This window comes from Mesorhizobium waimense (assembly GCF_003601975.1).
Lineage (GTDB): Bacteria > Pseudomonadota > Alphaproteobacteria > Rhizobiales > Rhizobiaceae > Mesorhizobium > Mesorhizobium waimense.
Window position 1 is genome coordinate 111726 of sequence record NZ_QZWZ01000017.1, and the last position, 43275, is coordinate 155000.

The 43275-nt window shown below is 63.6% G+C and carries 37 protein-coding genes and 4 pseudogenes (1 of these 41 cut by a window edge); 24 read left to right on the plus strand and 17 right to left on the minus strand.

The window, feature by feature from the left end:
- Window positions 1-157, minus strand: partial view of a LuxR C-terminal-related transcriptional regulator gene (locus tag D3227_RS21795; RefSeq protein ID WP_120016360.1) — the 5' portion only. Its footprint begins 1220 nt before the window's first position; 157 of the gene's 1377 nt are visible here — the first part of the coding sequence; the start codon lies at window positions 155-157; its stop codon lies off the left edge, out of view.
- 185 nt (window positions 158-342) lie between these two features.
- On the opposite strand from D3227_RS21795, the gene D3227_RS21800 reads away from it, so the two are divergent.
- The 4 genes and pseudogenes from D3227_RS21800 to D3227_RS21815 form a co-directional block, all read left to right on the plus strand.
- Complete coding sequence (locus tag D3227_RS21800) at window positions 343-717, plus strand: hypothetical protein (protein WP_147377653.1); 375 nt, start codon at window positions 343-345, stop codon at window positions 715-717.
- Between the two features lie 149 nt (window positions 718-866).
- On the plus strand, window positions 867-1607 hold the full coding sequence (locus D3227_RS21805) for a hypothetical protein (RefSeq protein WP_208646411.1): 741 nt from the start codon (window positions 867-869) through the stop codon (window positions 1605-1607).
- 6 nt (window positions 1608-1613) lie between these two features.
- Entirely contained in the window at window positions 1614-2501 is an 888-nt protein-coding gene (locus D3227_RS21810) for a DMT family transporter (protein ID WP_120016362.1), read from the plus strand.
- A gap of 133 nt (window positions 2502-2634) precedes the next feature.
- Window positions 2635-2865 (plus strand): annotated as a pseudogene (locus tag D3227_RS21815) (DUF1194 domain-containing protein); the annotation flags it as partial.
- Window positions 2866-2904: 39 nt separating this feature from the next.
- Here the strand turns inward: D3227_RS21815 and D3227_RS44055 are convergent.
- The 9 genes and pseudogenes from D3227_RS44055 to secA all read right to left on the minus strand — a co-directional run.
- Window positions 2905-3048 (minus strand): annotated as a pseudogene (locus tag D3227_RS44055) (pyridoxamine 5'-phosphate oxidase family protein); the annotation flags it as partial.
- A gap of 267 nt (window positions 3049-3315) precedes the next feature.
- Window positions 3316-4068 carry a DUF4336 domain-containing protein gene (locus tag D3227_RS21825; protein WP_120016363.1) on the minus strand — a complete coding sequence of 251 codons (753 nt, stop codon included), beginning with the start codon at window positions 4066-4068 and terminating at the stop codon, window positions 3316-3318.
- Window positions 4069-4464: 396 nt separating this feature from the next.
- Window positions 4465-4809, minus strand: a complete 345-nt coding sequence (locus tag D3227_RS42820) for a hypothetical protein (RefSeq protein ID WP_120016365.1) — start codon at window positions 4807-4809, stop codon at window positions 4465-4467.
- Between the two features lie 352 nt (window positions 4810-5161).
- A complete protein-coding gene (locus D3227_RS21845; protein ID WP_120016367.1) occupies window positions 5162-6688 on the minus strand; it encodes a winged helix-turn-helix domain-containing tetratricopeptide repeat protein in 1527 nt (508 codons plus the stop codon).
- A gap of 473 nt (window positions 6689-7161) precedes the next feature.
- Window positions 7162-7795: pseudogene (locus D3227_RS21850) on the minus strand (tyrosine-type recombinase/integrase).
- A gap of 830 nt (window positions 7796-8625) precedes the next feature.
- A complete protein-coding gene (locus tag D3227_RS21855) occupies window positions 8626-9240 on the minus strand; it encodes a hypothetical protein (protein ID WP_120016368.1) in 615 nt (204 codons plus the stop codon).
- A gap of 224 nt (window positions 9241-9464) precedes the next feature.
- Window positions 9465-10745 (minus strand): GNAT family N-acetyltransferase, encoded by a 1281-nt coding sequence (locus tag D3227_RS21860; RefSeq protein ID WP_120016369.1) that lies wholly within the window; start codon window positions 10743-10745, stop codon window positions 9465-9467.
- Window positions 10745-12145 (minus strand): lipopolysaccharide biosynthesis protein, encoded by a 1401-nt coding sequence (locus D3227_RS21865; RefSeq protein WP_120016370.1) that lies wholly within the window; start codon window positions 12143-12145, stop codon window positions 10745-10747. The genes D3227_RS21860 and D3227_RS21865 overlap by 1 nt, the downstream gene beginning before the upstream one ends.
- 294 nt (window positions 12146-12439) lie before the next feature.
- Complete coding sequence (secA, locus tag D3227_RS21870; protein WP_120016371.1) at window positions 12440-15172, minus strand: preprotein translocase subunit SecA; 2733 nt, start codon at window positions 15170-15172, stop codon at window positions 12440-12442.
- 264 nt (window positions 15173-15436) lie between these two features.
- Here secA and D3227_RS21875 point away from each other — a divergent pair, with 264 nt between their 5' ends.
- Window positions 15437-16354, plus strand: a complete 918-nt coding sequence (locus D3227_RS21875) for a peptidylprolyl isomerase (RefSeq protein WP_120016372.1) — start codon at window positions 15437-15439, stop codon at window positions 16352-16354.
- Window positions 16355-16517: 163 nt separating this feature from the next.
- Here the strand turns inward: D3227_RS21875 and D3227_RS21880 are convergent, their stop codons facing one another.
- Window positions 16518-17135: a TetR/AcrR family transcriptional regulator gene (locus tag D3227_RS21880; RefSeq protein WP_120016407.1), complete on the minus strand. Its 618-nt coding sequence runs from the start codon at window positions 17133-17135 to the stop codon at window positions 16518-16520.
- Window positions 17136-17483: 348 nt separating this feature from the next.
- On the opposite strand from D3227_RS21880, the gene argJ reads away from it, so the two are divergent.
- From argJ to D3227_RS21905, 5 genes are all read left to right on the plus strand, one after another.
- Window positions 17484-18725, plus strand: a complete 1242-nt coding sequence (gene argJ / locus D3227_RS21885) for a bifunctional glutamate N-acetyltransferase/amino-acid acetyltransferase ArgJ (RefSeq protein ID WP_120016373.1) — start codon at window positions 17484-17486, stop codon at window positions 18723-18725.
- Window positions 18726-18730: 5 nt separating this feature from the next.
- Window positions 18731-19501 (plus strand): GNAT family N-acetyltransferase, encoded by a 771-nt coding sequence (locus tag D3227_RS21890; protein WP_245451829.1) that lies wholly within the window; start codon window positions 18731-18733, stop codon window positions 19499-19501.
- Entirely contained in the window at window positions 19498-19920 is a 423-nt protein-coding gene (gene mutT / locus D3227_RS21895) for an 8-oxo-dGTP diphosphatase MutT (protein WP_120016374.1), read from the plus strand. The genes D3227_RS21890 and mutT overlap by 4 nt, the downstream gene beginning before the upstream one ends.
- A 96-nt stretch (window positions 19921-20016) precedes the next feature.
- Window positions 20017-20331 carry a hypothetical protein gene (locus D3227_RS21900; RefSeq protein ID WP_120016409.1) on the plus strand — a complete coding sequence of 105 codons (315 nt, stop codon included), beginning with the start codon at window positions 20017-20019 and terminating at the stop codon, window positions 20329-20331.
- A 111-nt stretch (window positions 20332-20442) separates the two neighbouring features.
- Window positions 20443-20622: a Flp family type IVb pilin gene (locus D3227_RS21905; protein ID WP_120016375.1), complete on the plus strand. Its 180-nt coding sequence runs from the start codon at window positions 20443-20445 to the stop codon at window positions 20620-20622.
- A gap of 30 nt (window positions 20623-20652) precedes the next feature.
- On the opposite strand, the gene D3227_RS21910 is transcribed toward D3227_RS21905, so the two are convergent.
- Window positions 20653-21525, minus strand: coding sequence for a methyltransferase domain-containing protein (locus tag D3227_RS21910; RefSeq protein ID WP_120016376.1), 873 nt, complete (start codon window positions 21523-21525; stop codon window positions 20653-20655).
- A gap of 75 nt (window positions 21526-21600) precedes the next feature.
- On the opposite strand from D3227_RS21910, the pseudogene D3227_RS21915 reads away from it, so the two are divergent.
- From D3227_RS21915 to D3227_RS21930, 4 genes and pseudogenes are all read left to right on the plus strand, one after another.
- A pseudogene (locus D3227_RS21915) lies at window positions 21601-22375 on the plus strand (ComF family protein).
- A gap of 76 nt (window positions 22376-22451) precedes the next feature.
- Entirely contained in the window at window positions 22452-22721 is a 270-nt protein-coding gene (grxC, locus tag D3227_RS21920) for a glutaredoxin 3 (RefSeq protein ID WP_006199923.1), read from the plus strand.
- Window positions 22722-22731: 10 nt separating this feature from the next.
- The gene (locus D3227_RS21925) at window positions 22732-23598 is read left to right on the plus strand and encodes a carbon-nitrogen hydrolase family protein (protein WP_120016410.1); all 867 of its coding nucleotides are present in this window, start codon (window positions 22732-22734) and stop codon (window positions 23596-23598) included.
- Window positions 23595-24020, plus strand: coding sequence for a DUF1178 family protein (locus D3227_RS21930; RefSeq protein WP_120016377.1), 426 nt, complete (start codon window positions 23595-23597; stop codon window positions 24018-24020). Before D3227_RS21925 ends, D3227_RS21930 begins: the two co-directional genes overlap by 4 nt.
- 4 nt (window positions 24021-24024) lie before the next feature.
- Here D3227_RS21930 and D3227_RS21935 read toward each other — a convergent pair whose 3' ends face one another.
- A complete protein-coding gene (locus D3227_RS21935; protein WP_120016378.1) occupies window positions 24025-24510 on the minus strand; it encodes a MarR family winged helix-turn-helix transcriptional regulator in 486 nt (161 codons plus the stop codon).
- Window positions 24511-24606: 96 nt separating this feature from the next.
- On the opposite strand from D3227_RS21935, the gene D3227_RS21940 reads away from it, so the two are divergent.
- A complete protein-coding gene (locus D3227_RS21940) occupies window positions 24607-25521 on the plus strand; it encodes a DMT family transporter (protein ID WP_120016379.1) in 915 nt (304 codons plus the stop codon).
- A gap of 6 nt (window positions 25522-25527) precedes the next feature.
- On the opposite strand, the gene ubiG is transcribed toward D3227_RS21940, so the two are convergent.
- Entirely contained in the window at window positions 25528-26277 is a 750-nt protein-coding gene (gene ubiG, locus D3227_RS21945) for a bifunctional 2-polyprenyl-6-hydroxyphenol methylase/3-demethylubiquinol 3-O-methyltransferase UbiG (RefSeq protein WP_120016380.1), read from the minus strand.
- 85 nt (window positions 26278-26362) lie between these two features.
- Entirely contained in the window at window positions 26363-26662 is a 300-nt protein-coding gene (locus D3227_RS21950; RefSeq protein ID WP_120016381.1) for a hypothetical protein, read from the minus strand.
- Between the two features lie 224 nt (window positions 26663-26886).
- Here D3227_RS21950 and D3227_RS21955 point away from each other — a divergent pair, with 224 nt between their 5' ends.
- The 8 genes from D3227_RS21955 to D3227_RS21990 all read left to right on the plus strand — a co-directional run bounded on the left by D3227_RS21955 (window position 26887) and on the right by D3227_RS21990 (window position 38723).
- Complete coding sequence (locus D3227_RS21955; RefSeq protein ID WP_120016382.1) at window positions 26887-28140, plus strand: aspartate kinase; 1254 nt, start codon at window positions 26887-26889, stop codon at window positions 28138-28140.
- Window positions 28141-28221: 81 nt separating this feature from the next.
- The gene (gene ptsP, locus D3227_RS21960; protein WP_120016383.1) at window positions 28222-30492 is read left to right on the plus strand and encodes a phosphoenolpyruvate--protein phosphotransferase; all 2271 of its coding nucleotides are present in this window, start codon (window positions 28222-28224) and stop codon (window positions 30490-30492) included.
- A gap of 8 nt (window positions 30493-30500) precedes the next feature.
- Entirely contained in the window at window positions 30501-31580 is a 1080-nt protein-coding gene (gene prfA, locus D3227_RS21965; RefSeq protein WP_120016384.1) for a peptide chain release factor 1, read from the plus strand.
- A complete protein-coding gene (gene prmC / locus D3227_RS21970) occupies window positions 31573-32493 on the plus strand; it encodes a peptide chain release factor N(5)-glutamine methyltransferase (protein WP_120016385.1) in 921 nt (306 codons plus the stop codon). The genes prfA and prmC overlap by 8 nt, the downstream gene beginning before the upstream one ends.
- 286 nt (window positions 32494-32779) lie before the next feature.
- The gene (locus D3227_RS21975; RefSeq protein WP_245451830.1) at window positions 32780-33781 is read left to right on the plus strand and encodes a DUF4167 domain-containing protein; all 1002 of its coding nucleotides are present in this window, start codon (window positions 32780-32782) and stop codon (window positions 33779-33781) included.
- A 233-nt stretch (window positions 33782-34014) separates the two neighbouring features.
- Window positions 34015-36621, plus strand: coding sequence for an ATP-dependent chaperone ClpB (gene clpB / locus D3227_RS21980; RefSeq protein WP_120016387.1), 2607 nt, complete (start codon window positions 34015-34017; stop codon window positions 36619-36621).
- A 107-nt stretch (window positions 36622-36728) separates the two neighbouring features.
- Complete coding sequence (locus D3227_RS21985; protein ID WP_120016388.1) at window positions 36729-37085, plus strand: MmcQ/YjbR family DNA-binding protein; 357 nt, start codon at window positions 36729-36731, stop codon at window positions 37083-37085.
- Between the two features lie 135 nt (window positions 37086-37220).
- Window positions 37221-38723, plus strand: a complete 1503-nt coding sequence (locus D3227_RS21990) for a L,D-transpeptidase family protein (protein WP_120016389.1) — start codon at window positions 37221-37223, stop codon at window positions 38721-38723.
- On the opposite strand, the gene D3227_RS21995 is transcribed toward D3227_RS21990, so the two are convergent.
- Window positions 38697-39329, minus strand: coding sequence for a TMEM175 family protein (locus tag D3227_RS21995; protein WP_120016411.1), 633 nt, complete (start codon window positions 39327-39329; stop codon window positions 38697-38699). The genes D3227_RS21990 and D3227_RS21995 overlap by 27 nt on opposite strands.
- A 167-nt stretch (window positions 39330-39496) precedes the next feature.
- Here D3227_RS21995 and D3227_RS22000 point away from each other — a divergent pair, with 167 nt between their 5' ends.
- Window positions 39497-41056 carry an MFS transporter gene (locus D3227_RS22000; RefSeq protein WP_120016390.1) on the plus strand — a complete coding sequence of 520 codons (1560 nt, stop codon included), beginning with the start codon at window positions 39497-39499 and terminating at the stop codon, window positions 41054-41056.
- Between the two features lie 30 nt (window positions 41057-41086).
- On the opposite strand, the gene D3227_RS22005 is transcribed toward D3227_RS22000, so the two are convergent.
- Window positions 41087-43054 (minus strand): M23 family metallopeptidase, encoded by a 1968-nt coding sequence (locus tag D3227_RS22005; RefSeq protein WP_167480794.1) that lies wholly within the window; start codon window positions 43052-43054, stop codon window positions 41087-41089.
- Window positions 43055-43275 lie beyond the last annotated feature (221 nt).

Genomic DNA, 43275 nt, shown 5'->3' on the forward strand with positions numbered 1-43275 from the left:
CCGCGAGCCCGATCTTGGTCCGCACCCCAAGTTTTCCGTAGATGGTCGCAAGGTGAGTGCGAACAGTGGCCGGAGCAATGAAAAGCGCCTTGCCGATCTCCCGATAGGTCAGGCCGGCGGCAAATTTTTCCGCGACCTCGCGCTCGCGACCCGACAGGCGACAAGCGTTTGAGCTTTCGAAGCGCCGAGCACCATTGTGGACCCCCGTCCTTCTAAACCCCTCCGTAGCGGAAGAATGCTACAAATGCACTAGGCCGAATACCGCATCTGCCCGATTCCGCCGCAGGCTCGCACGGCGCAAGCTTCCCCAACGGCAACAAACAATCAGCTAAGGGGGATTCCATGCGTTCTGTATCCATAGTGCTGGCATGCACGGTCTTGGGTTATTCCGCCCAACCGTCGCCTTCTTTCGCAAGCGGGTGCCGACAGTTGCTGGAATCAAACGTGAAAATCGCCAGCATGCATGCCTATGCCAGCATCTTGGCCAATGCTGCTCGCAACGGCTGGAACTACACGCCTGAATCGATCGTCAGCGGCTCGAAGCGTCACTTCGAGGAGATGAGCCTCCAGTTGATCGCAGCCGGTTATGAGATCGTCCCCGCCGACGCTCACCCGCACTGCGCCAATCTGAACAGGGCGGAAGACAACAAGAGCACGATGACCGAGCCGAACACCGAAGGAAGCCCGAACCATCGACCGCGGCCTAACCCAAGCTGATCTCACCGCGCGCCATATAACACCAGCTTTTGTCGAGACATCGATATGTCGAAGGTGCAGGCCAACTGTCTGCTGCTCGGCGCTGAGCGGATCGAGATGATCCAGCACGTCTTCTGCGTGCGCTGCCTGATCGCGGGGTTCGTTTATCAATGACCATCCATGACCTTCCCGATGCCGCCGGAGAGCCGGGCGACACTTCAGGCCTGTCGCGGTTCGCCGCGGCAATCCGTTCACGCATGGTAGGTCCCGGAGGATATTACAATCTCGGCAATGGGCTCGGGCTGGCGACGGGCGTCACGGTCCAGATCGTTGCCGTGCCGCCGGGTTCCGCCCTGAGTGGCTATGCCGCGCTCCTTGATTATTTCGTCGGCAGCATCGCTGCCCTGTCGCTCACCCTGGCCACGCTGGTCTTCTTCTGGAGCGGCGAGATCTACTGCCGCGCCTGGGCCAGGAAGCCGCCCCCAGACGCGTCCCTAAACCGCCTTGGCGACATGACGTCGGGGGTCGGGGCGATCGGACTCGGCATCGCCCTGTTCCTGTTCGGCGAACCTGTGCTTGCGGCGACCTCGGGCTTGCTGCATGCGCTCGGCAAGTTCGGCAGCGCCTTCGAGGACGGCAAGCCGTTGCCCGGCTGGCCAGCCAACTGGCCCAATCCGTTCCGGAGTGCCGTTCTGGCCAGCCGCCTGCCGGCGATGGTGTCGGCCGCGGTGGGGAGCGGCGGTGCCCTGCAACTGGCATGGTCGGGCGCTTCCTGGACGCTCGTCGCAGCGCCGCTGACATTGCTTGTCTGCTATCTGCTTTGGGCCAAGGCAGACCTGTTGCTGCTGCTCCAGGAGGTGCGAGCCGGGAGCGCGCTGGCATCGTCCTCCGGCAACCGAGATCGAATGTGACGGCCCATGTCGAAGACACAGGCCAACTGTCTGCTGCTGCTTGCCGCCGCCTTCTGGGGGTTCGGCAACGTCGCGCAGAAGACCGTGCTGGATCATCTCGATCCGCTTAGCGCCGTAGGCATGCGCTGCCTGATCGCGGGACTCTTGGCCGCGCCGCTGATGATGCTCGAACGGGGAAGAAGGCTCGAACCGGGCTACTGGACAAGTCTCATCAAAGTCAGCGCGCTATTTTCAATTTCCATTGCCATCCAGCAGGTCTCCTATCTCGGCACTTCGGTCACCAATGCGAGTTTCCTGGTGAGCACGGCAACGGTGATGACCCCGCTTGCGGCGTGGTTCCTGATCGGTGAACGACCGACCGCGGTCGTCGGCCTTGCGGCGGGCGTGACATTGGTCGGCGTGCTGCTTCTGTCCGGAGGATTGACCACCAGCTTCAGTCAGGGCGATCTCGCAGCGATACTTTCGGCCGCATGCTACGCGCTTTGGATGGTCGAGCTCGGCCGCCATATGCAAACCCACGGCGCTCCGGTCACTGCTGCCGCCGCTCAATTCCTCGGCGCAGCCGTCATCACCCTGCCGTTTGGCGCCCTTCACGGTAATCTATCGATGGCTGCCATCAGCGGCGCGGCTCCGGAACTCGCGGTGCTCGGCATCTTCTCGACCGCGGCCGCCTTCGGCATCCAGACGATCGCCCAACGGTTTACCTCGGCCAGCCATGCCGCCGTGATCGTCAGCGCAGAGAGCGTGTTCGGAGCGATAGGCGCGGCCATGTTTCTTGGGGAGCGGCTGTCGTCTGTCGGGGCTCTCGGGGCTGCGATCGTACTTGGAGCAATCATCTTGCTGTCGCTGTCAGTGCATAGATCCGAAATTGCAAAGCCGGTGCCGGCAGGCTGAAGATAGTCCCTTGGCGGTTCAAGTGGGGTGCTCGTGGGCGACGTATCTGGACCGTCACGGATTGAGGATCGAGCAAGGGTGGGCAATGGGCACGATACCGCGTTTGGGACTAGCCGGGACGCTTGCGACTGCGATGTTGTGGGGTCTCCAGGCAAACGCCGCAGACGTTGACGCGGCGATAGTATTCGCGGTCGATTTCTCGTCGTCAATCGATCCCGATACCGCCGAGCTGCAGCGTGAGGGTCATGCTGCGGCAATCACTTCGCCGGAGATCATTGCGGCCATTGCCCGCAACCATTTCGGCTGCATCTCCATTATATATTTCGAATGGTCAGGTCCGGGGCATATGCGAACCGTGCTACCATGGACAAACGTCTGCGGACTTGAAGATGCAGAAGCCGCTGCAGAGGAAGTAAAGGGTAAGGCCTTCGTTCACATAGCCGACGGTCGTCGCCTGCGGCCAGCCGTCCGGCCTTAGCGTTGCAATCGTCATGATCCGATGCTGATCCAACAGCGTCTCGATCTTGTTCCTGATCTCTTCGTTCATCCGTTGTCTCCAGCGTCATTGCTGACATCAACGCAATGGCGGGCAAGCGCGCCTCGGCCGCAATGGCTGATCCGGGTCAGGGCTTGCGGTAGAAGTCCTCCGTACGAAGAGCAGGCAAGGATCGACTCCGGTCAGTGGCTGATGGTCAGCTTATGAGACGCGCTGCCAATGACCGGTAGTGGCGCGACCGAGGCGGCCTGGGCATCGGCTCGGACTGTACCGCGGCGGAGCGTTCAACTTCTCAATCGGGTGGAAAGCGGAGCGCACTTATCTCGCGCCCGCTGCTCCGAAGATCCTTCGGACGACCTTGTCAGCATCCGCATCAAAGCAGCGGCCGTGACTGAGCACGATCCGCCGAGGTCGCCATGATTGAATCTTTCCGATCGCAGCGTTCGCCTTCCCTCTCTGGACAAGCAGCGGCACACGCATGCCGAAGAATATTCGGCCGTAGGGATGATACATCCCGGCAAGCTTGGTGGCCGTTCGCCATGGCTCGGCAATCTTGTTCAATTCGATGTTAATGATCGTGTCGGTGAGTATCAGCGTTCTTGAGACCTTGTGGAAGAAAATGAACTCCTTGAAATAGCCGCCAGGAAAGAGCAGCTGATCGATCTCCCGACGCCATTCTTCCGGCGCCCTGACGTCGAGGTCTCTCGTAAAGTCGACATCCACGTGCCGTGCCCGTGCCCGCCGGCGCACGCGTGGCGATGCCCAGGCGATCGTGTCAGGAAACGCTCTCGCCCATTCCCCGATGTGCGCATAGTGGAACTGGTTGGGCGACACGAGATGGCGAACCCTACCCAACCCGCGCAGCTCCTTGGCCAGCCTCTCGTCAAACTTGATCGGCGAATGGAGGAAGAGGTGGCCAGTCGAAAGGCGCACCACTGTCATTCGGGTCGTGAACGGGAGCGGCAGCCTGATTCCGCCTACAGTCAAATATTCGAATGGACCGTCGACGATGCCGATATCCGGCGCCAGCGGCTTATAGACGTTGATGGGTTCGTAGAGAGAGGCGCCCATGTGTTGTCGACCGCGAACATGCTGGGAACTGCCCAAACTACCGCGCGGGGCGCAGCCTGGCTAGCAGGCTAATTGTCCGCTTGGGGCCGGGAGCGGACCGGCAGCTTCTAGGCTGCAGACGTTAGCAGGCCGACATTCCGCGCTCCGCGAAATGCTCGCCCTGCGACCTCCCAAACTGTAGGTCTAGTCGGCACTTCGGGCCGGCGCGAGACAACCACATCAGCAAGCGTCCGAGCGTGGCGAGCATGTAGCGAACGCCGAAATCCCCCTGGCCTAGCCAGCGGTCTTCCCGATGCTGCGTTGGATCGCCGAACGACTGCATGACTTAGAGGAAGTCCATATACCCTTAGGAGCGCCTTCCGCGGGCGCCATAGGATGCGTCCGATGCCTCGCAAATCAAAATCCGTCGGGAGGAGCAAAGAAGCAGTTTGCGTGATCTTCGGTTGGGTGCAAGCAAATGTGAAAATGGCTGTCTCCGGACGGAATGGTGTCGCCATACGGAATTCGGAAAAAGTGTTGCCTTGTGACGAGGTGATGGTCGCCCGGATTGAGCAGCACTCTGAAACCATCAGGGCCGGTGCTCACACTGGTATTCGGAATTTCCTGGCAATCGCCTCTCTCTTGGTCGCCTCGGCAGCAAGCGGGTGGATAGGTCCATCCCGATTCGATGTCGTGGGCGCCAGCGCCATTCCAGCAAGACAGCATCGCTAGGGTAGCTGAGAAACACCAAGCGCGATTCATCTGTCGTGTTCCGGCGGACAGCAGGTGGCAAATCCGCCGGCAAGTGTGAGCGAAGTCCTGCCGGATGTAACGAAAGGACTCCGATCAAAGGGCGATATTTCCCCGATCGGCATCTTCGCAGGGCTCGGAACTCAGGTTAACAAAATGGCACTGAAAGGCCCCGCTCGTAGCCCAAGCGAAGGAGAGGCTCCCTTCCCTCTCTCGGAAAGCGTTTCCGATGCGCGTCATGCGAGTCGTCGCCTTGCCGCGTTCAACCCCGCGTCGCAATAAGAACGCACCGAGGAGGCTGGGAGAGGACCGGCGGCTTGTGACAGCGCTGCACCTGCGCGCGGTTCGGTCCGCGCTGGCTGGCTCATTCAGGAAGCCCTGCCGTTCGCAAGGCTGTTGCCAGCGCGTCCATCAAGTACGGCCGAAACAGGTTAGTTCGCACGTAGCCGCCGACCGAGAAATTCGGCGCCACCTCGATCAGTCGTCGTGCCGCAGAGTGCGCGGCTTCGACATTGCCAAGGCCGACGTGGCTGGCCGCCAGATAGGCGTACGGGATGCTGAAGCCGGGATTGGCCCGGACCGCCAGAGCGGCGTATCTGGCCGCGTCGGCAAAGGCTTCGGCAAAGAGGTGGGTCAGGGCGAGTGCGCAGTAGGGATGGTAGCTCAGCGGATCGTCGAGCGGGCTCAGCCGCAGCGCCTTGTGCGCATGTTCCACCGACCGCTGGTGTCGCTCGCTGTGGGCACTGACCAAAGCGCTGAAGCCAAAGGCCAAGGCCGAATTGTGGTTCAATGCGAGGGCCCGGTCGAGCACCTCGAGGGCGGTGTCGTAGTCCCGGGTGAGGTTCGCGCGGACGAACGCGCCGATGCTCATCGCCTGCGGGTCGTCGCTGTTGATGCCTAACGCAATGTCGGCGTGGTTGAGTGCGGCCGCCTTGTCTGCGGGATCCAAACCGTTGCGGAGGTAGCGCTGCTCGTAACACCATGCGGCGTAGCCATGCGCAGCGACATAGTCCGGCTGAAGCTCGATCGAGCGCGCCAGCAGTTGCAGGGCCTTGTCCGTCTCGACGGGCGTGTTCGCATGCGCGTGCGGCAGGGCCCGAAGGTAGAGATCGTACGCGTCCAGACTTTCGGGCCGCTTGCGGCGCGCGCGCTCGATCTCCGCACGACGGACACTCGGTTCGATCGAGCCCACGATCTGCTCGGTCAACCGATCCTGGAGTTCGAACACGTCCGTTACCGCGCCCTCGAACCTGTCGGCCCAGACATGAGTGGCCGATGCACCGTCGACAAGCTGGGCATTCATCCTAAGTCTCCCCCCGGACTGCCGCAAGCTGCCCTGCAGCAGGTAGCGAACGCGTAGTTCAGCGGCGATTGTGCGCGGATCGGCTTTCTCGCCCCTGAAGCCGAAGGAGGAATTGCGTGCGATGACGAACAGGCCCGGGATCTTCGAGAGGTTGGTGATGATGTCCTCGACCAGGCCATCGGCGAAGTAGTCATGGGGCTCGTCGCCGCTCATGGTGGCGAACGGCAGCACGGCGATCGAAGGGCCGACGAGCGCACTCTCGTCGCCACCCTCCAGCGACAGGCGGTAGCCCCGCCGCGAGACGGTGGCCAAGACCGCATGCCGTTGGTCGCCGAGCGCTCGCCGGATCTCGTGGATGCATTGAACGAGACTGTCGTCGGTAACGGCGGCGCCTCCCCAGACGGCTTCAAGCAACTCGGCCTTGCTGACCAGCCTGTTCGCGTTCTGGACGAGGTGGCGAAGGACCGCAAAGGCCTGCGGCCTGAGGGCGATTGCGTCGCCGTTGCCAAGACGGAGCGTCTCGCCTTCCAGGTCAACGACAACCTTGTCGTTGAGGACAAGGGTGGCAGTTGCTGGCGAACCGACCATGACGATCCCCACGTGTGACGGATTCCGTCGCCTAGCATACACTAGGACTTCGCCGACGGCTCTCCATCCTTTCAGGGCTCTGGCCGGCGCAATTTCGGCAAACGATCGGAACTCGCCCGTTACTCGGACGAGGGTCGTCGCAACGAAGCACGACCGCGCAGGAGGGGATAAACGATGTCTGCCACCCGATCTTGTCCGGTCGCTCCGCGATCGCTGCGTGACGCTACTGGTAGCCGCCATTTGCGGTTCGGTGCTTCCCGGGTCGACCGCGGCGGGTGAGTGTGATTTTTCATGGAATGAGGGCCCCGTTTTGGAGTGCGCCCCTGAAACCCTCGATAAGACCGCCTCTCGCCCCAGTCGCTAGCAAGAATCATTTGGCACGGCAGCTTTGGAGAAGTTTCAATGGCGCACTGAATGACCGATATGAGGCGCGTAGCATCCACGGCTCCACTCGGAAATGGAGCCGCTTCTGGTTATACTTCCGTGGCCTCGGAGAGTTCGAGTGCATCTTCTACGTCGACGCCGAGATACCGGACTGTGTTCTCGATTTTGGTGTGGCCCAGCAGAATCTGAACAGCGCGGAGGTTACCCGTCGCCTTGTAAATGATCGACACCTTAGTACGCCGCAGCGAATGCGTGCCGTATTCCTGAGGTCGAAGTCCGATCGCCGCAACCCATTCGTCCACGAGGCGGGCATACTGCCTCGTGCTGATGTGACCCGTTATGTTGATCCTGCTCGGGAATGCATAGTCGTCGACCGTACCGCCGCGCCGTTCCAGCCATGCGAGAAGACTGGAGCGTGCGTCGCTCATCAACTCGAACTGCACCGGTCGGCCTGTTTTCTGTTGCACGACCATCGCGCGGGGCCGAATCTCCGGCCCGAGAACCAAGGTGCCGATTTTGATCTTGACGAGATCGCAGCCGCGCAACTTGCTGTCGATCGCTAGATCAAAAAGGGCTCGATCGCGCAAGCGCCGCTCCCTGTCGAGAAAGAATCGGATCGCCCATATCTGTCGAGGTTTTCAGCGGGCGTTTCGTCCCGACTTTCTTGCCCGCGTTCCATGCACGGTGGTCGGGAGCGGTGGGGTCATAGTGCGAATGTCCCATATCTTTTCTCCTCCGCCATGATTGGCCACGGAAGGAACGCCCAGATGCTTTCCAGTTGGGGGCCGTCAGCGGAATGGCCGGTTGTCGGTAACTTCGCCCCGAAAGCGGAAGGGCAGGTTTCGGCCCATTGAAGTCATTCGACAACTGTCGGCGATTGAATGCGTTTGGCTCGAAGCAGACATAGTTTATATGGCGCGCCCTCAGATGAGCGCCATCTGCAAAATCGCGAAGGGTTGGTAGGCGCCGGAAACGTGCCGACCTGGGCTGGCGGGTGCAATGGCAGCAATACCGTGTCGCAGGTTGATAGTAATGCTTCTGCCTGCTGCATCGAGCAGCCTGGATGCTTTTCCATTTTTTCTGTGGGGATATCTGTCTGTGGGGTAGGCAATCTTCGGGTTGCCTAACTCATTGTTTTTTCTTGTTGGAGTGGCAGGATTTGAACCTGCGACCCCCTCGTCCCGAACGATGGAATTCACTTCAGAGCAAGCAGCATTGCCGTCAACGGTTTCGGTTGCCTTCCTCTCTGATCCAGCTGTGCCTCGCTTGGCGAGATCATGGAGACGCGCTACTGAGCGGTCTCGAATGGTCCCGTTTGCCGTTGAAAAAATGCTCTTCTAAGTCGGTTTTGGTGAGACAAGTCCGACGAAAAGCATAAGGATTCTGATGGGCTCATTCTGCCCCACCTTCAAAATTGACCATTGAAAAGGTTCATTTTTTGCTCCCCGGCTAGGGGCACCATTTTTCACGCAACAGCCTCGGGATTGAGTCGGGCTGAAGCGACAGAAGCGGGGTCTCGCCCCGCCTCTGCCGTCAACTGGACCCGTGAGCCACTACATCTTCATCGGTCCCGGCACCATCTTGGTCGGCTCCTCCGGCATCGGAAACGAGTAGTTTTCGCATTTCACGTCCGGGTTCGTCGGGCTGAACATTCCGTTAGGGTTGTCCTTGAACAGCCAGGCGTGCAGATCGTAGTGGTGGAACTCCTTCGGGATGAGCGGATAGTGCCCCTCCATCGGTCCCATGAACGTCTGTCCAAAGAGTTCCGGCGGCGCCTTGGTGTCGGGAGTCAGGGGCACCAGCCATTCCACTCCGACCAGGCGCAAGCCGCCATCGACCGGCTCGTAGATCAGAACGTTGGGGCGCATCGGATCGACTGTCGGGCCGATGCTGGGAACATTGACGAAATGAATGCCCATCGCGCCCTTCGGGTAGTCCATCGTTCCGGGTACCTTTTCTCCGCTGTAGGAGACGCATCCGACCGTCGACAGGTAGAGGTCGCGAATGGCGGCCTTGTAGTCTTCATATTTGGCCAGCGATTGTTTCAAGGCGTCGATCTCGGCCTTGTTGGGTTCTGCGGCCTGAGCTGCGGCCGCGCCCAGACATACGCCGACGAGACCTATCGAAATGAGGATCCCGCGACGCCCAAGACTAGCTATCTTCGTCATGCACTCCTCCCAGATTTTGGTTCTGGCCGTGCAAGACCGAGGCGCAAATGATGCTAACCGCGCGGCCAACTCTACCGCCTCGTCCCCGTTGGAACTGTATCGATGCTAATCCTTCCCACTGCGTGGGAACAGCAACCCTTATGACTTAAGCCAAAAGGCTCGTTGGTCGGAAAAGGGCACTCGAAAAAGTCGGAAAACCGCTACGCACTTTTCCTAAAGTCGCTCTAGCGCCGCCCCAGCAGGCTCTTCATGCGGTTGCGCAGCAGGCGCGCCATGTTGCGGGTTTCGCGGTAGAGATGCAGCTGCGACGCCGCCTGGCGCACCTGGCGGTCGGCGTCCGGCGAGAGCCCGATCACCAGCGTGCCCATCGGCTTGCGCTCGCTCCACAGCCGGCTCATCACCGGATGGTCGGGCACGGCGCAGGAATCGGTCATCACGATGTTGGGATCGTCGAGATGCTGCCTGGTGACCTCGATCATCAGCAGCGTGCCCGGCGAATAGGCCGACAGCGTCTCGTCATAGGCTGTCTTCCAGGTATAGGCGACGCCGGCCTCGACGAAAACGATCAGGCAGGCGACGGCGCGGCCGTCGAGCGTCAGCGAGTGGATGCGGCAGAGATCCTGTTCGGCCAGCCGGTGCACGGCCTCGCGGGCGAAGGCGGCGCGGAAGCGGTCGATCGCCATGGCCGTGCGCTCGCGGCCCTTCCAGCCCGCCGCCTCCAGCGTCAGGAAGCTTTCGATGGCATGGCGGATCTCGTCGGGCCCGCGCGCCACGACGTGCTCGAGCTTGCCAAGGTCGGCAAGGCGCCGCTTCAGGCGGCGGAATTCGCGATGGTGGTGCGCGCGCAGCGAGGCCTTGAGATACTCCTCGCCTTCGGCCTCGCTTTCGAGCACCGGGCGTTCCAGTCTGCCCGTGGTGACCATGGTCAGGCCGCGCGTCTCGGCAACAGTGGTGAGCAGGCTCTCGACCGGGCCGTCGAGCCGGATGTCGGGTAGCACAAAGACCTTCGGCAGCTTGAGATGTGGCCGCGACAGCATCGAGAAGAAATCCTCGATGACGCCGACCGGGTCGTCGCGGTCGACCAAAGGCGTGCCGATCGGACCGAACGGGCTCGACCAGGTGCGCATCACGGGAACGCCGAGCGGGATCGCCGGCCGCTCGACCGAGAACGGCACCAGGAGGCGCAGCCGGTTGCGGTATTCGTCGCCGTCGCGGATCACAGCGAGGCGCACTTCACGGTCTTCAAGCCTTGGCATCGCCGGGGCAAGGAAGCGCGGGTTGAAAAAGACGTTGGGTTCGATCGTGCGGGTGCAGAGATAGTCCAGTTCCTCGACCAGATCGAAGCCGGCAGAGGCCGGGTAGATGGCAAGCTTGCGCTCGGGCCGGTTGTTGGCGAGAATCTCGATATGGGCGGGATCGGCCTCGCGCGCCAGGCCGGCAAGGCCGGACACCATGGCGCCGGCGGGGCCGCCGCTGGTTTCCTCAAGCAACGGGACGGCGGCCATCAGGCGGCTCTCCTGGCGGGTACGAAGATGGCCATGACGATGCCGAGCTTGCGCCAGACTGTGAAGGACAGCGCGCCCGCCTCGAAAATCATGGCGAAGCTGGTGGCGATCGCCGCGCCCCACAGGCCGAAATGCGGGATCAGCAGCACATTGAGGCCGATGTTGAAGGCCAGCGTCATGGCATAGACGGCGGCGCAGATGTTCTGGTTGCCGCTCATGGTCAAAAGGCTCTCGCAAGGGCCGACCGCGGCCCGCGCCACGACGCCGAAGACCAGCAGGAACAGCAGCGGATAGCCGGCGGTGAATTCGGGGCCGAACAGCACCAGCATCGGCTGTCCCAGCGCCAGCACCAGCAGCGCCATCACAAGCGAGGGCCAGAAGGTCCACGACACCGTCTCGCGGGCGAAGGCGGCAAGCTTTTCCGGCTCGCCATGGGTGAACTGGGCATAGCGCTGGGCAACGCCGGCCTTGACGGCGAAATAGACGAAATGCACCAACGCCAGCGTCTTGACGGTGGCGAAATAGACGGCGACGTCATTGGGCTCGAGATAGGCGCCGACCATCAGCACATCGGCATTGGTGAGCAGGAAGAAGAAGCTCTCGACCAGGAAGATCGGCAGCGAGACGACGAACCACCGCCCAAAATGCACCTTCATCGGCCCGGTCGGGATAATCCGTTCCATGCGCGAGGTGACGCCGATCAGTTGACCGAGCGTGGTGACATAGGTTGCGGCGATCGAGGCGAAGATGGCGGTCCTGGCGTCGGGTGCATAGCCCAACGTCAGCATCAGCGCCATGAACGCCAGGATCAGCACCGGCCGCACAAGATAGGTCGGCGACAGCGCAAACAGCGCCCATGAGTTGGCGCGCGACAGCCCTTGCAGCAAGTCGCCCATCGCGATCATCGGCAGGCAGAAGACGCCGAGGATGAAGGGCACGACGTAGTAGTTCTCCAGCCAGGCCGAGCCCAGCCAGACGCCGAGGGCGCCGAGCCCCGCGATCACCGTCGAAGCGATCAGCACGAACAGGCGGCTCGCCACCACGATGCCGCGCAATTCGGCCAGCATGCCGCGCTCCCGGTATTCGGGAATGAAGCGGATGACCGAGGTGTGGAAGCCAAGGCAGGCAAGGTTGCCGACGATGACCATCGTCACCCAGACGAGGACGAAGATGCCGTATTCGAACGAGCCAATCCAGCGCGCCATCAGCACCTGGCTGACGAAGGCGATGACGGCGCTGATGATACGGATGGAAAAGGCGATGACCGACATGCGACCGGCCTCGCCGCGCTCGTCGGCGGTGAACAGCACGGCGTCGATCCGGTCAAGCAGCGGCACCATGCGCAGCGCCAAACGCTGCGGCAAAAACCGCTCGGCTGTCGTGGCCGCGGAAAAGCGCACCCCGATCACACTCCGTTTTCCGCCTCTTTTTCTGCATTTCGGTCTATCCGAAACACCTTAAGAAACGGTTGGGTGAGGAGCGGTCCGCACGGCGGACGACCCGGCGACACCGCGGGCATGAAGGATTCCCACAGGCTGCTGCTGAACGCCGGCGCCACCCCTCATCCGACCCTGCGGGCAAGCCCTTCGCTATCGCTCCGGGCGTTCGTTGTTCGAAAAGCCAAACAATTGGCTTTTCGTCCGCTGCGCGGACCACGCCTCACCCCCGTGAACGGGGGGAAGGAAGAGAGCCCGTTAGGCGAATGCGCCGTGGCAGTGCTTGTATTTCTTGCCGGAGCCGCAGGGGCAGGCTTCGTTGCGACCGACCTTGCCCCAGCTCGCGGGGTTGTTCGGATCGCGGTTCTCGGGAGCGACGATGGCGTTGCTCTCCTGGCGGACCAGAAGTGCGGTCTCGCCGCCTTCAAAGTCGTCCTCGCCGGTGGTGCCGTCGATATGGCTGCCGAACATGTCAGGTGCTTCCGGAGGTGGGGCTTCCGCCGCCTGGCGCACCAGCTCGACGCGCATCAGCTGCGCGGTGACGGCCTGGCGCAGATTGCCAAGCATCGCCTGGAACAGCTCGAACGCCTCACCCTTGTACTCCTGCAGCGGGTCGCGCTGGGCGTAGCCGCGGAAGCCGACGACCGAGCGCAGATGGTCGAGATTGACGATGTGCTCGCGCCACAGATGGTCGAGCGTCTGCAGCACCACCGAACGCTCGACATAGGCCATCACGTCGGGGCCGAAACGCTCGGCGCGCTCCTTGGCGGCAGTGTCGGCGGCTTGGGTGATGCGCTCGCGGATGTCGTCCTCGGCGATGCCTTCTTCCTTGACCCATTCCTCGACCGGCAGGTCCAGGTTGAGGAATTCGGCCACCTCGGCCTTGAGGCCGGCGACGTTCCACTGCTCGGCATAGGCATTTTCAGGAATGTTCTTGGCGACGATCTCTTCGATGACGCCTTCGCGCATTTCGCCGATGGTCTCGGACAGGCCTTCGCCGTCCATCAGTTCGATGCGCTGCTCGAACACCACCTTGCGCTGGTCGTTCGAGACGTCGTCATATTTCAGGAGGTTCTTGCGGATGTCGAAGTTGCGCGCCTCGACCTTCTTCTGCGCCTTTTCCAGCGCCTTGTTGATCCACGGATGGATGATCGCCTCATCTTCCTTGAGGCCAAGCTTCTGCAGCATGCCGTCCATGCGCTCGGAGCCGAAGATGCGCATCAGATCGTCCTGCAGCGACAGGAAGAATTTCGAGCGGCCGGGGTCGCCCTGGCGGCCGGAACGACCGCGCAGCTGGTTGTCGATGCGGCGCGATTCGTGGCGCTCGGTGGCCAGAACGTAGAGGCCGCCGGCGGCAAGCGCCTTTTCCTTCAGCCTGGCGATGTCGTCGCGGATTTCCTTTTCCTTGGCCTCGCGCTCCGGACCTTCAGGCATGTCGCCGAGTTCCTCGGCAATGCGCATCTCGGCATTGCCGCCGAGCTGGATGTCGGTGCCGCGGCCGGCCATGTTGGTGGCGATGGTGATGACGCCGGGCTTGCCGGCCTGGGCGACGATGGCCGCCTCGCGCTCGTGGTGGCGGGCGTTCAGCACCTCGAAGTCCTTGAAGCCTTCCTTGCGCAGCCGTTCGGCCAGCTGCTCGGATTTTTCAATGGAGGTGGTGCCGACCAGCGTCGGCTGGCCCTTGGCGCTCGCCTCGCGGATCTCCTTGACGATCGCCTTGTATTTTTCCTCGACGGTCCGATAGACCTCGTCGTCCTCATCCCGGCGGATGACCGGCAAATTGGTCGGGATCTCGGTGACTTCGAGATTGTAGATGTTGCCGAATTCCTCGGCCTCGGTCAGCGCCGTGCCGGTCATGCCGGCAAGCTTCTTGTAGAGGCGGAAATAGTTCTGGAAGGTGACGGAGGCCAGCGTCTGGTTTTCCGGCTGGATCGCCACGTGCTCCTTGGCTTCGAGCGCCTGGTGCAGGCCTTCGGAATAGCGGCGGCCCGGCATCATGCGGCCGGTGAACTCGTCGATGATGACGATCTCGCCGTTGCGCACGATGTAGTCCTTGTCCCTCTGGAACAGCCGGTGTGCCTTCAGCGCGTTGTTGACGTGGTGGACGATGGCGACGTTCTCGACGTCGTAGAGCGATTCGCCCTTCAACAGGCCGGCCGCGCGCAGCAGGTTCTCCAGCTTCTCGGTGCCGTCCTCGGTGAAGATCGAGGTCTTCTGCTTCTCGTCGATCTCGTAGTCGTCCGGGCCAAGCTGGAGCATGTAGGCGTCGATGGTGTTGTACATTTCCGAACGGTCCTCGAGCGGACCAGAAATGATCAGCGGCGTGCGCGCCTCGTCGACCAGGATGGAATCGACCTCGTCGACGATCGCGTAGCTATGGCCGCGCTGCACCATCTGGGCGCGCTCGTACTTCATGTTGTCGCGCAGGTAGTCGAAGCCGAGCTCGTTGTTGGTGGCGTAGGTGACGTCGGCGGCGTAGGCGACGCGGCGCTCTTCGTCGGAGAGGCCATGGACGATGACGCCGACCGTCAGGCCGAGGAATTTGTAGACCCGGCCCATCCATTCGGAGTCGCGGGTGGCGAGATAGTCGTTGACGGTGACGACGTGGACGCCATTGCCGGCGAGCGCATTGAGATAGACGGGCAGCGTCGCGACCAGGGTCTTGCCTTCGCCGGTCCGCATCTCGGCGATGCCGCCATTATGCAGCACCATGCCGCCAATCAGCTGCACGTCGAACGGGCGCATGCCGAGCACGCGGCGCGCAGCCTCGCGCACCGTGGCAAAGGCAGGAATCAAGAGATCATCGAGGGAAGCGCCGTTGGCGATGTCCTGGCGGAATTTCTCCGTGCGGCCCCTGAGATCGGCATCCGAGAGCGCCCGCATCTCGTTTTCCATGGCGTTGATCGCCTCGACGCGCGGCCGGGTCGACTTGACGCGGCGATCGTTGGAGGAGCCGAAAACCTTACGGGCGAGACCGCCGAGACTGACCATCCAATGGCCCTTTCGATAGCATTCCTAATCATTGCGACGGGCGCCGGCCGGCCCCATCAATTCCGCGTGAAACGCGGACAAACGCAAAAAGCGCCCGGAAAACGGTTCTGGACGCAAAGTCGTTGGACAGATAAGAGGGGGCTCAACTGATGTCAACGCCGCGCACGCCCTGCGGGCCGCGCCAAATTCCGCCACAATCCGGCTGATCTGCAAGCCATTTCGCTCAAGCAACCCCCACCGGCAATCCCCATCGGAGTTAACTTAATGTCCTTATCGTTTCGCCGTGCGTCGCTGGCCAGCCTTGGCCTGGCATTCGGGCTGTCGGCTCTGTCGCTGTCGCCCCTGATGGCGCAGGAAGCCGCCCCCGCCCAGCCGGCAGCACCGGCCCCGGCGGCCGCACCGGTCGACCCCAACGCGGTGGTCGCCACCGTCAACGGCCAGACGCTGACCGAGGCAGACCTTGGGCTTGCCGAAGGTGAGCTGTCGCAGCAGTTTGCTCAGCTTCCGCCCGAACAGCGTCGTGCGGCCGCCCTTTCGGCGGCCATCGAAATCCGCATCATGGCCGCTCAGGCGGTCACTACCGGCCTCGACAAGGATCCTGATTTCCAGCGCCGCATGGCGTTCCTGCAGCAGCGCGCGCTGCATGGCGAAATGGTCGAGAAGGGTGTCGTCGACAAGGTCACGGACGCCGAGGTGCGCGCCCGGTACGACCAAGAAATCGCCAACACGCCGCCGGTCAACGAGGTGCATGCCCGTCACATCCTCGTGAAGACGAAGGAAGAGGCCGTGGCGATCATCAAGCAGCTCGATGGCGGCGCCGACTTCCAGAAGCTCGCCAACGAGCACACCAGTGATCCGAGCGGCAAGTCGAATGGCGGCGATCTCGGCTGGTTCGGACCTGGCCAGATGGTGCCGGAATTCGACAAGGCAGCGTTCGCGCTCGAGGTCGGCAAATACACCAAGGAGCCGGTGCAGTCGCAGTTCGGCTGGCACGTCATAAAGCTCGAGGACAAGCGCACCAAGCAGCCGCCGGCGTTCGAAGAGGTCAAGGACCAGGCCAAGCAGGCGGTCATCCGCGACAAGTACTTTGCGCTGGTCAAGTCGCTGCGCGCCGCTGCCAAGGTCGAGATTCCCGACGCGAACCTGAAGAAGGCCGTCGACACGATGGAAAGCGCCAAGTAAGGCGGACAGAACTTCGAAAAAGGGGGCGCGGCAACCGGGTTGCCGCGCCCTTTTTCAATCGGCCGGCTCGGCCGCGGTTTTACCTAGAGCGGCTCACCGTTTCACGGAAACGGAGAGCCGCTCTATCTCTTTGTTTTGACGCGATTCCGGACGGAAAACCGTTTCACACTTTTCCTGGAATTGCTCTACCGGGCGCTGCTATGCCTTGCGTCAAATAACGGACCGCCTTGCGTATCGTCGCTTCAGGCGCGTCGAGCCGGTTGGTCAGCAGATGCTTCCAGGCATAGGAGGCCACAAGGTCGGCGACCAGCGCCGAATCGATATCGGCCGCAAGCTCGCCCCTTGTCTTCGCGCGCTCGATGATCCGGCCGGTGTGGGCTCGGCGTCCACCGGCGTACCCGGCAAGGGCAACGGCCGCGGTTTCATCCGACTGCGCCTCGGCGATCAGCGATCTAAACACATTGCCCGAGGACGTCTCGCGCCAATGCCGGAACAGGTTGTTCAGGAAGCCGACGAGGTCCTCCTCGAGATTGCCGGTATCGGGAACGGCGACGCGCTTACCCCGCTGATAGACCTCGAGCAGCAGGGCGGCCTTGCTCGGCCACCAGCGGTAGATCGTCGGCTTTCCGGCCCGCGCCCGCCGCGCCACCGCCTCGATCGAGAAGCCGGAATAGCCGGCCTCGGCCAGCACGGCCTCGGCGGCCGCGAGAATCGCATCGGCGCTATCGGGATTGCGCCTGGCGCCAATCGACCTGCGCCCCTGATGCGCTTGCTCACTCATCTGCTTTTCCTTGCGGGCAGTTTTCGCCGGAATCATACAAGACCCGCGGTGAAACGAAACGATCCGTTTTAGCGGGTCGTCTCTCGACTGGGACAAGGATAAACGCGACGGTCACTCCGCGGGGACCGCAGAAATCTCGGACGCCTATTTCATGGCTTGCGATGTTTCCGAAGCGATGCGCCATTGACCATCGCGCATGACAAGCCGCGGCGACGCCAACGGATTTAAGGTGCAAGCTTCCGCAGTGGGTCCGCGCGGGCCGCAGCAACGACGAAAACGCCCTTGCGCCGGCGCGTCGTATCGGGCAAACCGGCCTTCCCTTTGCGATTTTTCCCGCCCGAGGTCCCCATGTCCGCAACGATTTCGCCGCTGGCGCCAAAAAAGTATCCGAAAATGCCCGCGATCGAGGGCGTGCGCATCGCCACCGCCGAGGCCGGGATAAAATACAAGAACCGCACCGACCTGCTGGCCATGGTCTTCGACGCCGGCACAGCGGTCGCCGGCGTGTTCACCAAGTCGAAATGCCCGTCGGCGCCGGTCGATTTCTGCCGGCAGAACCTTGGCGCCGGCAAGGCGCGCGTGCTGGTCGTGAACTCCGGCAATGCCAACGCCTTCACCGGCCAGAAGGGCCGTGCCTCTACTGCATTGACCGGCGAAGCGGCGGCCAAGGCCGCCGGGTGCACGCCAGGCGAAGTGTTCCTCGCCTCCACCGGCGTCATTGGCGAACCTCTCGATACAACCAAATTCAGCCATCTGCTCGCCGGGCTGGTCAGGGACGGCAAGACTGATCTGTGGACCGAGGCGGCAAAGGCCATCATGACCACGGACACCTATCCGAAAGTGGCGACGGCGACGGTCAAGCTCGGCGATGCCGACGTCACCATCAACGGCATCGCCAAGGGTGCCGGCATGATCGCGCCCGACATGGCGACGATGCTGTCCTTCATCGCCACCGACGCACCGATCGCGGCGCCCGTGCTGCAGGACCTGTTGTCGCGCGGCACGGCCAAGACCTTCAACGCGGTCACCGTCGACAGCGATACCTCGACCAGCGACACGCTGCTCTTCTTCGCCACAGGTGCTGCCGCCAAGCGCGGCGCGCCCGCGATCAGCGACCCCAAGGATGCGCGCCTCGGCGCCTTCCGCCGCGCACTGGGCAAGGTGCTGAAGGCGCTGGCGCTGCAGGTGGTGCGCGACGGCGAGGGCGCCCGCAAGCAGGTCGAAGTCACCGTCACCGGCGCGAAATCGGCGCGCTCGGCCAAGCGCATCGCGCTGTCGATCGCCAATTCGCCGCTGGTCAAGACCGCGGTCGCCGGCGAAGATGCCAATTGGGGCCGCGTCGTCATGGCCGTCGGCAAGGCCGGCGAACCTGCCGACCGCGACCTTCTGTCGATCTGGTTCGGCGACAACCGCCTGGCGCATGAAGGCGAGCGCGATCCCGCCTATTCCGAGGAAGCGACGTCGGCCTACATGAAGCGCGACGACATTCGCATCCGCGCCGATATCGGCATCGGCCGCGGCAAGGCGACGGTGTGGACTTGCGACCTCACCAAGGAATATGTCGCCATCAACGGCGATTATCGGAGTTGACGGCCTTGGTTTCCAGACATCCGGCAAGCGTGCTTGCCATCGTGCGCCGCTACGAGGCGGCCGGCTTTCGCGCCTGGCCGGCGGCCGCCGTTCATTATGACGGCACCTGGGTGGTGCGGCTGACGGCCGGCCATCCGGCCAAGCGGCTGAACTCGGTCAATCCGCTCGATCCGGGCGATATCCAACACATTGCCGATCGCATCGGCCGCGCCAGCCGGCGTTTCGATGCCTATGGCCGTCCGCTGACCTTTCGCATATCGCCGCTGTCGGGTCCGGACCTGTCCAAACACCTCGACAGCGAAGGCTGGAGCAGTTTCGACGAATCGCTGGTGATGCGCCTGCCGCTGGCGGACGCGCAACTCGCCCCCGCCATGGACCAGATCCCGCTGAAGGACATCAGCCGCTTCATCGGCGCATCGCTCAAGGTCAGTGGCTCGGACGTGTCGCTGCGGCCCGGCCTGTCGGAGATTATCGGCGCCATCCAGCCCGAGGCCGGTCTGTTCGCGCTCGAAGAGGGAAACGAGCCGCTGGCGACGCTGATCTGCGTCCATGACGGCGATCTCGCCGGTCTGTTCGAGATCGCCACGGACAAGGCGGCGCGCAACAAGGGCCACGGCCGCAACCTTATCCTGTCGGCCCTGAAATGGGCGCGGCTGCGCGGCGCGCGGGAGGCCTGGCTGCAGGTGGAGGCCGGCAATGCGCCGGCGCTGGCGCTCTACCGTTCGCTGGGCTTCGAGGAAGTCTACCGCTATCACTATCGCCGGCCGGCCGCATGAACGACGTCAAACCAGCTGGCAAGCGTCTGCTTCTCGTCGCGGCCTGCGCCCTGGTCGATACCGACGGGCGCGTGCTTCTGGCGCAGCGCCCCGTAGGCAAGCAGCTCGCCGGCCTATGGGAGTTCCCCGGCGGCAAGGTCGAACCCGGTGAGACGCCGGAGGAGTGCCTGATCCGCGAACTGCATGAAGAGATCGGCATCGAGACCGAGATCCCGTGCCTGGCGCCGCTCACCTTCGCCAGCCATTCCTATGATGATTTTCACCTGTTGATGCCGCTGTTCATCTGCCGCCGCTTTCGCGGCATCGCGCAGCCGAAGGAGGGCCAGACGCTGAAATGGGTGCGGCCGCGCCAGATGCGCGACTATCCAATGCCACCCGCCGACGCGCCGCTGATCCAGTTCCTCATCGACCTGTTGTGATCGCCATCGTTTTAGTCAGCGTTAATAGAAGATTTATCCCGGTGTGAAAAATTGAGGCAAGGCCGGGCTTCGGCCAACATGCTTGGGAGCGACAGCATGAGCCTCGAGAAAGACTGGGACTCGATCCGGCCCGACCGCGGCTTCCGCGCCGCCGATGCCGGCATGGGCATATTGCGCATCACGCTTTTATTCGGCTCGGCCGCGGTGGCGCTGGCCCTGATCGCGACACCATTTCTCGACAGCCAAGCCCGATCGCAATCGGCCCGCGACAGTTTCGGCGGCCTCGACGCGATGAGCACGGGTTCGATCGGCCATCGCGACACCTATACGCTGCGCCGCAGCGTGCTGCAGCCAATGCCGAGTTCGGTGTGCGTGATCCGCAATGACGGCACGCGCAGCGGCGAATGCTGACTTGGTTAATGCTTTCCACGGAACCGGCCTGTTTCACCGCCTGTTAAGCCTTTGCCGTTAACCTTTCTTAACGGGTCGGCGCTAAGGTCCTGGCAAGAGGGATCGACGACCATGAAAAAACTGCTTCAACGGTTTATCAAAGACGAGACAGGTGCGACGGCCATCGAATACGGCCTGATCGTCACGGTTTTGTCACTGGCCATCGTTGCCGGCATCGGCCAGGCCAGCAACGCGATCCAGTGGCTGTTCAGCGACAACAACAGCAAGCTTGCGAACGCCTTCGCCCAATGATTGCATCGCCGGGCGATCGCGCAAGCACGATCAACGCCGGTCGGGATTTTCCAGTATCGTCTTCAGCGAGACCTTGGCCGAGCCTGGCTTCAACGGCTTCTGTTGCGAGGCATCGGGCGCCCAGCCGGACATCCAGACAATCGAAAAACTCGCCCTGACGCGGCCGTCGGCATCGGAGAACCGTTCAGCGTAGATCTCGGCGGTACGGGCAAAGAGCCTTCGCGTGCCGGGCTGCCTGCTGCGATCGACGAGCGCACTGGTCTCGCCCATGGCCCTGAGATCGGCGACGAGGTCGAACAGGGTGTCGTAGCGCACAGTCACCGTCTCGACATCGGTGACCGGCAGCGCCAGGCCGGCGCGTTGCAGGAGCGCGCCGGCATCGCGGACATCGGTGAACGGAATGACGCGCGGGCTGGCGCCGCCGTATAGCTCTGTCTCGGCGGCAAGCAGGCTCTCGCGCAATTCGGAAAGCGTGCCGGCACCGGCAAAGGCGCCGAGAAAGAGGCCATCGGGCCGGAGTGCCCGGCGGATCTGCACCAGCATGCCGGGAATGTCGTTCATCGCCTGCAGCGACAGGAGAGACACGACGAGGTCGAGGCTCTCCGGTTCGAACGGCACGGTTTCCAGCGGCGCCACCAATCCCTGCCGGCCACCCAGGAAGAGCGGGTCGGCTTCCACCCGCACGATTTCCGTCACCTTGCCGCTTTCGGCGAGCACCTCGGCTGCCGCCACCGTCTGGCAATACAGCGCCGCCGCCTTGACGAATTTGCGCTCGACGGCACCGAGCCGGTCGGCAAGGTCTTCAGCCGCGCGCCGCATCAGGAAATCGGCGCCGCCAATGGGGCGGGCCAAGGCGCGGCGCTTGTGCGCCAGCCACAGCGGCGTATCGATAAGAGGCTGCAACGGACGGGTTCCTGTTTTCCGCACTCCGAAAGAGTGGTTCCATGGTAGCGGAGAACCAACCACGTGGCCGATCCGATGCCGAAGATCAAGACCGTTGCGATCAGGAGCGCTGCGCTAAAGGCCTTGGCCTTGCCGACGCGCATCCTGTTTCCACCGGTCTGCGCCGGCTGCCGCCGCCATGTCTCGCAGCCCGGCGTGCTCTGCGGAGCGTGCTGGCCGAAGCTCAGGCTGCTGGAGCGGCCATGGTGCGCGGTCATGGGCACGCCGTTCGCCCATGACATTGGCGAAGGGTTCCTTTCCGCCGAGGCGATCGCCGATCCGCCGCCTTTCGAGCGCGCACGGGCTGCGGTCGTCTATTCGGGGTGTCGCCCGCCAGATGGTGCAAGGCTGAAATACCAGGACCGCACCGACCTGGCGCCGTGGATGGCGCGCCGGGGCAGAGCTGATCGCCGAGGCTGACGCGGTCGTGCCGGTTCCGTTGCACTGGCGACGCTTCTTCCGGCGGCAGTTCAACCAGTCGGCGGAACTGGCAAGGGCCGTAGCGCATCTCAGCGACCCGCCGTTCTCACCCTCCGCGATCCGGCGCGTGAAGCTCACCCGTCAACAGGTCGGGCTGGACCGGCAGGTCGCTGAGGAGAATGTGCGTGCGGCCTTCCGTGTGCCCACCGAGGCGCAAATCGAGATCGCCGGTCGGCGGGTGCTGCTGATCGACGATTTCTACACCACCGGCGCCACCGTGCGTGCGGTAGCCAAGGCGCTGAAGCGGGGCGGTGCCGGAGCGGTCGACGTGCTGACCTTTGCGCGTGTGCTGCCGGGGGACTTTCGGGCCGACGAGTCCGCGACTATATAGATTGAAATTGCTGTTTTTGTGCATGCCGTTGTACAGCTACGCGGGTTCCGGGTGACGTGCATAGGATTTCTGAGCGATGGTCGATGTGACGATCTATACGCGCATGATGTGCGGTTATTGCACGGCAGCCAAGCGGCTGCTCGAGCGCAAGGGCGTCGCCTACAAGGAGCACGACGCCTCCTTCTCGCCGGAACTGCGCCAGGAAATGATTTCCCGGGCGCGCGGCCGATCGACCTTTCCGCAGATTTTCATCGGCGATACGCATGTCGGCGGCTCCGACGACCTCCACGAGCTGGAGGCCGAGGGCCGGCTGGACAGGCTGCTTGCCAACGGCTCGACCACATAAGGACATGACCATGGGTGCTTTCAAGGCAGCGGCGATCCAGATGCGTTCAGGTGAGAGCCCGCAGCGCAACGCGGTCGACCTGGAGCGGCTGGTGCGCGAGGCGGCAGGCCAGGGCGCGACCTATATCCAGACCCCGGAAATGACCGGTGCGTTGATCCGCGACAAGGATGCACGCGCTGCTTCCTTTACCTCCGAGGACAAGGACATCGTCGTCTCGACCGCGCGCAGGCTGGCGAGCGAACTCGGCATCTTCCTGCATATCGGCTCGACTGCCATCTTGCGCGCCGACGGCAAGCTTGCCAACCGCGCGCTTTTGTTCGGGCCGGATGGCGCCACGCTTGCCACCTACGACAAGATCCACATGTTCGACGTCGATCTCGACAATGGCGAGAGCTGGCGCGAATCCGCCGCCTACGAGCCGGGCACCGAGGCCGTCGTCACCGAGATCGATGGCGCCCGGCTGGGCTTTGCCGTCTGCTATGACCTGCGCTTTCCGCAGCTGTTCCGCGCCGAGGCGCTGGGCGGCGCCGACCTCTTGAGCGTACCCGCCGCCTTTACGCGCCAGACCGGCGAGGCACATTGGCACGTGCTGCTGAGGGCCCGCGCCATCGAGAACGGTGCCTATGTGGTTGCCGCCGCGCAGGGCGGATTGCACGAGGACGGCCGCGAGACCTATGGCCATTCGCTGATCGTCGATCCGTGGGGCCGCATCATCGCCGAAGCCGCGCATGACGAGCCGGCGGTGATCGTCGCCGAGATCGATCCGGCGCAATCGCTTGCGGCGCGCAGGAAGATCCCCAATCTGAAAAACGCGCGGGATTTTGCCGTCAATGCCGGCTCGGCGGAAGCGCCGCGTCTGAGGGGTGCGGCTTCTTGATCCGATTTTCCCTGATCTGCGATCACGAACACGAATTCGAGGCGTGGTTCCGCAGCAATGATGATTTCGATATCCAGAAGAAGCGCGGCTTCGTCGATTGCACGAGCTGCGGCTCGCACAAGGTCGAGAAGGCGCTGATGGCGCCTGCCGTCTCGACCGGGCGCAAGCAGGAAAAGATCGCGCTGGCCATGGGCGAAGCGCAGAAGCAGGCGCTGGCGCAGCTGAAGGCCATGGCTGAGAAGGTGCGCGAGAACGCCGACTATGTCGGCGACAAGTTCGCCGAGGAAGCGCGCAAGATCCATTTCGGCGAAACCGATGCGCGCGGCATCTATGGCGAGGCGACGGTTGACGAGGCCAAGAGCCTGGCCGAGGACGGCGTCGAGTTCATGCCGATTCCGAGCTTTCCGGAGGATCGGAACTGAGCGTTTAGCTCAGGCTGCCGATCAGTTTTCCGAGCAGGTTGGCGAGTGTCTCCCGCTCGAGCCCAGTCAGGCCAGCGAGGATTTCGTGCTCGTTGACGACATGGGCGGCGACCGCTTCGTCAATCAGGGCGAGGCCTTTTGCGGTCAGTTGCACGACAATCCCGCGCCGGTCGTTGGGGTGCGGGCCGCGCAGGATCAATCCGGCCTTTTCCAGCCGATCGAGCCGGTTGGTCATGGCGCCCGACGTCACCATCGTCGCCTCATAGAGCTCGGTCGGCGTCAGCGCATAAGGCGCGCCGGACCGGCGCAGCGTCGCCAGCACGTCGAATTCGCCGGATTGCAGTCCGAAGCGGGCGAACAGCGGCGCCAGGCGCTCGCGCGCGATCAGCGAAGAGGCTTCGTTCAGGCGTCCGAGCACGGCCATCGGCGAGACGTCCAGATCCGGCCGTTCCCGCTTCCATTGCTCGATCGCCCTTGCCGCACGATCCATCTGTCTCACCGTTATGTATCTTGACGTTAAGAATATTTGCGTTATGTTACCTTAAGATATGACGCGGGCCAAGCGCTACGATGACGGGACAATCCGATGAAATTTCTCTGGGATTCGGCTCTCGGCCTGTTGGTCGTCACCGGCGGACTGCTCGGCCTGACGCTGCCGTTCGGCAAGCTCGCCACGGCGGCTGGCGTGCCGGCCATGGTCTGGGCCTTCGTCATCTCGCTCGGCGCCGGCGGCGTGCTCCTCCTGGCGTTGCTGCTGCGCGGGCAGAGGGTGAAGCTGACGCCGCACAGGCTGCGCTATTTCTTCATCACCGCTGCGGTGTCCTATGCCTTCCCCAATCTGTTGATGTTTTCGGCTATCCCGCATCTCGGCGCCGGCTATACCGGCATCATGTTCACCCTGTCGCCGGTCGTCACGCTGGTGTTCTCGATCCTGCTCGGTGTCAGGCGGCCCAACTTGCTTGGCGTCGCCGGAATTGCCGTCGGTTTCATCGGCGCAGTGATGGTCGCCATGACGCGCGGCGAGGCCGGGCAGCCGGCTGAATTCTTCTGGGTGGCGGTCGGGCTGCTCGTCCCGGTCAGCCTTGCCGCCGGCAACATCTACCGCACCGTCGACTGGCCCGAAGGCACCGGCCCGATCGAGCTCGCCGTCGGCAGCCATCTGGCCTCGGCAACGATGTTGCTTGCCGGAATTCTCGCCCTATTCGGCGTCAAGGCCTTTGCCCCGCTCGGCGACGTGTCGCTGGTGGCCGCCGGCCAGGTGGCGTCGGCCTCCGCGATGTTTGTCTTCTTCTTCCGGCTGCAGGCGGTCGGCGGCCCGGTCTATCTCAGCCAGATCGGCTATGTGGCGGCCGCGGTCGGCCTGTTTGCCGGCACGATCTTCCTCGGCGAACACTACCAGCTGCTGACCTGGGCCGGTGCGGTCATCATCACAGCTGGCGTGTTCATCACCACCAGGGCGCAGAACCAGGCCCGCGCGAAGGCGCAGAGCCAGGCGGCGTGAGCAGGTTCAGACCGAGCGCTTTTCCGCCAAAACCATGTAGTTGACGTCCATATCCTTCGACCGCTGCCAGCGGTCGGCAAGGGGATGGTAGACGACTCCGGTGCGGTCGATGATGATCAGGCCGGCGGCGCCAAGCGCCTTTTCCAGCTCTTCGGGGCGCACCAGCTTGCCGAACTGGTGCGTGCCGCGCGGCAGCCAGCGCAGCACATATTCGGCGCCGATAATGGCAAGGCCGAGCGCCTTCAGCGTGCGGTTGATGGTGGCCACGAACATGATGCCGCCCGGCTTGACCATCTGGCCGCACTTGGCCACGAACAGGTCGATGTCGGCGACATGCTCGACCACTTCCATGTTGAGGATGACGTCGAATGTCTCGCCGGCGTCGGCCAGGTCCTCGGCGGTGGTGGCGCGGTAGTCGACGCTGACGCCGACCTCGGCCGCATGCAGTTTGGCGACTTCGATGTTGGTGGCGGAAGCATCGGCGCCGACCACTTCGGCGCCGAGCCGCGCCATCGGCTCACACAACAGCCCGCCGCCGCAGCCGATGTCGAGGAAGCGCAGGCCTTCGAAAGGCCTCGCCGCACGCGGGTCGCGGCCGAAGCGCGCCGCCACCTGGTCGCGGATATAGGCAAGCCGGACCGGATTGAACTTGTGCAGCGGGCGGAACTTGCCGTTCGGGTTCCACCATTCGGCGGCAAGTGCCGAGAAGCGTTCCACTTCTCCGGCATCGATCGTCGATCGTCGGGGCTCTGGCATAGGGCGGGTCTCCTCGGACGCTAGGAAGTCGGGTGCCGGGCAGAGAAAGTCAAGGCGGCATTTTCCGTCTGCTGCCAACATGGCCTCACGAGGTCGAGAGCACGACCGCGGCATGGCCCATGTCGACGCTGGCGGGGTCGATCGCTTGCATGGCCTCGCAATCGCCGATCTCTGCCATGATCCGAGCGGCCGCCGCATGAGCCTGTTCCAGGCTCTGCCAGCGCACGACATCGACCCAGCTCTGATCCTCACGCTCGGCCAGTTGACGGCTAAGAAAGCCCGGCTGTTGCGCAAGCCAGTCCGTGACCACGCCGTTGCCGGCGACAAAGCCAGCCCTGGCCCCTGGCATGAGGCGGAAGCTGACGATTTCCAGGGTCTCGGTCATCAAATTCTCCACGGTTCGAAGTTCCCGTTTTGCTTTATCGCATGGCCGGCCGATGAAAAGCTGTCAGGACGACTGCAATTGCGCCAGACCGTTCTTTCCCGTCGTCGCTTGCGAAGCTTTGCTGTTTTGGCTAAGGAGGCCGCGCATTCAGCGGCCGGCACGAGCCGGGCGCATTTTTTCGCTTTCGGCCACCGGCCGGCTTCAGTCAAAGGCATTTCGCTTCCATGGCGCGCATCGTGATGAAATTCGGCGGAACCTCCGTCGCCGACATCGCCCGCATCCGCAATGTGGCGCGTCATGTCAAACGCGAGGTCGATGCCGGCCATGAGGTAGCGGTGGTGGTCTCGGCGATGGCCGGCAAGACCAACGAACTGGTGCATTGGACGCGCGAAGCCTCGCCGATGCACGACGCGCGCGAATATGACGCCGTCGTCGCCTCCGGCGAACAGGTGACCGCCGGCCTGTTGGCGATCACACTGCAGAACATGGGCGTTCACGCCCGCTCCTGGCAGGGTTGGCAGATTCCGATCAAGACCGACAATGCGCACGGCGCAGCGCGCATTCTCGACATCGACGGCGCGTTCCTGGTCAAGCGTTTTGGCGAGGGGCAGGTGGCGGTGGTCGCCGGTTTCCAGGGCATCGGACCGGACAACCGCATCGCCACGCTTGGTCGAGGCGGCTCCGACACCAGTGCCGTCGCCATTGCGGCGGCAGTGAAGGCCGATCGCTGCGACATCTACACCGATGTCGACGGCGTCTACACCACAGATCCGCGCATCGAGCCGAAGGCGCGCCGGCTGGCCAAGATTTCCTTCGAGGAAATGCTCGAAATGGCTTCGCTTGGCGCCAAGGTGCTGCAGGTGCGCTCGGTCGAGCTTGCCATGGTGCACAGGGTGCGTACCTTCGTGCGGTCGTCCTTCGACGATCCCGACGCGCCCGGAATGGGGGATTTGCTCAATCCGCCCGGAACGCTTATTTGCGACGAGGAAGAGATCGTGGAACAGCAGGTCGTCACCGGAATTGCCTACGCCAAGGACGAGGCGCAGATTTCGCTGCGCCGCGTCGGCGACCGCCCAGGCGTTGCCGCCGGCATCTTCGGGCCGCTGGCCGAGGCCAACATCAATGTCGACATGATCGTCCAGAATATTTCCGAGGACGGCAAGTTCACCGACATGACCTTTACCGTGCCGTCCGGCGACGTCGACAAGGCGCTTGCTGTGCTGGAGCGCCTGAAGGCAACGATCGGCTACGACGTCGTGCAGTCGGAAGCCGGCATGTCGAAGGTCTCGGTCATCGGCATCGGCATGCGCAGCCATGCCGGTGTCGCGGCCACCGCCTTCAAGGCGCTGGCCGACAAGGCGATCAATATCCGGGCCATCACCACCTCCGAGATCAAGATTTCGATACTGATCGACGGTCCGTATACCGAACTTGCGGTTCGCACTTTGCATTCCGTCTACGGTCTGGATAAGCAATAGCAAGACTGAATCAGTTGTTGCGTGAGTGCCGGGCACAGCTGAAACTGCGCCGGCAAGGACTCTATTGGAGAAGAAGCCGCGATGCGTGATACGGCCAGCGGCCCGCGCGTTCTGCTGAAACGGCTCCGCGAGCTCATGCAAGAGCCGCTGGAGCCGCAGGAGCGGCTCGACCGGATCGTGCGCGACATCGCCTCCAACATGGTCGCCGAAGTGTGCTCGCTCTATGTGCTGCGCGCCGATTCGGTGCTCGAGCTCTACGCCACCGAAGGTCTGAACCCGAACGCCGTCCATTTGGCGCAATTGCGGCTGGGACAGGGCCTGGTCGGCACGATCGCGGCCAGTGCGCGGCCGCTCAACCTATCCAATGCGCAGGAACATCCGGCCTTCGCCTATCTGCCGGAGACCGGCGAAGAGATCTACAATTCCTTCCTCGGCGTGCCAGTGCTGCGGGCAGGGCGCACGCTGGGCGTTCTCGTGGTGCAGAACAAGACCATGCGCCACTACCGCGACGACGAGGTCGAGGCGCTGGAAACGACGGCGATGGTGATCGCCGAGATGATTGCCACCGGCGACCTCGCCCGACTGACCCGGCCGGGGCTGGAACTCGACCTGCGCCGCCCCGTCAGCTTCACCGGCCTGTCGTTCAACGAAGGTGTTGGGCTCGGCCATGTCGTGCTGCACGAGCCGCGCATCGTCGTCACCAATCTGTTCAACGAGGATAGCGAGGAGGAGGTCCGCAGGCTGCAGACCTCGCTCGGCTCGCTCAGGCTGTCCATCGACGACATGCTGGAGCGCCGCGAGGTCGCCTTCGAAGGCGAGCATCGCGAGGTGCTCGAAGCCTATCGCATGTTCGCCAACGACAGCGGCTGGGTGCGCCGGCTGGAAGAGGCGATCCGCAACGGGCTGACGGCGGAAGCGGCGGTCGAAAAGGTGCAGAGCGACATGCGCGCCCGTATGCTGCACATGACCGACCCCTATCTGCGCGAGCGGATGAGCGATTTCGACGACCTCGCCAACCGGCTGCTGCGCCAGCTGATGGGGCGCGGGCCGGACGACGTCGCGGCTTCGCTGCCGAAGGATGCCATCATCGTCGCCCGCTCGATGGGGGCTGCCGAACTGCTCGATTATCCCCGCGACAAGCTGCGCGGCTTGGTGTTGGAAGATGGTGCCGCGACCAGCCATGTCGTGATCGTGGCGCGCGCGATGGGCATCCCGGTCGCCGGCCAGATGAAGGGCGCCGTTTCCATGGCGGAAAACGGCGATGCCATCATCGTCGACGGCGAGGAAGGCATCATCCACCTGCGGCCACAGCCGGACCTCGAAGCCGCCTATGCCGAGAAGGTCCGCTTCCGGGCGCGCCGGCAGGAGGTCTACCGGGAACTCCGCAAGAAGCCGTCGGTGACCAAGGACGGCGTCCAGGTCGATTTGTTGATGAATGCGGGCCTTGCGGTCGACCTGCCGCAGCTCGCCGAGGCGGGTGCCGCCGGCATCGGCCTGTTCCGCACCGAACTGCAGTTCATGGTCGCCTCGACCTTCCCGCGCGCCGAGGCGCAGGAGCGGCTCTATCGCGACGTGCTCGACGCGGCGCGCGGCAAGCCGGTGACCTTCCGCACCATCGACATCGGCGGCGACAAGGTGCTGCCCTACTTCAAAGGCGCGATCCAGGAAGAGAACCCGGCGCTCGGCTGGCGGGCGATCCGCCTGACGCTCGACCGCCCCGGCCTGCTCAGGACGCAGATCCGCGCCTTGCTGAAGGCCTGCGGCGGGCGCGAATTGAAGCTGATGCTGCCGATGGTTACGGAACTCGGCGAGGTCGCGCAGGCGCGCGAGATCATCGACCGCGAGGTGCGGCATCTGTCGCGCTTTGCTCATCATTTGCCGACCAGCCTCAAACTCGGCGCGATGCTGGAAGTGCCGTCGCTGCTGTTCCAGCTCGACGAGCTGATGAAGGCGGTCGACTTCGTCTCGGTCGGCTCCAACGATCTGTTCCAGTTCGTCATGGCGGTCGATCGCGGCAACACGCAATTGTCTGACCGCTTCGATACGCTGTCGACGCCGTTCCTGCGGGTGCTGAAGCAGATCGCCGATGCCGGGGCGCGCAACCACACGCCGGTGACGCTCTGCGGCGAGCTGGCCGGCAAACCCATATCCGCAATGGCGCTGATCGGCTTGGGCTACCGCTCGATCTCGATGTCGCCGGCGTCGATCGGCCCGGTCAAGGCGATGCTGACGGAACTGCCGCTGGACGAGTTGCAGGCCTTTTTCGACGACAACCTCATGGCGCCCGCCCACGGCCTGCCGATGCGGGCGCTGCTGCAGGCGTTTGCCGACGACCGCTCCATCCCGCTATAGCATCCGCCATGATCAACCTGCCCCGCGACCGTATGGATCAAGTCGTCAAGCGTTTCGACATGCTCGAAGCGCAGATGTCGGCCGGCCCTGCGGCGGACGCCTATGTCCGCATGGCGTCGGAATATGCCGACATCCAGGAGATGGTGGCCAAGATCAGAGCGCTGCGCGCGGCGGAGCACGAACAGGCCGATCTGGAGGCGATGCTTGCCGACAAGGGCACCGACGCCGAAATGCAGGCGCTCGCCGAGGCCGACCTGCCCGAGGTCAAGGAGCGCATCGAGGCGTTGCAGAAGGACATCCAGATCCTGCTTTTGCCCAAGGATGCGGCCGACGAGAAGAATGCCATCCTCGAAATCCGCGCCGGCACCGGCGGCGACGAGGCAGCACTCTTCGCCGGCGACCTTTTTCGCATGTATGAGCGCTATGCAGCGTCGCGCGGCTGGCGTTTCGAGGTGGCTTCGGCCAGCGATGGCGAGGTCGGCGGTTACAAGGAAATCATCGCCACCGTCTCGGGCAAGGGCGTGTTCGCGCATTTGAAATTCGAGTCCGGCGTGCACCGCGTGCAGCGCGTACCGACGACCGAGGCCGGCGGGCGCATCCACACCTCGGCGGCAACCGTTGCCGTGCTGCCGGAAGCCGAAGAGGTCGATATCGAGATCCGCGCCGAAGACATCCGCATCGACACGATGCGCGCCTCGGGCTCAGGCGGCCAGCACGTCAACACCACCGATTCGGCCGTGCGCATCACCCATCTGCCGACCGGCATCATGGTGGTGCAGGCGGAAAAGTCGCAGCACCAGAACCGGGCTCGCGCCATGCAGATCCTGCGGGCCAGGCTCTACGACCTCGAACGCGGCAAGGCCGACGAGGAACGTTCGGAATCGCGCAAATCGCAAGTCGGGTCGGGCGACCGTTCGGAGCGCATCCGCACCTACAATTTCCCGCAGGGGCGCCTCACCGACCATCGCATCAACCTGACGCTCTACAAGCTCGACCGGGTGATGATGGGTGAGCTCGACGAGGTCATCGACGCGCTGATCGCCGACCACCAGTCGAAGCTGCTCGCCGATATGGGCGTCGATGGCTGACAGTTTGCCCGGGACGCTCGGGCCGCTGCTGCGGGCGGCGCGCGACCGTCTTGCCGCCGCCGGCGTGGGCGATCCGGCGCTGGATGCCAGGCTGATCGTCGAGCATTTTTCCGGCACGAGCCGCACGCAGGCCATCGCCGATCCCCAGCAAGCCGTCGAGGCGAATACGATGGCCGCAATCGGTGCAGCGCTGGACCGGCGTATCTTGGGTGAGCCAGTGCATCGCATCCTCGGCTACCGCGATTTCTACGGCCTGCGCTTCGAGCTTTCGCCGGAAACGCTGGAGCCGCGGCCAGATACCGAAACGCTGGTCGAGGCGGTTCTGCCCTTTGTCGGGGCAACAGTGGAGCGACAAGGCGAATGCCGGATCCTCGATCTCGGCACCGGCACCGGCGCCATTGCGCTGGCGTTACTCAGCGCCGTTGCCGGCGCGGTCGCCACCGGCGTCGACCTCTCGGAAGAGGCCCTGGCAACCGCCAGGCGCAATGCCCAGAAGTTGGGCCTTGCCGACCGGTTCGAGACGCTCCGATCCGACTGGTTCGTAAAAGTTTCGGGCCGGTACCATGTAATTGCCTCAAACCCGCCCTATATACCAAGCCAAGACATTGGAAATCTGCAGGACGAGGTCCGAGATTTCGATCCGCTTTTGGCCCTGGATGGTGGCGCGGACGGTGTTGGCCCCTACAGGATCATCGCCGCGGAGGCCGCAAGGTTTCTGGAAGTTCAAGGCAAGGTTGCGGTCGAGATCGGCCACACGCAGCGCAATGAGGTTACGGCGATATTCATGACAGCCGGCTATAGTCTGGCCGGGGCGTTTCACGACCTTGGTGGAAACGACAGAGTTCTGGTGTTTGAACGGACAAAGCCTGATGCAGTGCAAAAAGGGCTTGGCAATGCCGGGGAATGCGGCTAGGGTCGCCTTAACCGGATGAGACGAAGCAGGCAGTGCTCTTAGCGATTCGGTTTTCCTTGGAAATAGCTGCCTTCTTGCGCAAACGACGCCCAAGCTTCGTGCGGGAATCGTCCGGCAAGTGATGTAACCGGAACAGGATGGCACGTGGCGCCAACGCAATTGATGCGGGCGAACGCCGGTGAAGAAACGAAACGGCTGGCTGCATGAGCGCCTCCGTTCGTGAAGAGTTTTCGAAAATTTCACACTGATAGAGAGTCGAATGAGGCCACAACAGCAGAACAGGCGCATGCGCGGTCGCAACAACAATGGCGGCGGCGGTGGCAACAATAATAACAACAACAACAACCGCAAGGGTCCCAATCCCCTGACGCGCAACTACGAGAGCAACGGCCCGGATGTGAAGATCCGCGGATCGGCTCAGCAGATTGCCGAGAAATACGCCACACTCGCCCGCGACGCGCAAAGCTCCGGCGATCGGGTCATGGCGGAGAACTATCTGCAGCACGCCGAACACTACAATCGCATCATTGCCGCCGCCCAGGCGCAGATGCCGATCCAGAACGTCCAGCAGAACCGCGACGATTTCGACGATGACGGCGACGAAGACCGTGATGAGTTCGACAATGCTGGCAACGGCGGCAACAATGTCGGCGACAACCAGACGGTCAGCCACGGCGGCGGCCCACAGCCGGTGATCGAGGGCACGCCGGCCGAAGTGGCTTTCAACCAGGAAAGCGGCCGCGACAATCGCAACAACCGCGACAACAGTGGTCGCGACAATGGCGGCCGCGACAATGGCGGGCGCCATCGTGACCGCCGCCCCAGTGGTGGCTACGGCCAGAATGGTCAGCGCGGCGAGCAGGGCGGCCAGCGCTTCGACCAGAACCGCTCCAGCGAGACGCCGGTGCAGGCGGAAGCCGTTTCCCAGACCGAAACCGGCTTCGCGCCCCAGGCCGAAACCGGCTTCGCGCCCCAGGCCGAAACTAGTTTCGTGCCCCAGGCTGAACCCACCTTCACCGCGCCGGCAGATCCGGCTTTTTCGGCCGAGACCGCGCCGTTGTTCGACAGTTTTTCGCCGGCCGGTCTTGCCGCCCAGGCGGAGCGCAACGAAGCTGCCGCCGACAGTGGCGCACGCCGTCCGCGGCGCCCGCGCCGTCCGCGCACCACTGCCGACCAGGCAGACAATCAGGCCGATGGCGGCAGCGACAATGCCGGTGGCAATGAGGTGAGTGCGGCGCCGGCCGAAGGTAACGCCAACGACCCGGTCATTGTCGACGTCGACAACTGATCGAATCCAGTTCGGACAGGGCTTCCAGGCCCATTGAACGGTGGAGAGAAATCTCCGCCGTTTTTGTTTACGCGGCGGTGGAATAATATGCGTTGCCAGCCACCTGGACGTCTTGAGTGCCCATTGCCGCTGCACCATATCTCGCCTGAACAGGATCCGGCCCGGATGGGCGGCTCCGTCACCGCAATCTGATCCGGTGCCGCAAAGCGGGCCGGTGATGGAAGGAGACAGATATGAACCTTGAGAAATACTCAGAGCGCGTCCGCGGTTTCATCCAGTCCGCGCAGACCATGGCGCTCTCGCGCAATCATCAGCAATTCACCCCCGAACATATGCTCAAAGTGCTCGTCGATGACGACGAGGGCCTGGCCGCCTCGTTGATAGAGCGCGCCGGCGGCAATATCCGCGACGTCAAGCTCGGCGTCGAATCGGCACTCGATGCAATACCCAAGGTGGACGGCGGCAATGGGCAGCTCTATCTGGCGCAGCCTTTGGCCAAGGTGTTCTCGACCGCCGAAGAGCTGGCCAAGAAGGCCGGCGACAGCTTCGTCACCGTCGAACGCCTGTTGCAGGCGCTTGCCATGGAGAAGTCGGCCAAGAGCGCCGACATTCTGAGCAAGGCGGGCGTGACCCCGCAGGCGCTGAACCAGGTCATCAACGAGGTCCGCAAAGGCCGCACGGCCGATTCGGCGAGCGCCGAGCAGGGTTACGATGCGTTGAAGAAGTATGCGCGCGACCTGACCGCGGACGCTCGCGCCGGCAAGCTCGACCCGGTCATCGGCCGCGACGACGAGATCAGGCGCACCATCCAGGTGCTATCGCGCCGCACCAAGAACAATCCGGTACTGATCGGCGAGCCGGGCGTCGGCAAGACGGCGATCGCCGAGGGCCTGGCGCTGCGCATCGTCAATGGCGACGTGCCGGAATCGCTGAAGGACAAGCAGCTGATGGCGCTCGACATGGGCGCGCTGATTGCCGGCGCCAAATATCGCGGCGAATTTGAAGAGCGGCTGAAGGCCGTGCTCAACGAGGTGACCGCGGCGGCTGGCGGCATCATCCTGTTCATCGACGAGATGCACACGCTGGTCGGCGCCGGCAAGGCTGATGGCGCCATGGATGCGTCGAACCTCCTGAAGCCGGCGCTGGCGCGCGGCGAACTGCACTGCGTCGGCGCAACCACGCTCGACGAATACAGGAAGCATGTCGAGAAGGATGCGGCCCTTGCCCGCCGCTTCCAGCCGGTGTTCGTCAACGAGCCGACGGTCGAGGACACCGTTTCGATCCTGCGCGGCCTGAAGGAGAAATACGAGCAGCACCACAAGGTGCGCATCTCCGATTCGGCGCTGGTCGCCGCGGCTACGCTGTCCAACCGCTACATCGCCGACCGCTTCCTGCCGGACAAGGCGATCGATCTTGTCGACGAGGCTGCGTCGCGACTGAGGATGCAGGTCGATTCCAAGCCCGAGGCGCTGGACGAGGTCGACCGCCGCATCATGCAGCTCAAGATCGAGCGCGAGGCGTTGAAGGTCGAGAAGGACGACGCGTCGAAGGACCGGCTCGCCCGTCTCGAAAAAGAGCTTGCGGACCTGGAAGAGGAATCGACCGGGCTGACCTCGAAGTGGCAGGCCGAGAAACAAAAACTCGGGCTCGCCGCCGATCTCAAGAAGCAGCTCGACGAGGCGCGCAACGAGCTGGCCATTGCTCAGCGCAAGGGTGAATTCCAGCGCGCCGGCGAGCTTGCCTATGGCCGCATCCCCGAGCTGGAGAAGAAGCTGAAGGAGGCTGAGGCGCAGGACGGTAAGGTCGGTATGGTCGAAGAGGTGGTCACCCCTGATCACGTCGCCCATATCGTGTCGCGCTGGACCGGCATTCCGGTCGACAAGATGCTGGAAGGCGAGCGCGACAAGCTGCTGCGCATGGAAGACGAGATCGGCAAGCGTGTTGTCGGCCAGGGCGAGGCGGTGCAGGCCGTGTCGAAAGCCGTGCGCCGTGCCCGTGCCGGGCTGCAGGATCCGAACCGGCCGATCGGCTCGTTCATGTTCCTCGGACCGACAGGCGTCGGCAAGACCGAGCTGACCAAGGCGCTGGCCAACTTCCTGTTCGATGACGAGAGCGCCATGGTGCGCATCGATATGTCGGAGTTCATGGAGAAGCACTCGGTCGCCCGGCTGATCGGCGCGCCTCCCGGCTATGTCGGCTATGAGGAAGGCGGAGCGCTGACCGAAGCGGTGCGGCGCCGGCCCTACCAGGTCGTGCTGTTCGACGAGATCGAGAAGGCGCATCCGGATGTCTTCAACGTGCTGTTGCAAGTGCTCGACGACGGGCGGCTCACCGACGGGCAGGGCCGCACGGTCGATTTCCGCAACACGCTGATCATCATGACGTCGAACCTCGGCGCCGAATATCTGGTCAGCCTCGGCGAGGACCAGGACGTTGATGCCGTGCGCGACGAGGTGATGGGCGTCGTCAGGGCATCGTTCCGGCCGGAGTTCCTCAACCGCGTTGACGAGGTGATCCTGTTCCACCGGCTGCGCCGGCAGGATATGGGCCGCATCGTCGAGATCCAGCTCAAGCGGCTGGAGAACCTGCTTGTCGATCGCAAGATCACGCTGGCGCTGGACCAGGAGGCGATCGACTGGCTGGCGGCCAAGGGTTACGACCCGGCCTATGGTGCACGGCCGCTGAAGCGGGTGATGCAGAAGGAACTGCAGGATTCGCTCGCGGAAAAGATCCTGCTCGGCGAGATCCTCGACGGCTCGACGGTCAAGGTCACCGCCGGTTCGGATCGGTTGAATTTCCGTTCGAAGCCGACGGTGGTGGCGACCGAAGCGGCGGCCTGATCTCAGGCCGGCTTACCTGAACAGAGCGGCGAAGCCCGGATCGGGATAGCCTTCGCCGCTTTCTTCTTGTCTGAAGTAACTTCTTTGTTTGAGATGGCGGGGCGCGCATGACGCTGGACGACTACAACGGCTTCTGCGCCTCGCTGCCTCAGACGACCCATGTCGTCCAGTGGGGCAGCGCCCATGTCTGGAAGGTCGGCGGCAAGGTCTTTGCGATCGGCGGCTGGAACGATGGCGGGCAGCTTTTCGTCACTTTCAAATGCTCTGAAATCGCCTATGACGTGCTGAAGGAGCAGCCGGGCCTTCGGCCGGCGCCTTACCTCGCCTCGCGCGGCATGAAATGGATCCAGCGTCAGACAAGTCAGAGCATGGATGATGCGGCACTGAAGGACTATCTCGGCGAGAGCCATCGCCTCGTTGTCCTCAAGCTGACGAAACAGACACGCAAGGAACTTGGCCTGTAGCCGCCGGAAATCCGCCATCTTCATGCCCGGTTCATGTTGGAACCTTAAGATTGGTAAATGGTTTGCTGGCGAAGGGGTTCGCCGTAAGGGACAGTGCCGGGCGGCGGCAATTACGGACCGGAGAGTTTGGCAACAATGCTGCGCACCATCTTCTGCCTTTCGGCACTCGCCGCCGGACTGGTGTCTTCCGGCGTGTTCGCCGCGCCGAGTGAGGAAGGAGCACAAACCCGCACCGCCGCAACCGGCGGGATCCTTCTCGCCCAGGACGGCAATCTCGACATCTACTACGACGCCAGGGGCAACCGCGTCATCGTCGATGCCGACACCGGCAAGGTCATCGCCATCCAGCCGCCGCAGACCAGGCTCGACCGCCGTGCGCTGCGCCGCCAGTTGCGGATGCAGCAGCTCGGGCGCGCGCCGGTCGAGGACGAGGATCGCTACTATCTCGACGATCCCGAGGACATGGCCCGCTTCCGCCGCAAGCAGCTGGAAGAGGAAGGCACCGTCATCCCGCCGCCGGTCGACGAAAACGATCCCTATGGCGACAATTCGGATCAGGTCTTTCCGGACGCGCCCCGGGACGAGGGGACCTATGGCAACACCTATCCGGACGAGCCCCAGCCTGACCAGCCGGACGGCATCAAGCGCCAGCCGCTCGACGAGGCCTCGATAGATCCGGCCGAACCGGCGACACCCGGCGACGAGGCAGCCCTGCCGCCGAAGGTTGACGGCAAGACGGTCGTCGATCCGTCGCTTTCGCTCGGCACACGTCAGGATGTGGCGGCATTGCAGGTGCTGCTCGATCGTGCCGGCGCTTCGCCAGGCGTCATCGACGGGCGATTCGGCTCCAATGTCGATAAGGCTGTAGCCGCCTACAACGAGATCACCGGCAGCAATCTCAAGTCGACCGATGCGGTCGGCATCCAGGCAGCACTGGCGCAATCCGGCGGTGATGCTTTCGCCAACTACACGATCACGGCCGAGGATGCGGCCGGCCCCTATGTCGCCTCGATACCGGAAGACTACAGCCAGAAGGCGCAGCTCGACCGCATGGGCTACACCTCGGTGACAGAAGCGCTGGCGGAGCGCTTCCACATGGACGAGAATTATCTCAAGGCGCTCAATCCGGAGGCCAACTTCGGCCGCCCGGGCACCATCATCAAGGTCGCCAATTTCGGCAGGCTGGTGTCGACGCCGGTTGCCCGCATCGTTGCCGACAAGGCCAAGAAAGAAGTGTTTGCCTATGATGCGGGAGGCAAGCTGGTCGCGGCCTATCCGGCCACGATCGGTTCGTCGGACACGCCGTCGCCCTCCGGCATTCATACGGTGTCGCGGGTCGCGCTCGATCCCAATTACACCTATAATCCGAGCATCAATTTCAAGCAGGGCCAGAACGACAAGGTCCTGACCATCCCGCCGGGCCCGAACGGCCCGGTCGGCTCGGTATGGATCGCGCTGGACAAGCCGACCTACGGCATCCACGGCACGCCCGACCCGTCCAAGATCGGCAAGACCGAAAGCCATGGCTGCGTGCGCCTGACCAACTGGGACGCGCGCGAGCTGGCCAAGATCGTCTCGCCGGGCGTCACGGTGGAGTTCGTCGGCGGATCTTCAGCCGATGACCTTGCGCAGCAGTGAGCCGCGCAGCGCTGTAGCGTAGGTCAGCTGCACCACCAGGATGAAACCGACGCTGAGCAAGGGGCTGATCAGGCAGAATGTTGCGCCGATCGCCCACAGGATTTGCGCCTTGACGATGCGCTGGTAGACCGTGCGGGTCGTTTCCGCATCGACGTCTTCGGCCAGAAAGCCGTTTTTCACCGCATAGCGCCAGCTTGCGAACAGCGTCGCGCCGAGCAGCAGCAGATTGAGCCAGTAGACGAGTACCGCTGTCCGAAATTCGAGGAAGTCAGCCAGAAGGTCGGTCGAGAACGGCAGCAAGGCGATGAAGGCGAGAAAGCAGAGATTGAGAGTCGCAAGCCGCCTGTCGGATCTGGAGATCAGCCCGTGCTGCGCCTGCTGGCCGAACCAGAAGATGGTGAGCGTCAGGAAGCTCAGCGCATAGGTCAGAAAGCGCGGCGCCAGCGCAGCGATGGCGGAAAGCAGTTCCACCTCGGAGTGGACCGCCTCATGCGCCGGCACACTGATTTCCAGAACGATGAGGGTGAGCGCGATGGCAAAGACGCCGTCGGTGATGCCGACGACGCGCCCGCGTGCCTCAGCCGACGGTTCGAGCGGTCGTTTCATCAGGCTTCCCCTTTGCTTGCGGTTGGCCGTAAGACTTAACACGACATCCGGCCATTGCACGCCAGTCGGACCGAGCCTGCCCATTCGGGCAGGGTCGTGGCTGGTTTCAACGAGAACGGCCCGCTGGCCGGTTGTTGCGGCCGGACCGGAGGTCTAAGCAAGCCCTTATGAAGTCGCCAAGCGAAGCTGCCGCCATCCCCCTGACGGGCGCCATTGCAAACGCAACGTTCTGTCCGCAATCGCGGCGCAGGTTCGTGCTGATCGCCGCGATCCTGGCGTCGGCGCTCGGCTTCATCGACGGCTCGATCCTGGCCATCGCCACGCCGGCGATACGCGTCGATCTCGGTGCCAGCCTCGCCGAGGCACAATGGATTTCCAACGCCTACGCACTGACGCTTTCGGCGCTGATCCTTGCCGGCGGTGCGGCGGGCGACCGATTCGGCCTTCGGCTCGCCTTCGTCGTCGGCATCGCCCTGTTCATAGCCGCGTCTCTCGCCTGCGCGGTGGCGCCCAATGCCGGCGTGCTGATTGCGTTTCGCGCCCTGCAAGGTATCGGCGCCGCGATCATGGTGCCGGGCAGTCTCGCCATCATCGCCAAAGCCTATCCGAAAAAGGAGCGCGGCCGGGCGATCGGCATCTGGGCGGCGGCCTCGGCACTGACGACGGCGCTTGGCCCGGTGCTGGGCGGACTGGTGCTTTCGACCTTCGGCAACGGCATCTGGCGGGCGATCTTCGCCATCAACCTGCCGCTCGGGCTGCTCTCGATCTATCTTCTCCTGGCCAAGATTCCCGCCGATGCGCCGACGGAGAAGCGTAGCCTCGATCTCGGGGGTGCCGCACTGGCAACGCTTGCCTTCGGATCGCTGGCCTACGGGCTGACGTCGATGAGCGCCGAAGGCGGTGGCCACATGTCAGGTCCAAGCATTGCCGCCGGCGTCGTGCTGCTCGTCGTCTTCATCGCCTTCGAACTGCGTCAGCGCGAGCCGATGATCGATCTCAAGCTGTTTCGGATCGGCGCTTTTGCCGGCGCCAATGTCGCGACCTTCTTCCTTTATTTCGCTCTGTCGGCCAATCTGTTCTACCTGCCGATGCTGCTGATTGCCGGCTGGGGGCTGAGCACGGCCGAGGTCGGCTTCATCTTCCTGCCACTGTCGGCGTTGATCGCGCTGTTGTCGGGGCCGGTCGGCCAGTGGTCCGACCGCATCGGTCCGCGCTTTCCGATCGCCAGCGGCAGCCTGGTCGTCGCTTTTGCCTTTGCCGGGCTTGCGTTGCTCGCTCATGCCGGCATCCACAATTTCTGGACCGGGGTATTTCCGCTGATGGCGCTGATGGGGCTCGGCATGGCGCTGGTCGTGTCGCCGCTGTCGACCGCGATCATGACGGCGGTCGAGGACAAGGACACCGGTGCGGCCTCGGGGATCAACAATGCCGTCTCGCGCATCGGCGGCCTGATCGCGGTGGCGGCGATGGGATCGCTCGCGGCCTGGGTTTATTCGACGATGCTGGACACCAGCGTCAGGCCGGGCATTCCCGGTTTCGGCGAACCGGTATCGGCAGGGCTGGCGCCCGAACTCGATGCAACGCGGCTCGCCGCCAGCGATGCGGCCTTCGCGGCCGTCGCCTGGGTCACCGCGCTGCTCTGCCTGCTTTCGGCGGTCATTGCCTGGATGACTGTTTCGGGACGGTCACTGCCCTGGTCGCGCGGCACGGATGGTTCGCCGGACTGATTCGGCGCGGAATCGATTCGGGGCGAGGGGTTACCCTTCAACCTTGGCGCTGGCGACCTTCAGCGAATCGTTGTCTTCCTGCTTGAGCAGGTCGTCGATGCGTTCGCGCTCACGCTTGAAGGCAACGAGGTCGTCGCCTTTCAGCACCTTGCCGACCGGCAGGCGGACGCGCATCGGATCGACCTTGGTACCGTTGACGATCAGCTCGTAATGAAGATGCGGGCCGGTGGCGAGGCCGGTCTGGCCGAGAAAGCCGATGGTCTGGCCCTGGCGGACATGGACGCCCGGCTCCATGCCTTTGGCAAAGGCGCTTTGGTGATTGTAGGACGTCTCGTAGCCATTGGCGTGGCGGATGATGATCTGCTTGCCATAGCCACCGGCCCAGCCGGCCTTCTCGATGACGCCGTTGCCGGCGGCTATGATCGGCGTGCCGATCGGGGCTGCCCAGTCGACGCCGGTATGCATGCGGACATAACCGAGGATCGGGTGGCGCCGGGCGCCGAAGCCGGAGCGGAATTTCCCGGCCGGCAGCGGATTACGCAACAGGAACTGCTGTGCGCTCGAGCCGTCCTGATCGAAATAGTCGCTGCTGCCGTCCTGCATCTGGAAGCGGTAGAAATTGCGCGTCTGTCCGCCGAAGGTCGCCGAGACGTAGAGCAGTTGGGACTCGTCGGAAGCCTGGTCGTCGCCGTCCGGTTGGGAAAACAGGACGTCGATACGGTCCGAGGGGCTCAGCCGCGACTGGAAGTCGACACCGGAGGCCAGCAGCCGGACCAGCCGCTGGGTCAGCTTCTTCGACATGCCGTAGGAATAGGCCGCACGGTAGATGCCGTCATAGACGTTCGGCAGGTTGCCGCGCACCACCACCGGCGGCGAATCATCGAATGCCGTCAACAATTCGGGATTGGGTTCGGGCTCCTGCGCCGGCACATACTGGCCGCGATCGTCGAGCGCGATGGTGACGATGTGCTGGGTCCGGTCGTAAACGCTGGTGCGAACCACCTTGGCCGCGTCGCCATGGATCTCGAGCCCGACGCGCAGCACGGTTCCGGCCTTCAGCGCCGGCGCGTTCAAGAGCTTGCCGATCGCCTCGGCCATGCCGGTGGCGTCCGGGCCGGTATAGCCCGAATCGGCGAAGGCTTCGGTAATGTCGAGATCCTTGGTGAAGGGGATGATTTCCTCGGCGAATGCCGGCGCCTGGTCGTCCGCGACGACGCGCGGCGACACGGAGACGTTCTCCGGCACGATCTTGACGTCATAGGACCCGGCCATCGATTCGGCGAAGGCGTCGCCGAATCGCTGCGGGTCGACATAATGCAGCGAGGCAACCTGAATGGCGCCGTCGCTGAGGTCCGTGCCGGCCTCGCGCACCACCTTTTCCACCTCGTCGGCGGAGAGGTCGCTCTTTTCGTCGAAGGATGCCGTCTCGATCGGGAAATCGATCGTCTTCAGGCTCATTTCGCTTTCGACCTTGGCGCCATAGATCTGACCGGCGGTGGCGGCCGCGGTCGCCGGCTGGCCGGCATTGTCGTCGCCGTCGTCGCCGAACACCTGCATCGGGTCGAAAGGCGGGTAGGAGCGGTTGGTCGTGTGGCCGGCGGCTAGCGCCATCTTGATCTGCACGAAGGGCATGGTGTGGATAACGTCGCGGTCGCCGACCTTGGTCACCATCGACACTTCCATGCGCCGGCGGTCCTTGGCCTTGGCAATCTGGCGCAGCGCCACCAGCCTGGTCGTCTTGGCGACTTCGCCTGAATCGCCGCCGTTTCCGAGCTGAGCCAGTTCGGCGATCTCGGGTGGCGTCGCCAATTGCTGGCGCCCGTCCAGCGCCGCGAACAGCGCCACGCCCATCAGCACGCTCGAGGTCACGCCGGTAAGAAAGGTGCCAGACAGCCAACGCGCCGAAACCTCGCGCCGGTCGGGCGGGCCGCTACGGCCATCCGCGATCAGCGGCGGCTCATTGCCGAGTTCGGCTATGACATCTTCCGTATCAGGCATCCAGAAAGGCTGCTTCTTCCCCGGGCGGAACGGCTTGTCGTTTTTGTTGTGCGCATGACATTTGCCTGTCACGGCGGTTTAAGTCAACGAAACGCCCAGCCTTGGCCGAAATCCCCAACCACGCGTCTCTCTTATAGTGGTCTTCCCACAGTCTCTTATAAGGGGGCGTCTCGCGGGGTGCGCAGGCGCCTCACTCGTTGGCTTTGATGTCGATCCGCAAT

What these genes read in the sequence shown, in the direction of transcription:
- D3227_RS21800 (WP_147377653.1), top strand. Translation starts at nt 343, where the DNA reads ATGCGTTCTGTATCCATAGTGCTGGCATGCACGGTCTTGGGTTATTCC.
- D3227_RS21805 (WP_208646411.1), top strand. Translation starts at nt 867, where the DNA reads ATGACCATCCATGACCTTCCCGATGCCGCCGGAGAGCCGGGCGACACT.
- D3227_RS21810 (WP_120016362.1), top strand. Translation starts at nt 1,614, where the DNA reads ATGTCGAAGACACAGGCCAACTGTCTGCTGCTGCTTGCCGCCGCCTTC.
- D3227_RS21825 (WP_120016363.1), bottom strand. Translation starts at nt 4,068, where the DNA reads ATGGGCGCCTCTCTCTACGAACCCATCAACGTCTATAAGCCGCTGGCG.
- D3227_RS42820 (WP_120016365.1), bottom strand. Translation starts at nt 4,809, where the DNA reads ATGAATCGCGCTTGGTGTTTCTCAGCTACCCTAGCGATGCTGTCTTGC.
- D3227_RS21845 (WP_120016367.1), bottom strand. Translation starts at nt 6,688, where the DNA reads ATGGTCGGTTCGCCAGCAACTGCCACCCTTGTCCTCAACGACAAGGTT.
- D3227_RS21855 (WP_120016368.1), bottom strand. Translation starts at nt 9,240, where the DNA reads ATGACGAAGATAGCTAGTCTTGGGCGTCGCGGGATCCTCATTTCGATA.
- D3227_RS21860 (WP_120016369.1), bottom strand. Translation starts at nt 10,745, where the DNA reads ATGGCCGCCGTCCCGTTGCTTGAGGAAACCAGCGGCGGCCCCGCCGGC.
- secA (WP_120016371.1), bottom strand. Translation starts at nt 15,172, where the DNA reads ATGGTCAGTCTCGGCGGTCTCGCCCGTAAGGTTTTCGGCTCCTCCAAC.
- D3227_RS21875 (WP_120016372.1), top strand. Translation starts at nt 15,437, where the DNA reads ATGTCCTTATCGTTTCGCCGTGCGTCGCTGGCCAGCCTTGGCCTGGCA.
- D3227_RS21880 (WP_120016407.1), bottom strand. Translation starts at nt 17,135, where the DNA reads ATGAGTGAGCAAGCGCATCAGGGGCGCAGGTCGATTGGCGCCAGGCGC.
- argJ (WP_120016373.1), top strand. Translation starts at nt 17,484, where the DNA reads ATGTCCGCAACGATTTCGCCGCTGGCGCCAAAAAAGTATCCGAAAATG.
- mutT (WP_120016374.1), top strand. Translation starts at nt 19,498, where the DNA reads ATGAACGACGTCAAACCAGCTGGCAAGCGTCTGCTTCTCGTCGCGGCC.
- D3227_RS21900 (WP_120016409.1), top strand. Translation starts at nt 20,017, where the DNA reads ATGAGCCTCGAGAAAGACTGGGACTCGATCCGGCCCGACCGCGGCTTC.
- D3227_RS21905 (WP_120016375.1), top strand. Translation starts at nt 20,443, where the DNA reads ATGAAAAAACTGCTTCAACGGTTTATCAAAGACGAGACAGGTGCGACG.
- grxC (WP_006199923.1), top strand. Translation starts at nt 22,452, where the DNA reads ATGGTCGATGTGACGATCTATACGCGCATGATGTGCGGTTATTGCACG.
- D3227_RS21925 (WP_120016410.1), top strand. Translation starts at nt 22,732, where the DNA reads ATGGGTGCTTTCAAGGCAGCGGCGATCCAGATGCGTTCAGGTGAGAGC.
- D3227_RS21935 (WP_120016378.1), bottom strand. Translation starts at nt 24,510, where the DNA reads ATGGATCGTGCGGCAAGGGCGATCGAGCAATGGAAGCGGGAACGGCCG.
- D3227_RS21940 (WP_120016379.1), top strand. Translation starts at nt 24,607, where the DNA reads ATGAAATTTCTCTGGGATTCGGCTCTCGGCCTGTTGGTCGTCACCGGC.
- ubiG (WP_120016380.1), bottom strand. Translation starts at nt 26,277, where the DNA reads ATGCCAGAGCCCCGACGATCGACGATCGATGCCGGAGAAGTGGAACGC.
- D3227_RS21950 (WP_120016381.1), bottom strand. Translation starts at nt 26,662, where the DNA reads ATGACCGAGACCCTGGAAATCGTCAGCTTCCGCCTCATGCCAGGGGCC.
- D3227_RS21955 (WP_120016382.1), top strand. Translation starts at nt 26,887, where the DNA reads ATGGCGCGCATCGTGATGAAATTCGGCGGAACCTCCGTCGCCGACATC.
- ptsP (WP_120016383.1), top strand. Translation starts at nt 28,222, where the DNA reads ATGCGTGATACGGCCAGCGGCCCGCGCGTTCTGCTGAAACGGCTCCGC.
- prfA (WP_120016384.1), top strand. Translation starts at nt 30,501, where the DNA reads ATGATCAACCTGCCCCGCGACCGTATGGATCAAGTCGTCAAGCGTTTC.
- prmC (WP_120016385.1), top strand. Translation starts at nt 31,573, where the DNA reads ATGGCTGACAGTTTGCCCGGGACGCTCGGGCCGCTGCTGCGGGCGGCG.
- D3227_RS21975 (WP_245451830.1), top strand. Translation starts at nt 32,780, where the DNA reads ATGCGCGGTCGCAACAACAATGGCGGCGGCGGTGGCAACAATAATAAC.
- clpB (WP_120016387.1), top strand. Translation starts at nt 34,015, where the DNA reads ATGAACCTTGAGAAATACTCAGAGCGCGTCCGCGGTTTCATCCAGTCC.
- D3227_RS21985 (WP_120016388.1), top strand. Translation starts at nt 36,729, where the DNA reads ATGACGCTGGACGACTACAACGGCTTCTGCGCCTCGCTGCCTCAGACG.
- D3227_RS21990 (WP_120016389.1), top strand. Translation starts at nt 37,221, where the DNA reads ATGCTGCGCACCATCTTCTGCCTTTCGGCACTCGCCGCCGGACTGGTG.
- D3227_RS21995 (WP_120016411.1), bottom strand. Translation starts at nt 39,329, where the DNA reads ATGAAACGACCGCTCGAACCGTCGGCTGAGGCACGCGGGCGCGTCGTC.
- D3227_RS22000 (WP_120016390.1), top strand. Translation starts at nt 39,497, where the DNA reads ATGAAGTCGCCAAGCGAAGCTGCCGCCATCCCCCTGACGGGCGCCATT.
- D3227_RS22005 (WP_167480794.1), bottom strand. Translation starts at nt 43,054, where the DNA reads ATGCCTGATACGGAAGATGTCATAGCCGAACTCGGCAATGAGCCGCCG.